Consider the following 55,561-nt stretch of genomic DNA (forward strand, 5'->3'; position numbering starts at 1 on the left):
GCTTGCTGGCGGCCGTCGTCGGTGAAGACGGTACGCAGCATGTCGTGCCGTGCCACGACCGTGTTCCAGGCCCGCTCCAGCCGGTCCACGTCCAGCGAGTCGGCGTCGATCTCGGCGTAGAAGGCGGCCGGTACGTTGCCCAGGGCGAAGAATCCGCCACGGCCCAGCAGATACGCCTGCTGCAGGTCCGTCAGCCCGAACGGCTCGAAGCGTCCGTCGTCATCCGCGACCAAGACGGCGCCCGCGCCCGGAGCTGAGCCGTTGCCCAGCAAGCCGGCGATGTCATCAGCAAGTTGGTCAGCAGTCACTGCACCGCGCAACTCAGGCAGACCGAGCTCCACACCGAGCCGTGCCTCCAGGACGGCGTTGAGTTCCACGGCGGTGAGGGATTCCAGCGTGGTGGGCGTGTCCACCTCCGCGCCCTGGGGCAGGGAATCGGTCCGTACGAAGAACGCCAGGAGAGCTCCGGCGATCAGTTCGCGGCGCCGCTCGGGGTTCTCCTCACGCAGCACCGACTCCGTGAACTCGGGATCCGCCAGGTCTGCACCGGCGGGGGTTGGGAAGGACGCAGCTTCCACGGCGGTTACTCCTCGCGCTTGCGGGCTACAGGGCACAGCGCCTCGACGCTTCCTGTCGGAGCCGTGCGGCACAACGCCCGTCGGAGTACAGCGATGGGGCGTGGCCACATGGCTACCTCTCCCGGCCACCGGACTCGCCCGAAGAGATAGCCGCAGGCCGCATCCGATTCCGGCTGTCGCGCGCCTAGCGTCGCCGCCAGACATCACCGATCGCGGAGGTAGCCGTGGCGTCCCACCATGTCCCGAACCGGTCATTCCTCGTGTCAGAGGCAAGCGGTTACTCGATCACCGAGGGTCTCCTCAAGGCTCCCGCTGCTGCTGGACTGACGGTCCTCGACGCTGACCTGAGCCCGCGTCGCATCGGCTACGCGGAACTGGCGGAGCTGGCCGAGCAGGCGGCCCGGGCGTTGCGGGCCAGGGGAGTTTCCCCGGGCGACCGCGTATGCCTGCTGTCGCCCACGACCAAGGATCTGCTCATCACGCTGTTCGGCATCTGGCGACTCGGCGCGACTCCGGTGGTCCTGCCGCGTCCTCGGCGCGCTGACGCCGACGCGTTCGTCGAGGAGGTACAGCGACGGATCAAGGCCGCGGCCCCCGTCCTGTTGGTGACGACCGAGAAGAGTGCCGAACTCTTCGCCGGCCGTGTCGCCGCTCCTGCGGTCAGCCTGCGTCAGCTGCGCACGTCCCCCACCCTCTCAGGCGGAGGGCTGCCCATGCCGTCACCGGACAGTGTCGGCCTGCTGCAGTTCACGTCGGGTACGACCGCGCTGTCGCGCGCCGTTCCGGTGACGCAGGGCCAGTTGATCGGCAACATCGCGGCGGCGGGCCAGCGCACAGGGTTCGGCCCCGACGACACGTACGTGAGCTGGCTTCCCCTCTACCACGACATGGGGATCGTCTCCCTGGCAGGCATAGCCGCCGGCGGTGCCCACATTGTCATCATGGCCACCGAGACGTTCATGCAGCAGCCCGCGTGCTGGATGCGGACCATCAGTGACTACGGCGGCACGTTCACCGCCGCTCCGAACTTCGCGTACGGTCTGGCCGCCAAGGTGCAGGCGCTGCGCCCCGCTGCGCTGAACCTGTCCGGCCTGCGCATCGCGATCAACGGTGCCGAGGCCATCGACGCCGACGCGCTGGCCATGACACAGGAGGTACTCGGCCGTTACGGCTTCGGTGCTACGGCGATGTGCCCGATGTACGGACTGGCGGAGGCAACGCTCGCGGTCTCGGGCAGCGACCACGCCACCCCTGTGCGTGTCGTCGACCCCGTCGGGGACCGTGGCCGAACCGAAGCTCCGGGCGTCCAGGCTGCCCCCGGGCGCCGCCTGGTGAGCTGTGGCCCACCGGTCCCCGGAACCGAGGTCCGCATCAGCGACCAGGACGGTCGTGTCCTGCCCGACGGCGCGGTCGGCGAAGTTCTCGTCAAGGGTCCCGGTGTGACGCCCGGCTACTGGACGGCGGGAGGGAATGTCGATTCCGCTGACACTCACCAAGACGGATGGCTCGCCACGGGGGACCTGGGCTTCCTCGACGAGGGCGAGCTCATGGTCTGCGGCCGGATCAAGGACATGGTCATTGTGGGCGGGCGCAATCTCTACCCCGAGGACTATGAGATGGTCGCCGAGCGCGTCTCCGGAGTGCGAGCCGGCAACGTCGTGGCATTCTCGCTGCCGGACCGGGAGCGCATGGTGGTCGTGGCCGAGGGGCGCAGCGCCGGGGCCGATCTGGAGGCGCTGGGCCGCCGAGTGATGGACAGCCTGTGCGAGGCGTCCGAGCACGCCCCGCACGAGGTCCTGTTCATCAAGCCCGGGACGCTTCCGAAAACGTCTTCCGGCAAGAGGCAGCGGCAGGCGACGCGTCGCCTCTACGAGGAGGGCGCTCTCGACATCCTGCACACGGTCCGGTGAAAGGTCTGCGACGCCCAGCCATCGCGGAGGCGAGATCACATATGTTCCAGTCCAGTGCACGCACCTCCCGTCACATCCGACGTCCAGTCCCGTGGCTCCTCGAGCCGCAAGCAGCGGTTTCCCCACAGGCGCTGACCCTGGTGTGCGTACCGCACGCAGGAGCCGGACCGGGCGTCTACCGGCCCTTCGCCAGGCACCTTGCCCCACACCTCTCCCTGAGGATCGTGCACCTGCCCGGCCGGGAGTCCCGGATCGGTGAACCTGCCCTGGACAACCTGCCGGAGGTGGTCAGGACAGCGTTGCCTCAACTGGCGCCTGAGCTGCGGGGCCGGTTCGCGCTGTGGGGACACAGCATGGGCGGCTTCGTCGCGTTCGAGGTGGCCCGAGTACTGGAGGCACGCTTCGGCCTGCGGGCGGAGTGCGTGGTGGTCTCCGGCTGCCAGGCACCCCGATCACCCGAGCGGGCCGCTCTGCCTCAGCGCCGCGCGTTGGATGATGACGAACTGTGGTTGAGCGCCATCGAGTTGAACGGGATTCCTGACGAGGTCGCCGGCAACGATGCCCTGCGGAAACTCCTGCTGCCTACTCTGCGTGCCGACTTCGCCGTTTTTGAGACGTACGAGTACCGGCCGGGACCGGCCCTGGGGTGTCCGCTGCACGTCTTCGCAGGTCGGGACGATACCGAGGCGGCGGCTGCGGACATGGCGGCGTGGCAGTTGGAGACACGGTCGGAGTTCACGCTCACGGAGTTGTCGGGTGGGCACTTCTTCCACCTGGATGATCCCATGGGGTTCAGCGAGCGGTTGACGGCAGTGCTGTGCCCCCAGCACGCCTCGCGGTGATACACAAGTGGATCGGGGCCCCGTCCATCGCTCTGGAGAGCAGTCTCCGAAGAACGGGGGAGGGGCCCACAGCCCTAGTGTCCGGTCGCGTTCCCCAGGTCGACCAGTCCCTGCCGCAGCCCCAGCGCGACTGCCATAGTGCGGTTCTGGCAGCCGAGCTTCACGAGGATGTTGGCCACGTGGCGCTTAACTCCGTGGACGGTGATGCACATGCGCTTGGCTATTTCGCGATTGCTCAGCCCCGCTGACATCAACCGCAGTGTGTCCAGTTCCCGGGCGCTGAGCGGCGGCCGGCTCGGTCCACCGGTCCCGGCGGGGTCGGCGGCGAGTGCCAGCAGCTCTCGCATCGTGGTCCTGGAGACGGAGACCATGCCCCGGCGGAGGGCTCCGAGCATCTCCGCCAGCGACGCCACGCTGAGATCCTGTGCGCGGACGACCGTGTCGATCGGTAACTCGGCCGCGAGGTGCAACCGGTCGCGGTCCAGGGCTCCGGCTAGCAGGGCGAGCCGCGTGCACGGGCGTGCCAGCAGGGGCCCCAGCGAGCCCAGCGCTCCCGAGAGCGCTCCGACCGAGAGTACGAGCGTCACGCAGGCGGTTGGGCGCTCCATCTGGACGTCATCGGGCGTCGCGACGGCCATGACCTCGGATGCCGGACAGGCCTCTTCGAGCATGTGCTGGAGACCGGTGCGGGTCACTGTGTGCGGCTCGATCAGGATGATGACGGTGCCTTCACAGTCGAGGCACCTTTCGGTCAGCGGGTCGCAGGAGTGTGCTGCGGACCGCTCGATCATGCGCACACCGGACATCGAACGCCCCCCATTGCAGCCCTACGCGTCTGCTGCGTCTGGTGCATCACCAGCCGGACCGAGCCCTTCAACCTCTCACCGACCCTTCGGACGGTGCAGTCCTCGCAGCTAGCGATTGGTTCCCCGTTCGCCTGGTCAGAACGTCGTTTGACCAGGCCTTCCCCGTTGTTCACAAAGCCCCCAATGAACTGAAGGTATGTCGCATACCGACGTCATGTACTGTGGTGCGCAGTAGTTCGCATGTCAAGGAAGATCGCGCTCTGTAACCGTTGTTGCCGAGGGGGAATCGGTCCGATGAGTTTCGATGTAGTGGTGGTCGGAGGAGGAGCAGCCGGAGTCGACGCCGCGGTCGCCGCGCGACGTCACGCCCCGGATGCGAGTCTCGCGCTCATCAGTCCGCAGCCTGACCTGTTCTATCGTCCCTGGCTGGTCTATCTCCCGGCGGCGGCTGTCCCCACGGAGGATTTGTCCATCCCCCTTTCTGGCATCGCGGAGCGACACGGCTTCGAACGCATCGAGGACGGCGTGGGTGCCATCGATCCGGAAACGCGTGAACTAGTCCTGACATCAACAGGTAAGCGCGTGGACTACGGCCAACTGATCCTTGCCCCCGGAGCCCCCGCGGACCGGCAGCGCATCCCGGGCAGCGATGAGCACGCTCTGTTTCCCTGTGATCCCTCCGAAGCACGGCAGCTTCTGGGCGAACTCAACGGGCTGAACGAGGGAACTATCGTTTTCTTGCTGACTGGCGAGCGGATCGGACCGGGGCTGGAGTACGCGGGCTGGGTCGCCAAGGCCATGCGAGCCGCAGGACGGAGGGCCGTCCGCGTTCTCGCGGTGGAGGACGGCGATGCCATGGACCGTCAGTTCGGCGCAAAGGCCGCCGCCCGGCTGGTGACCGTCGCCAGCACTGCCGGCGTTGAAACTGTCAGGCACGCCAACGTGGAGCGGATCGGTGACGGCGAGCTGGTGCTGTCCGAGACAACCATCAACGCGGACATCATTGCTGTAACGAGCCCTCTGCGAGGCCCCGACGTGGGCCTCCCGGCCGAACTCCTGGACGAGCGCGGGCTGGTGAAGGTCGACGGCACGCTCGCGACACCAGCGTTCCGGAACGTCTTCGCGGCGGGCGACTTTAGCTGTCTACAGGGCGTAGGGCTCGACCTCCCCAAGACATGGATCATGGCGCGTCTCCAGGCGGAGACGGCGGGGCGCAATGCGGCGGCGGCGCTCACGGGGGGTGATGCCACCCGTCTTGATCTGCGCAAGGTGGCGCGGATGGCATCCATTTCCATGCCGGACGTGGGTGGCCGCACCCTTCTCGTCAAGAACCGCAAGCCCATAGTGGCCGGAAGCTGGCCGCTCCGGCTGCGCTACCGCATGGACGGCAAGTACCTCTCCCAGTACCGGGACCGCCCGGGGGTAAGGCGACCGACGGCGTGATCAGCCCGCCCTGGTTCGTCGGGCTCCGGTGGGCGGGGAGGGTGGGGGACCTGGCAGCAGGCACCGCTCCGCACCAACGCGGTACGGGCACGTTCCCTGGCCAACCCGTTGCAGACGGCGTCCGGGCGGCGCTGGGGAAGAGCCGAATGGGGGGATCTGGCATGAGCTGGAGAGTCCACCGAGCACGCTCCGGGCGGGAACGTACTCCCCAGAGGGGATGGGTCGCCGCTTGCCGTAGAAGGCGACCCGGCCCTGTCCGGACAGCACAGGTGTCCCGCCTTTAGTGGGCAGCACGCCTCTGCGGCTTACTGTGACGTACGCGCCGCGAGGATGGCGGGAGCCATCCTCGGGGTCACACCGCCAGTCGGCGTCCGTTGCTCACGCGGAGACGCCCCGCTGTCGCAGGAAGGCCATCGGGTCTACGGCCGAACCGTACTTCGGCGTCGTGCGGGCCTCGAAGTGCAGGTGCGGACCAGTTGAGTTGCCGGTGCTGCCGACCTTGCCTATCTGCTGGCCCGTGTTCACCTCCTGGCCGACGCGGACGTTACTGACTTCAGCTCGTCAGGGTCAGGCCGGATCGTCGAGGGTCAGGCCGGTGCCGGCTATGAAGCCGTCGAGGGTGGCGGGGCGGTACTGCAGGGGCTTGAGTCGGTTGCGCACGAGGGCTTCGAGCCGGTCGAGGGCGACGACGGCGAGGTTGGCCAGGCTGCGTTTGACGTGTGCCCACACCCCCTCGACGGAGCTGAGGTCGGGTGAGTAGGCGGGCAGCAGGAACACCGTCAGCCACTCGCGCTCGGCGATCAGCTCACGCATGGCGTGGGAGATGTGGGTGTTCAGGCGGTCCCAGACCAGCACGATCGGTGCCCTGAGGAGCTGGTGGGCGCCGTCGACGAGTGCGATGAAGTCCCGCTCGCCCATGCTTCGACGTTTGCCTTTGCCCGCTCGGTGGGTGCGCAGGCGGTGGCACAGCCGGCTGCGGGAACCGGGCCGCATCGCGATCAGCCCGGCCACCGACAGGCGTCCCGAGCGTCGCCCGCTGACCGTCACGACCGGGGTGCGGCCGCGTCGGCCCCAGGTGCGTCCCCGGGGCGGCCGGCGGGTGAAGCCTGCCTCGTCCTCGAAACAGATGTATTCCCCGCAGGCCGCCCGTGCTCTCTTACCTCCGTCCAAGTCGCCTCCTTCCAGACGGTGACGGCCTGCTCGTCGCGCTCGGCGACCCGCCGTGCGGGGACCTGCGGACTGAAGCCGAGCCGGTGCATCAGCCTCGTGGCACCCGAGACGCTGTACGAGACGTGGAACTTCCGGCCGATCAAGCGTGGCCACCCGCGCCGCCGTCCACACCTGGTCCTCCACCCAGCCGTGCGCGGCCGGACCCTGCTCCAGATACCCGGCGAGCTTCTCCAAGCAGCGCGGCCACAGACGGCACCGCGACCCGCCCGGACCACGGGAGGCCAGAGCCTTACGACCGCCGTCCCGCCACAGCTGATGCCACTGGTAGGCCGATTTCAGGCTCACCCGCAAACGCCGTGCCACCTCCGGCGGCATGATCTTCTGCTCGAACAGCTCGGCCGCCTGCATCCGCACCGACTCCCGGCGCCGACGTCCCGCAGCGGTCAGCCCGCCCCCATCCGCATACCTCACACACCACGGGATACAGCCACCGCTCCAGCCCCATCAGGGACTTCGTCAAGATTCACCCTGACGAGCTGAAGTCAGTAGTCTTCGAGATGTGCGCGTACTGGGTGTAGGAGCGGTTGCCATGCTTGATTACGACGTTGTTGCCGTACGCGCCACCCCAGCCGGCCTCGACCACAATGCCGCCGTGCGCGGCCCTGACCGGTATTCCGCTCGGCGCGGAGAAGTCCTGGCCCGAATGCTTGTTGGACCACAGGGCGCCTCCGCGGCCGAACTTCGGGCCCAGCGTGTACTTGGACACCGGAGTCACCCAGCCGGACGGCTGCTTCTTCTGCGCCTTTGCCTGGTTGAGGCCCGCGGCCGCGACCTTCTGGGCCCCTGCCTGGGTCGGCGCCGACTGGGAAGGCTGCGCGGCAAGAGCTGCCCCGGATCCCATGGCGACTGAGACTCCCACGCCCGCGGCCAGAACGGCGGCGCGGCGACGGAGGGCCGAGGTGCTCGAGGGGCGGGACTGGGCGTGGATCTTCATACAGGCTTCTCCAAGACATGCACGATTCCCGCATGAGTGCGGGGTGGGCCACGTCTTGGTAACCCGACACTTGAGATGCGGACAAACAGCGCTTCTCCTACCGATAGTTCGTTAAATCCGGAGGTAGAGGTCAATGCCGTGTCCGTTGGTGACCGCGTCGATCAGGGCCCGGAGTTCGGAGGGTGGGTCGGTGTCCGTCCATGCTCGCCACCATCGGTTGAGGGTGACGGCGGGGCTGAGCCAGGAACGGATGGCCCGTAAGGCCCTGGGCCAGCAGGGCCGTTGGGGCTGGTGGGACGGGGTCGGTCCCCCTCTCTGGCCCCTCGTCGGGGTGCGGGTCGGGCGCGGTGGCGTCCAGGGGTTCGGTTGGGGCGAACCATTGGTCCTAGCAGAAGGAGAAGGCGCAGTTGACCAGGGGCTGGGCCGCGGGCGAAGTGGTGGGCGGGGGTGTAGGGAGTCGCGTGCAGCGGGTAGTACACGCGGCCGTCGGTCCACACGGTGGTCACCGTGACGATGCCGTTGTCCGTCTTGCCTAAACGGCCCAGCCACTGCCGGCCCACGTGCGCGGTCGCCGTGCCGTCCTTGCGGTCCCCGGAGTCGTCGATCACGATGACCCCGTCGTCGTGCGGGGCGGTCGCCGGCTGCTCGCGTAGCAGCTCAAGCCGCCGGTCGTTGATCAGCTCGGCCTCCCAGGGCGACTCGGACAGGAAGAACTGCAGCCGCTGTACCCCCGGCGTCCCCGCACCGGCCACCGGTTCTGCCCCTGCCAGGCAGGTGATCGTCTTGTTCCGCTCCCGCGGCGCCAGCAGCCCGGACAGGTACTCGCGAAACCCTCGCCGCTGGGCCAGGCTGAAGAAGTGGAGCAGACCGCATGCCTGCGCTTCGTGAACAGCGTGCTTCTGGGCCCCGGGGAATCGTGGAACGGCCCGTACGACACCGGCCATCTGCGGCTGTGCGCCGACTGCCGTGAACTCTTCCGCGAGCTGCGCGGTCTGCAGGCCCGGCTGCCCGTGCACCTGCCGCGCAGACTCCTCGGCTGGTGGCCGGCGGGTGCCTACCACACCGCCAAGGACGCGTCCCAGCGTCCCCGTGCGGGCGGGGCGCGGCCGGCCCCGGCAGGCGCGGGACAGCGGCGGGTCCCCGGCCCGCGTGCCGCACACGGCAGGCGCACGCGGCGGGGACGCCGGCCCTGCGGACGCGCGGTCCCCGCCGGGCTCCTGGCGGCGGCCGTGCTGGTCCTCCTGGTGTCGCTGGCCGCGGGCCTGTGGCCGTGAGCCGCCGCCTCCGGCCGGGAGCCAGGGGGTGCCGCGGCAGCCGCCGCGTCACGCGCTGCGGTGACCGCGGCTCCTGCGCAGGGCCGCTGCCGCGCGGCTCCGGCGGGCCCGCGCCGTCAGCCGCAGCCCGTTGAGCGCCAGGACGAACTCCAGCCGGTGGCGGGGTTCCTTCAGTTCGGGTCCGAAGATCCGCTCGGCCTGACGGATGCGGTACCGGACGGTCTGCGGATGCACGTGCAGCAGCCGCGCCGTCTGCGCCGCGCTGCCGGACTCGAACCACGCCAGCAGGGTCTCGGCCAGCCGTTCCGCCTGCGCGGGCGGCAGGGCGGACAGGGGACCGAGGCGCCCTCTGACCAGCTGGAGCAGCAGCGTCTCGTCCTGCGCCAGCAGCAGAGCCGGCAGGTGGTCGTCCACGTACACCGGCCGGGCGGGCCGGGCGGGGTCGACCGCGAGGGAGAGCAGGGTGCGGGCCCACCGCAGGGAGGTCCCGGCCTGTTCCCTGGCGAGCGCCGGCCCGACGACCACGGGACGGCCTGCGAGCAGCCGGTCCAGCAGCCCGGCCGGTTCGGGCCCGGGCTGAGCGATCAGGACGTACGGCTGTGCGCCGCCCCATTCGGCCAGCCAGCCCGGCCTGCAGCGGGGGAGCCCGGCGGGGGCGGGCGGCGCGGCGGCCACGGCGTGCAGCCGCGGCGGCAGGCGCCACCCGGCCCGGCGCGCCAGGTCCAGCAGGATCGCCTCGCCCTGGGCCGGTTCGCACGTCAGGGCGGCGGCGAGCAGGGACAGCGGACGGCTCCGCCCGAGAGTCCCGTGCTGCTCCCCGGGCGCATGGCCAAACGTTTCTTCTCCCTCGGTCGTCTCCCTGCCGTGCTCAAATGTCCTGTCCGCCGCAGACCAGTCGGTCAACGTCCGCCCCTTTCTCCGCTGCTGCCCGGGGAGCCGCGCGCCGCCGTCGTCCGCGGCGGCGCCGCGAGCGGCTCGGCCACAGAGAGGAGCCCCCACGCCTGCCGTCCCGCTGCTTTGCCGAACCATTACCAAGCGCTCAGGAGAGGCGTACGTCGTCCAGGGCCCAGTACCAGTCGTTGCGGGCGTCCCTCAGGCGGAACTTCACGGTGATCGTCCGGGCCCCCCGGGGCACGGTGACGGCCAGGCTCTCCCTGCTGTCGAACCGGTCGGCGGCGTAGGCCTTGAGCAGGCGGTCCGGGCCGGAGTCGAAGGACACCAGGACCTCTCCGCGCTGGGCTCCCAGCTGCCAGTAGTGGGTCACGTAGCTGAGCGTGAGCCGGCCGCCGGGCGGGGTGGCGCAGGCCGGTGAGACGAGGGTCGAATCGAACGTGCTGGTCCGGGACGGTTCGCCGAGGTCGTTCCACTCGTCCGGATCCGCGACGGCGATCACCCGCCGCCCGAGCGAGAAGTCCTCACGGTACTGCCCCGGGGCGGTGCGTTCCCAGAAGTCCCGGGTCGTCAGGGTCCAGCCGCGCCATTCCCTGACACCGTTGTCGGGCATCCGGGAGTTGTCCACGCGCCAGCCGCCGGGGAAGCTGTGCGTCCAGCCCGGCACGGAGCGGGGGACGTCGTGCTCGTCGGCGGCGGGCTTCAGCTCGCCGTCGTCCGCGTCGAAGCCCGTGCAGGCGGCCAGGGGGACCCCGGCGGGGGCGGCGGAGGGCCGTGCGGTGGCCGGCGCCGGGCGCGGCGGCGTGGACGCCGGCCGCGGCGGACTCGGCGCGGTGGCGGCCGGTGCGGGAGTGTCCGGCGCGGAGGTGTACGGCACGGTGGGCGAGGGCCGGCCCCGCACGGGTCGGTTCTCCTCGGTGTCCGGGTCCCCGGGCAGCAGGGACACGACGGCCAGGGCGGCGACCGCCAGGGCCGCCGCGCCCGCCGTGAGGGCCGCCGGGCGGGTGAGCGGGCTGCCGCCCTTGCCGGCTCGGGCGGGGCCCGCGTCGGCCGACGCGGCGAGGGACGCGGACGCGGACCGGGTGGCCAGGTAGGCGGGACCGGCCCACAGGAGGACGCCGGTGGCGAGGTAGGCGCCGAAACGGTCGTTGAGACGAGTGAGTTCGTCCACCGCTCCCCGGCAGCGGGCGCAGCTCCCCAGGTGCCGCTGCACCGCTCTGCCCGCCTTGTGCTCTCCGCGCCGCACGTACGCCCCGAGCAGCGCGCTGAAGTGCCGGCACTCCTCGCCGGCGCGGGCGTCCTGGGCGTGGGCGGTCAGATAGGCCTCGCGCAGCCCCTCCCGGGCCCGGGACGCCAACGACGCCACCCCGCTCGGCGTCAGGCCCATGAGTCGCGCGGTGACCCCGGCCGGTTCCTGCTCGACGGCCGTGTACCACAGGACCGTCTGCCAGCGCTCGTTCAGCGAGAGGAAGGCACGGCGGACGAGGCTGCGCTCCTCCTGGCGCACGACCCACGTCTCGGCGTCCTCGACGGCCGGGTCGCGCTCGTCGAGCCACTGCTCGAAGTCCAGCGCCAGCCGGTGGCGCCGCTCGGTGGTGAACCAGCGGGCGGCGGTCCGCCGCACCGCGGTCAGCAGGTACGGGCGCCATGCGCCGTGCGGGCCGTGGCCCGAGCGCACCGCTTCCAGCGCGCTGGTGAACGCCTCGGACGCCAGGTCCTCGGCGGTGTGCTCGTCGCGGGAGCACAGCCGGGCGTAGCCCACGAGCGCCCGGTGATGGCGCCGGTGCAGCTCCTCGGTCGCCTCCTGGGAGCCCGACTCGCGCCAGGGTGCGGTGAGTTCACTGTCGGTCAGTTCCTGTATGTGTGTCATGTCGCCGGCCAAAGCACTCGCCCGTCGGTGGAGGGGGACGTTCTGTACGCCCCCGGGACTCGGCTCCGTTGCCCGCCCGCTGCGATGCTGCCGTAACCAGCCAGGGGCGTTGAGTCACCCCGGGCGATTGTGACCGCTCAGTGATCAACTCCCCGGAAGCATGCCTTACTGACACATATTCGATCATGATCAGATAGGATCGAACAGTCGGGCCGGGTGAGCGCACTACACCGCACAAGACCAGCCGGACCACAGCGGTCGAGGCGCCGCCGTCCGAGCCGCTTTAGGAGGACCGGTCAGTTGTCGGCGGGCGCGCGCTGCTTCGTCGCCCTGCGCGGCCTGCCCTGCTCTCGACCGCGGGCGAGCGGGCGGACCCGCTTTGCCCGCAGCAGCGCCGAGCCGCCGAAGAGCACTGCGCTGATCAGCAGCCAGCGAGCCAGAAAGCCGTCCGTGATGGGTCGGTGGCGGACCGGTAGCGCCCCGCGACCATCCCACTGATCAGCGGGAACCGTATGAGGAGGAGCGGCGGCCGGGACGCGGACGTACATCACCCGGGCCCGGTGTCCGCCCAGCCCTCGTACGACCGCCCCGGTCGGCCAGCGTGTACAGCGGCAGCTGCGCCAGGTCGTGCAGCAGGGTTGCCCCCACCAGCCAGAGCGCGACGGTCCGCCAGTCGTCCGCGAGGGCGAACGAGAAGGTCCGCAGCAGGATCCCTGAAGACCGCTCTCCTCGACCCGGTGGAAGGAGTCACCGAGCAGGCGCGTGGTGACGACTACATCGAGGTCATGGAGGCCAACCTGCCTGCCTTGCAGAAGGGACTCTGCGGAAAGTGAGTGGTGCTCACCCCGCCCGGCCGTCGGCTGTAGAACGGCCCGCACGGATGCTCCTCGCGTGAGCTCAGCCACCCACCCGTGGCTATGCCCTGTCCGCCCTGCCCTGCAATCCGTAATCCGAGCTCGGAAATCACGAACGTGCAACGGTTCTCAGCTTCCGCTGAGACAGGCACCGGCGTGCTACGCAGTGAATCACCCTTGTGTCTGCCCTGAGACAGACTGGGGCTTGAGACACGCGAGCTGTTCATAACGCAGCCCGGTTCGCCCAGCGCCTCGCTGCGGCCGGCGGGGCGGGCGTCGTCATTCCCGACCTGCCCGTCGAAGAGGCCTCCGACTGGCTGAGAGCCGCCCGCGAACACCACTTGGACACCGTGTTCGTCGTCGCGCCGAACGCCACCGACCAACGCCTGGCCCGCGTCTGCGCTGCCGCCAGCGGCATGGTCTATGCCCCCGCAACCACCGGTGTCACCGGCAGTCAAGGCCCTCTCCACCCCGGTCTGCCCGCCTTCATCGACCGCCTGCGCACCCTCACGCACCTCCCTGTCGGCGTCGGCATCGGTGTCTCCACCCCGGAGCAAGCAGCACTCGTCGGTACCTACGCCGACGCCGTCATCGTCGGCTCCGCCTTCATCCGCGCGCTCGACTCCGCACCCGGTCCCGCCGGCGCCCTCCAGGCCGCTCTTCTCGCCCAACGTCTCACCGACGGGCTCCTGCGCTCACGGCCTGCCGCAGCCTGACATCGACAAGGTGACGGACTGCCAGAGAACGCTTGCAGGGCATCCCGCCACATACGGGAACACCGCACATGACGATCTGGCCCAGAGTTCAGAGGACCGGTGTGCCTACCAGGCAGTAGAGGTCTAAGGTGCGGACCGGACCACCAGACTGCCGACCGCTCATGGACGAGCACACAGGAGCGGACCGCATGCTTTCAATGCGCCCAGCCACGCCAGCTGACCAGACCGGCCTCACTGCGATGATCCAGGCGCGCTCCGACTGGATGAAGGCCAACCAGCTCCCGAACTGGCGCAGCTGGGGACGACACGTCCACGAGCTGGCCAGCAACTGCACACGGCGCCAAAGCGAGATGTGGGTCCTCACCGAACATGACAACCGGATCCTGGGCTGCACCACGATCCTGCGGACGTCCGCGCCCTGGACCTGGACCGCGGCCGAAGCCGCCGACACTGCCTACTACCTCAACGGCACCGTCACCGACCCTGCCGAACGCCACCGCAAGCTCGGCAAGCTCATCGCCGAATGGGCCGTCGACCGCGCTGCACGCGAGGGCGTCAGCCGCGTACGCCGGGACTGCAGCTCCCCAGTACTCGCTGCCTACTACCAGCAGCAGAACTTCCAGCTCATTCGAAAGGTGTCGCCCCCAAGAGGCCTCCCCTCGTACGCCTTAGAACGTAAGGCAGAACGCATTCCCGAGCTTGGTGCCCGTGTTGTCTCAGGCATTCCGGTGCCAGGACCCCCGGGGAGTCCAATGACACCCCCCGCCAGAAATGCGCTATCGAATGCGGTGGGAGCAGCTCGATTCCTATCGCGGTCATTGTGCGGCACGGCTGCGGTATCTGTTTCGATGGAGGCCGCGATCGGGAGATGAGAACCAGAATGGCCCGTCTCCGCTCCAGAGACGGGCCACCTGTGAACGCTCAGCGGCAGGACCGCTTCAGTGGCGTGAAGGGGCAGAGCGCCGAGGTGAGGCCTCGTCCTACTCGCCCTTCGGCCGCCCCGCGGCCAGCCCAGGGGCAAGACGCGCACAGCGGGCCGCGTAAGCAGCCAGGTGTTGGGCTTCGAACTCGGCGGCGTCCCAGTCGTCCACCCGTACATCGCCTCCTGTCCAGACGTACGTCCAGGCGCGCTCGCGGTTGGACAGCTGCACTTCTTGCAGCCCGTACCACTTGTCCTCGAATGCGTCGAGGATGTGCCACTCCTTGTCCGTGAGGTCGGTCAGAACGACGCCGGTCGCCGCACCGCCCTCCTCGTCGGAGACGAGCCCCGGATAGACGCGGTCCTGGAGGGCGGCCGCCCGGTATCCGGGGGCGGTGGCTGGCTTCTTCTGGGGGACCCGCCCCAGCAGGGACTCAAGGACGGCATCGAACCGGAGAGTGCCGTAGCAGAACAGCACGTCCGGATTCCGGGAGAGCCGGTGGTAGCGGGGGCCGACCGAGGTCTGGGCATGGGTCTCGTTGATGAGGTCGAGCAGGGTGACGGTATCGGTGAGGTCGGGTAGGACGTGATGTGCTCCCGCGGCGCGCAGTTGCTCGGTGGTGGTGGTGCCCGAAGCGACCCCAATGACCTTGGCACCGCCTTCCAGCCCGGTGCGTACGTCCTCGAGCGAGTCGCCCACAATGACGGTGTTGGTGCGATCGAAGAGGCCTCCGTGCTTGGCGGCTGCTCTGTCTTGGGCGATGCGCACGAGAGCCGGGTGGTGAGGGTCGTCGGACGCGAAGCCGCCGATGGTGGTATCGAGATAGCTGGCGAGGCCGAGCGAAGACAGCTTGGTCTCGGCACTGCCTCTTAGGTTCCCGGTGACGACGGTCGCGATGAGATCCTCCGCCTGGTGGACGGCGTCGAGCGCCGCCACGGCTCCGGGCAGAATGACCCCCTCGCTGGCCAGTACCTCCCGATAGCCGGAGAGGCGCCCGGGGAGCTCGGCAACGATGCGGGCGGCGAGCGTCTCCACGCTGTGCTCGGGCACTTCGTGGGCCCGTAGGAGTTCGCGCACGGCCAAGGGCATCGTGATGCCGGTGCCGCGGGCGGGCAGGGCGGTCGGAGGGCGCCCGACAACGCTGGTGAAGGTCTCGCGGAAGACGCGCCGGTCGATGTCACCGGTGTAGACGAGAGTGCGGTCGATGTCCCACAGGACCAGGATCATGCGGCACACTCTTCCATCACGGCCTGGCCGCGCTCCAGCAGCTCCTGGGCGGGTGCCGACACCGAGCTCAGGACGTTGCGGGCGTCGGCGAACGCCTCGGCGGATTGGTCGGGGCCGGCGAAGTCAGTAAGGCAGCTCTGCCCGCTGCGATCGAGCGCAGGGGTGCGCTTCTGGGCAGTCGCAGCGGCTCTCGGCGGCAAGCGGTCTGTCGGCATAGGAGCTCAGAGGATGTTCCACTGAAGCCGGGTGTCCTGACGGCGCAGGCCTTCTACCCGCCGCTCGACCTCTGCCAGGCTCCCAGGCGCATGGTGGACCTTGCGGGCGTTCGTTGTGATCATCCGGAGTTCGCGGATCGCTGCCAGGGGGCGATAGCCCGGCCACCGGGTGACGTCCCACCCATATGCGTCGGCGAAGGCAGCGTAGTGCTGTTGGCCGTGGCCGAAGCGCCGGCAGTGGACTTCAACGGTGACGAGATCCCACTCGGGCTGTCCGACGGCCACAGTGTCCCAGTCACAGAGGACGGCCTTCCCATCGCCGATGTGGAGGGCATTTCGGTGTTGCGGATCTCCCTGGATGATCCCTTCCGGCATGGCGAACTCCACGGAGCGCACCTCCGATTCCAGATGTTCCGTGAGTTCGGTCAGGAACAGCAGTGCTTCTCTTGGGAGGCACGTGATCGCTGCGAGGGACCGGCGGATCGCTGCGAGGTTGTCGTGGCCTGGCAGCGTTACCGGTGGCGTGGACAGCCCGTGAAGCGCGTGCAGTGGCTGGGCCAGCTGCGCCGCGGCGACCGGCTTGTCCGGCTGTGGCAAATAGGTCCAGAAGGTCATGGCGTGCCCGTCGACGACGACCGGTTGGTCGACAGGATGCAGAGGGACCGTCGGGAACCCGGAGTCCATGAGCCAGCGGACGAACGCCGCTGTGCGCGCCACGTCATCGATGCGAGTGCCCTTGCGGGCGATCTTGACAACGACCTGCTCTTTCTCCAGGAGTATGACCGCGTTGGTGTGTCCTCGAAGGAGGCGTGCGTCGGAGCTGTCGAGGCCGACGGCCGTGCATCCGCGCTTGAGGACCTGTTGCATCTCGGACTCGTCGTAACCGCCGGGAGCCGGCGCCGCTTCTGTCATGAGGTCCAGGCTGGCCGACTACCCGCGGTGCTGTCACATCCGTCCTGGAGGAAGTGCCAGGATCTCGCGGAGCTCGCGGGCTCCGCGGCCGCTCTGTATCCCCGGGGGGAGGGCTTCAATGACTGCGCGGGCCCGTTCTTCCACGATGGATGTCCGGTGATCGGGGACGATTCGGAGGAAGGTGGCGGCCGCCAGCTGACACGCCTCGGTAGGGCTGCGATCTTGCGCGAGGCAGATGGCGGCCTCGAAGTTGAGGAGCGCCGGGTCGATGCCGGTCTTCGCCGGATAGAGGTGGAGGGCTTCCTCCTGTACACGCCGCGCTTGGCTCGTATGGCCGAGGGCGGTGAGGGTTCCGCTTTCGTACAGCCGGAAGCGTCGCTCGGGGAAACCGAAGGCATCGTTGTCGGCGGTGCCTGCGACCCTGCTCTGTTCGAACGCGGCCCTTGCGGAGCGGAGTGCGGCCTCCGCGCCTTGTGAGTCGCCCAGCTTCGCAAGGGCGCGGGCCTCGGCGGCCGAAGCGAACGCGAGGGTGGCCCCGGGGCGGCCGCGGCAGAGAATGCGGGCTTCTCTTGAGAGACTGACGGCGGCCTCCAACGGCCCGTAGTAGTACGGGAGCATGGCGGCCTGTGCCCGTACCCGCGCCCGCAGCTCGGCGTTCCCGCTGTCGTCTGCGGCGTTGCGCGCTGTCGCGTACCAGGACTGGGACCTGGGAAGGTGGCCGAGTTTCATGAGTGCGTCGGCGATCAGGGTGGCGAGCATGGCGGTCAGCTCGGAAAGCCGGACTTGCACGGTGGCCGGCTGCCGGTGCGCGGCCAGGTCCTCGACCTCCGTCAGGTGGCCGAGGAGCACCTGGAGCATCGGCGCTGGCGGTGTGTAGACGTACTGCTCGCGGGCCCAGAGCACCTGCTCGTCGAGAAGGTCCAGCTGGGTTGCGGTGACTGTGCCCGTCGCGAGAGTGCGGTCCACCGAACGTCGGGCTGCATCGACTTGCTGCTCAAGGGACGTGGCGGCAATCGACGTCCGCGCCGCTGCGGATGCGGGGGATGGCTGCCCAGCCAGAACGAGATCGTTGGATGGGTGCGGCACTGCGGCTGAGGTGCTTGCGAACCCCAGGTCCTGGGGCGTGCATCCATAGAACTCGCACAGCAGTCCGATCGTAGCCGGGCGCGGTTGGCGGCCGGTCTCCCAGTGCCCCAGCTGATCGCCGTCCGCCCGGGGAGCGGAAGCACGTCCCTTTCCGAGCGCGTTCAACCCCTCGCCGGCTTCCTTGAGGGTCAGCCCGCGGGCCAGGCGTTGAGCCCGCAGCGGGGACACGGAGCAGTGGGCGCGGATCGTCTCGGCGATCTCGTGTACAGACTCCCCGCGGCTGGCGCCCTCTTGCCGTAGCCGCTTCGCGCAGGACGGGCGGTGCGAAGCACGATCCATGAGACCTCCCTCACCTGATGCGCTCCACAGACAGAGTATTGAGGGCCTGTCGACTCCGTCTGCAAAACAGTGACTTGTTGTCGGATCAGTGACCAGATCAGTGACTTGACCATGCCGAAGTAACTGATCAGTGATCGGTGACGGTTGTCTGCCGGCGGCTCGGCGGCGAATCATGCCGGTCTCGAAACCGCCCGACAAGCTGCTCGGCAGCCGAGGCTTCTGACGCCCAGCCGTTGAGCCCACGGGCGCCGCAGTCCAGTCAGTTGTTCTGGATGGCGGCGCCCGCCACCAGAACCGGGAGTGTGAGCGATGACGTCCTTGACGAACCGGCAGTTCCTGGCGGTGCTGGCGCTCAGGGACGGGACCGAGCGCGCCGCGGTCCAGATCGAGAGCGAGGCCGGCGCCGTACGCGACGCCCGCCGATTCGTGCGCGAGCAGCTCGAGGGGTGGGGGCTGGAGGCTGACGGTTTCATCGATCGGGTGGTCCTCGCCACCAGTGAGCTGGTGACCAACGCGGTCGTGCACGCCCGGACACGGCCGATGGGCGAAAGCGAGCACGTTGAAGTCGCACTCGCCTTCAGGCCGGGGATCGCTCTGGGGGTGCTGGTGACGGACAACTCCGGCAAGGTGCCGCTGCTGACCATCCGGCCTTCGGTGAACGCGACGTCCGGCCGAGGACTGAACCTGGTCAGCGCGATGGCGGACGGCTGGACGGCAGCCCGGAGGGCGAACCGAGAAGGCATCTCAGGCAAAGGCGTCTGGGCGTTCTTCGGATGCCCCGAGCCCGCTGGCCAACTGCCTCACTCGGCCTGACCGGCGAGTGCGTATCCGAGTGTGGACAGGAGAGTTGATGATCGTCGCCGTAGGCGGCCGCCCGTGGACCGGCAAGACGACTCTGGCGCAGGCACTGGCCAAAGCCATCCCCGCAGTCCTGCTCGACAAGGCCGCACTGCGGCGGGTGCTGTTCCCCCTACCGGTCATGCCTTCACCGGAGCAGAGCGACAGGCTGTACGAGTTCCTCCTCCAGGCCACTGTGTGGCACCTCGAGACCAGTCCCGGAGCCACAGTCGTGCTCGACGGCCGTCCCCTTACCCGGCCCCGCGAGGTCCGTGCCCTGCGCCGCTTCGCCGCCGGTATTGGGGAAGCGCTCCACATCGTCGAGTGTGTCTGTCCCGATGAGGTGGCACGTGGCCGGGCCCAGACCTCCGCGGAACGACCCGCTGAGTGCAGTGGCGAGCCGGCAGTCTCGGTGCCGGGCCCGAAGATCGTCGTGGACACCTTGCTCTCCCCTGAGGAGTGCCTCCAGGCGGCTCTCCAAGGCATCGGTGGCGTTGATGGCGAAGGGCCGCAGTCCAGGAGGCGCGGGCCGCGGCTCTGGGCAGGACGCGGTGGTTGACCGTCCCGGCACTCTGTTCCGCGCCAGGTTCCGGTCTGTTCACCACCATGAGCGGACCGGACTCGGCCCGATTACGTCCAGGCCCGTGGGCGGCTCGCTGATGCATCGCCCGTCCTGTGCCCTTGACGGGGCTCCACGTCCTACTCAATGAGGAGTTGGTCATGCTCCACGGCACTGCCCGTTCGGGAGCCAAGCGACCCGTAAGGCCGCGCACCGTCCTCTATGGCCCGCGGCGTGAGGTGGCGATGGCGTCAGGGGCGTTCGTCGGCGGGCGACCAGTAGTGGGCTTCGAGCATCTCACCGGGCCACGCGGGTTGGCGTACCGTCCCGCGCGGTCCCATCTGCACGAAGTAGGGGGCGATGTCCAGCACGGGAGTGCCATCGACTGCGTCGAGGTCGGTGACGAGCAGGTCCCGGCCGTCCACCCCCAGCAGCCTCGGGTAGCTGACGGCGAGCTGGTTGGGCCGACGGTGATTGCGGTGGACGAAGGTACCGGTGGCCGGCCAGCGCGGGTCGTTGCGGGGGCTGCGCGCGTGAAGATGGACGTCCTCAGGCCGGGCCAGGTGGAAGCGCCACACCACCGTCACATGGGAGAACTCCTCGATTCCCTGCAGGGTTTCCAGCGGGTAGAGGTCATGGAGCCTGATGACCGATTCGACGCCGCCCTGGTAGTCATCCAGGACCTTGGTGTGGCCTCCGACTACGGTGGCGATCGGTGTGACCTCGAACGTGTCCACTGCTGTCCCTTCTCCTCCCTCGGCGCCGGCGGCGTTGCGTCCCTACGGCGGCGGGGCTGCGGTCTGGTCGCATGGTCAGCCTATGCTGCGCAGCATCTCCCGGGCCCGTTGGTCAAGTTCGGCCACGTGGTGCCCGCCGCGGCGGCGGAACGGAGACAGATCGCGCTGCATGCGCACGATGACGTCGCGGGCGCGTCCGGAGTGGACGCCGACCATGACGTCGAGCGCCCGGCTCCAGGTGTCGCATGCTTCGTCCAGGTGCCCCTGGCGGACCTGGACGGCTCCGAGGTAGCCGAGGGTCACGCTGTGCGTGCGCGTGTAGAGCTGGTGCCGCCGGGTGGCCACGCTGTGCCGGAAGTGCCACTCCGCATCGCGGGGGCTGCCCAGGTCCCGCAGGGCGCAGGCGGTCTCGTGGGCCAGGGACGCCTCGCCGAAGAAGGCGACCCTGTTCAGCACGTCGTCAGCACCGGCCTGCCCGAGGTCTTTCTCGGCGCGGCTGATGGCCTTGAGTGTGCCGGGCCGGTCGCCGGTGGCGGCCAGGGCCCGGGCGTGAACGATGGCCAGGAGTGCCTTCTCCCGCGGGCTGGCCTGACCGTAGCGATGGGGTTCCATGGAGGCTGCGGCCAGGTCGAGGGCCTGGCGGGGATGTCCGAGGTCGACTGCCTGGTGGGCCATCGCGCGCAGGATGTGGCCGCTGAGCGGTCCGTCACCGGCTTCGGCGGCGAGCCGTACGGCGAGGGTGAGGTAGCGCTGGGCGGTGCGGTGCTCGGAGGCGTCGAAGGCCATCCAGCCGGCCAGGTAGGTCATCTCCGCGATGGCCGAGTAGGTGTCCTGGCGGATCTGCTCGGTGGGGAAGCGGCTGGTCAGCAGCGGCGCGGCCTCGAACTTCAGGTGGGCGGCGAGCGCGGTGCGGCCTGCGGCGCCTCCGCGCTGTTGGTCACGGGCCGAGAAGAAGGCGGTGGTCTGGCGGACGTCGTCGATGTCGGCCGTGGTGATGGTGCGGGGCGAGGCCGCGGGCCGGGCCCGGGCCGTCTTGACGGCCTCGGTCCACCAGGAGGAGGCGGGCAGGGCGAGCCCGGTCACGGAGTAGGCGGCGCTTGCCAGTACCTGGCGTCGGTGCATGTCGAGGTCGTCCATTCCCAGCTCGGCCAGCACGGTCAGGGCATCGACGCTCCAGTCGGAGCCGGCGTCCGGCCCTCCCTCTGGCGCGGGCGGCAGCCCGATGTCGGCCAGGGTGATGCGGCGGCCGAGCTTGCGCGACAGCGTCTCGCAGAGGATATGGGGCGCCTGCCCGCTCGGGCGGGACCCCTGCAGCCACATGGAGACGTGCGAGCGCCCGACCGCCGTGAGCTCGGTTGCGCCGCATTGGGCGGCCACACGGACGAAGGCCGCTGCGGTCTGCTGCTGCGACCAGCCTGTCTCCGCGATCCTCTCGGCCAGAGCCTCATTGCGTGTACGGGCCATGGGGTGCCCCTCAGTTCCGGAACGATCTTTGGCAGCTTTGGCAGCCTTCCCCGTCGCCTGGGGATATCCGCTGCCGGTGTTTCACGGTTCGCTCAACGTAGCTCCGCAGCCCGCCTGTTCGAGGGTGTGTGGATCACTCCGGCACCTGTTTTCGGCCTTTTCTACTCGACCGAGGAGTTCTGTGATGACTGTGTGGCCGTCCGCCCGCTCTGCCTCGGTGGCCACCGTCTCGCCCGCCCGGGCGCGACACAGAGGCGGGAGCCGCACCAAGGTCGCGGCCGGCCGCGATGGTGCCGCTGCGGCCGCCGAGACCGTCGCGCTGGTGCTCGGCGAGGACTCACCCCTGCCGGAAACCGACCAGGATGTAGCGGACCTGGTGTTCCGGCTGCGTGGACACGTCATGCAGTTGGGGGCCGGCTTGCCGCCCTCGCACGCGGCACTGCTCGAGCGCGCACAGAAGATCAGCGGTACGGAGATCCCGCACGGGTATGTGCCCTCCCGGGTGTACCTGCGCCAGCTCGCCGAGGCCACGCGCGAACTCCTCGAGGCCCCGCGGCACACCGGAGCGGCCGCGAAGGGCGACGACCTCGCCAGAGGGTTGTCCGGGCGATTCGCAGGCCTGCGACTGCCCAGCCGCGCCACGATCCGCATCACCGTGTTCGTCGTCGCGATGGCCGTCCTGATCTACGCCGGATCGGGGCCGCGGCCTTGATGACAGGATCTGGGCTGATCCTCACCGGCCTCATTGTGACCGCCATGGGTGTGCTCGTCGTTCTCGGCCCGAAAGCACGACGCCCGTCTCCGCCTGTTCCGGCCCGTGAGCCCACGACAGAGCCGTGGCAGGGACCCAACCCGTCCGACTGCTCCGAGCCGCGCGACTTGTCCTGACCTGTCCGACCGACCCCCGCGAAGGGCCGAACTGCCATGCTCCATGCCGTTCCGTCGCCGCCCCTTGAGGTGCCGCAGGCTCCTGCCCGGATCGTGACGGGCCTATACCTGCGATGCCTACGAGAGGCGAACGGCGTCCTGCTCAAGGAGGTTGCCGCTGCCGCACGGGTGTCCACGTCGGCCGTCAGCCGGTGGGAGCGGGCAGAGTCGCCCATACCGCGGGACGCGCTGCGGACGCTGCTGCAGCGATACGGCGTGGCGAGGAAGCAGACCGAGTTCCTGGTGCGGCACATGCCCCTTCAAAGCTACGGCCGTGGCCAATGTGCGCCGCAGGGCCTCGCCTCCCGGGCCCCGCACGACCACTGGGCCGACGTGGCCGACGACGAGGCGGCGGCCCGCTACATCGCCGTGATGCGGCAAGCGAGCAAGGTCGTTCAGTTCTGCGAAGTGGTGCCCGCCGGGTTGCGCACCCCGGCGTACCAGAACCTCATGCTGAATCCCGATGTCTGTGTCGTCCCCGATGAGCCCGTGCTCGGGATGCCGTCGTGGGTGCACCAGGTCCCCTGGGCCGCGAAGCAGCAGCGGACGGTGCTGCTGGATGAGAGGCTGCTGACAAATGGCGGCAGCCAGGCGGCGGCCGTGGCCGCTCAGTTGCGGCATCTGGCCAGCCTCGTGAGTGCGGAGGATCCCCGCGGCGGCGACCTGGTTGTCCGTATCCTGCCGCTGAGCCGGCTCTTGTTCGTGCACACGGTCGGCTCGGTCACCGAGGTATCCCTGCACGGACACCGCATGGTGGTCAGCATCGGTCTCTTCCCCACCTACGAGACCGGCTCCCGGGTTGCCCAGGTCGTCAGCGCTGGGCTGCGGGAGGCCGTAGAGGCTGCTTGGAGCCGCGAGGAAACGTACGAGGGGCTCGTGCGCGCCGCTGAGGCCATGGAGCGGAGGGCCGCTTCGTGACCGTCGCCCGACTGCTTGCGGTCCTGCTCGGCGCCGCGCCCGCTGAGCATCCCATGACCCGGCTGCTCGTCCTCGACGAGGAGGCCCTCGCCCGGCGTGTCCGTCCCTCGCCTCACCACGACAGCGACGGCCCCGAGATCCGGCAGCCCGAGCGCACGCTTCCCGGCATGGGGGCTGCGGGCATGACACCCCGCGCCTGCGCCTTCCTTGCCTCGGCTAGAGGCCGCACGTCATGACCGCGATGCTGCACCGACCGGGACCCGGCGACGACCTGGAGCACCACCCTGCAGGTCTGGCTACGCATCAGACGTCGGCCGGGCTCCCCGGACACGGATCCGCTGGTCCCGCGATCGCGCGGTGTGCCACAACGTCGTCTGGGGCGCCGAACCCCCGCAAGTGGGCGACCGGGCGCGCGGCCGGTTCTGCGGCTACAGCGAGACGGCGATCAACGACTTCCTCTCCAGCTTCCCGTATGTACAGGAGATGCCCGATGCCTCCGCATGACCTCGACCACGAGGCCGGTTCCCTGAACCTGAGGCTGTGCCGTCCGCTGCCCGGGGGGCCCGCCGGCCCGTACGACAGCGACGATTGGACTCAACACCCCGCCGTCGCCCGGGTCACCGACTACCTCATGGGCGGGACCGACAACTACGAGGTCGACCGGGAGTTCGCCCAGCGGCTCCTGGCCGTTGCCCCGCCATTGCGGGCCATGGTGCAGATCAGCGGTGAGTTCCGGCCCCGGGCCGTGGCCGTGCTGGCACACGAGCTGCGGATCGGCCAGTTCATCGAGCTGGGGTGCGGCCTGCCCTCGTACGGCCTGCCGTCCACGCGGCAGTCCCGGGAGAGCAGATTCCCTTGGCCGGCCCACACCTATGACGTCGCGCGGGTGTTCCATGACAATCCTCGGGTCGTCTATGTGGACAACGACCCCCGCGTAGCGGGTCACGCCAACGTCAGCCTGGCCGAAGAGCCCGGCACCCGGCACCTGCACGCCGACGCCCGTGACGTAACCGCGCTGCTCGCCTCGGACGCCTGCCGGGTCCTCGACTTCGACCAACCCATCGCCGCCCTCGCACACGACCTCCTGCCGTGGATGGACGACGCTGACGCTGCCGAGATGATGCACGCGCTGCGCGAGCAGCTCCCGGCCGGCAGCGCCATCTCGGTGACCCACGCGACCACTGACGTGGCGCCCGAGACGATGGTGGCGCTCGTCGGGCACTACGCGGAGGTCGGCATCCTCTACCGGCCGAGGACGCTGCAGCAGATCCAGTCGCTGCTCGGTCCATGGACCATCCTCTCGCCCGGCGTCCTGCCGACCGGCCTGTGGCGCCGGGACCAGAAACTTCCGCCCGGCATGGGCCCCTCGGCGGAGAAGAGCCACCGCTTGCCCCCGGGTGACTACTCCCACGCCTACGCCGCCATCATCACCGCCCCGTAACCCAAGGAACTGTCATGTGTATCCACGAGCCGCGCTGCCCCGGCGCCGAGGCCGCCGACCGCGAGGCCGCGCGCCTGACCGCGCACCGCCCTGAGCAGGGCTGGAGCCTGCTGTGCAACGGCGTCCTGCTCTTCGAGGACACCGGTGAGCTCCTCCCCGACGGGCAGGTCGTCGCCCCGCACCGCGCCATGCCCGCCAAGGCGGTGGCCGCGTGAGCCTCATCCCCGCCCCCCGCAAGCCCGCCGAGACCCCCCTGCCGAGACGGCGTGCGGGCCGGATCGAGGACCATGCCTACCTCGGCAACATGCGCACCGGCGCGCTGGTCGACCGGGACGGCAGCATCTCGTGGATGGGCCTGCCGCGCTTCGACTCCAAGGCGCACTTCACCAGCATCCTGGGGACCGAGGAGCATGGACTGTGGCGCATCGGCCCCGTCGGCCCGGACGGCGCTGCGCCCGCGGCGGACCGGCGGCGCTACCTCGAAGACACCCTCATCCTCGAGTCCGTCTGGACCACCGAGGCCGGCACCGTCAAGCTGCTCGACTTCATGCCCACCACCGGCGACGCGGCGCAGCTGGTCCGCATCGTCCAAGGCGTCAGCGGCCGCGTCGCCATGCGCTCCGTTCTGCGGGCGCGGACGGGCTACGGACGCACGACGCCGCAACTCGTCTTCGGCGGGCGCCGGGTGAGCGCCAGCCTGGACGAGGGCAGGCTGTGGCTCGACGCGGACGTCCACCTCGGCGCGCGCGGCGATGACCTGCACTCCGAGTTCGCCGTGTCCGAGGGCGAGCAGGTGGCCTTCACTCTGTCGTGGCAGCCGGACCAGGCCACCCCGCCGCTGCCCGCGCCCGCCGCCCTGCTGCGGCAGACCGCGGACTTCTGGACCACCTGGGCCTCGCGCTGCACCCACACCGGCGCCCGCCGCGACGAGGTCATCCGTTCGCTGATCGTGCTCAAGGCGCTCACCTACGAGCCGACCGGCGCCATGGTGGCCGCCCCCAGCGTCTCGCTGCCCGAGGAGATCGGCGGCACCCGCAACTGGTCCTACGTGTACTGCTGGCTGCGCGACTCCGCGTTCGCCGCCGAAGTCCTTGCCGAGTTCGGCTACCGGCAGGAGGTGCAGGACTGGATCGGCTGGCTCACCACCGTCATCGGCGACGACTTCGACAACCTGCAGATCATGTACGGAGTCGGTGGCGAGCGGGACCTGGCCGAGGAGGAACTCGACTGGCTGCCCGGCCACGCCGGTTCCCGTCCGGTACGGATCGGCAACGGCGCGGCGGGGCAGCTCCAACTCGACGTGTTCGGCGAAGTCGTCTGCGCCCTGTACAAGGCGCAGCAGCACTATCCGGACCTGGCGCCGGCGGTGGCACCGCTCATCACCGGGCTCGTCCGGTGCGTGGCGAAGCTGTGGCGGGAGCCGGACGAGGGGATCTGGGAGATCCGCGGACCGCGCCGTCACTTCGTCCACTCCAAGGTCATGGCCTGGGCAGCCCTCGACCGGGCCGTCCGGTTCACCGAGGCCGGCCACATGGACGGGCCGCTGGAGCACTGGCGCGCGCTGCGCGACGAGATCCACCGGGATGTCTGCGAGAAGGGCTACGACCCGCAGCGCAACACCTTCACCCAGTACTACGGCTCCACCGAGCTGGACGCCGCCGTCCTGCACGCCCTGCTCTCCGGTTTCCTGCCCGCCGACGACAAGCGGGCCATCGGCACCATCGAAGCGGTCCAGCGGGATCTGTCCATCAAGGGCGGCTACCTGCTGCGCTACCGCACCAGCGACGACGGGCCGGGCGTCGACGGCCTGACCGGCCACGAGGGCACCTTCCTGATCGGGCTGGGCTGGCAGACCGTCTGCCTCCGGCGCATCGGGCGGACCGACGAGGCTGAGATTCTCACCCACGCGCTGCTCCATGCCCGCAACGACGTCGGACTCCTCTCCGAGGAGTGGGACCCGCACGCCGAGCAGCAGCTCGGGAACTTCCCGCAGGCCTTCTCGCACACCGCGGCGCTCCTGGTGCTGGCGGCCGCGCCCACCGCAGCGGAGCAGGACTCGGCGGAGGTGGCCGTCCCGTGAAGGCCCTGAACCCCCCGGCGTACGCGCCGTACGACACCGTCCCCGCACGCCGGCTGTCGGCGGGAGTTCTCGTGCCGTGCCGGGCAGCGGCCGGGTCTGCCGTCCTCGTCCGACCGCCAGTGAAGATGGTGCGGTGGCTGCGGAACGCCCTCCACACGGGCGTCTACCTCGCCACACTCCGTCTGCCCGTCGGCATCGTCGCGTGGGTGTACGAGCGCCGGTCTCGGGCTCGGCGGCGCCTTGCCACGGACAGTGAGCCGCTCCTGTCCCTCTTATGGGTCGGCGCTGTCATCGGCGGCCTGGTGCTGGTCGTCGTGATCACCGCTGGCGATGCCGCCGCCACACCCGCTGCAACGATCACACCGGCCTCGGACCCCCTCGCTACCGAAGAGCAGTCGCCTCACGCGGCGACCAATGCCGCGGCGGCACCTGGCGGCACCAACCACACTCCCGATGACGGAAGGCCACAAGCCCCTACTTCCGCGAGCGGGCAGTCCCGGGGAACGACGTCCTTCTCGGTGCAGTCTGCGCGATCGCTGTATCCGGCCCGTACGCCGCGCTCCCCCAGCACACTCAGGAGATCAGCATGACCAGGACGGCCGTACCGTCCTTGACGGCCGAGGACTGGAATGACCTCTATGCCTCCGGACGTGTGGCACCCCGGCTCATCGGCGACGGTGAACGCCGGGCCGCCCACAGCAGGTTGTCCCTGGTCCGCGGTATGCGTGCGGTCGATCTTGGCTGCGGCACCGGGAAGTGGACACGACAGCTCGCGGCCTGGGGCCTGGACACGATCGGCTTGGACTTCTCCCAGGTCGCCCTGGAGCAGGCCTGCGCTGCAGTGAGCCGCGCCCGCTACGAGCTGTGGGACATCGACAACAACGCGACGTCCGGCCTGCTACTTCCGGGCAGCGTCGACATCGTTTCCTGTCGGCTCTCCTTCTCGTTCTTCGACCGATCCCGGCTGCTGCCGAACGTGCAGCGGTGGCTGGCCCCGCGAGGTCGGCTCTACATCCTCACGGACGTCGCCGATCAGCACGACGGGCAGCTCCCTCCGTACGAGTGCGCAATGACCGAGGAGGAGATCTCGTCCCTCGGCAACGACGGCTGGCATGTGCGGAACATGTTCCGGCTCAACCGGCGGGCGGGGATCGTCCTCCAACCTTCCGGACCGCCTGGGCCGTGAAGCCCCTTCCCACCGCGGGGCGCGCCAGATCCCGAGCAGCCCTGCCGATCGTTCCGCGGAGAGGAAGCGTCACCTTCCCACGCGGGCCCCTGTACTTGATCGACACCCATGAAGAAAGGCAGGTCCCCATGACCATGGCGTCACCGACGCAGTCCGCTCGCGGTACGGATCGTGTTCCGGCGGACTCGGCCGACGGCGTCTGGACGTGGGCCGACGAGGGCGACCCGGAGTGGTCGTGGCTTCCTCGGTCCCGGACCGTCCCGGTCCCGTGCGGGAGGTACTTCGACGCCGTCCGCATGCCGGCCGACATCGCCGCGCCCGCCCTCCGGCGCCTCGGCAGCGGCTCGGGGCCGGTCCTGGCCAACGACGTCACCCGCGTTTGGTGGGCTCTCCTGCCGCTCGGGGAAGCCGAGCCGGGCCGCTGGGCGCCCGGGGTCCGGGTCCTGCGCCGGGGCACCGTCATCGGCATACCGCCGCGCGAGGTCACGGGAGGCAAGGACGTCCACTGGGTCGTCACCCCGGGGGCCAACACCACCTCCGCGACCCGGCTGCGCGAGGCCCTGATCGCTGCCGAGACCGCCCCCTCCCTCCCCGTGCTCCGCCCGGTGAACCGCCCCGTCTCACCGGCGAGGCGCCTGGCCCCGGCGCCGGACACAGCAGCGCTCCCTTTGAACCCCCGGCCGCTCACACCGACGCAGCTGCGCACCGGCCGGCTCCTGCTCGCCGGGAATACCAATCAGGAAATCGCCGCCGAACTGCAGGTGTCCGTGACGACCGTGCGCGATCACCTGAAGGGGATCGGCTACCGGGCCGGCGGAACCACCCCGGCCGGCCGAGCTGCCGCCCTCCTGGCCGGCGGACATCTCCCACCGCCGCAGACCGCCATGGCCGCGCCCGAGTTCACCTCCGACGACCTGGCCCTCATCCGAGCCGTCGCAGAGCTCTCCCACCCGGCCAGCGTGCCGATGCACCTGCGCGACTCCCAGGAGGACCACCTCGCGCAGCTTCGGCAGGCGGCCGGAGCCAGAAGCAACGCACACCTCGTCGCCTTGGCCTGGACACAGCTCACCGCTGCCCAGAGCCGCCCGATCGCGACGTCGGGCACGGAGGCATCATGACCCACCTCAACAACTCCGTGGCCGTCAAGGAGTCCGGGATGCCGCAGCCGCAACCACGTACCCTGCTGCAGCATCTCCTGGAGACCACCCCCGGGTTGAACTGCACGACGTGGGCCCGGTTTCAGGTTCTGTGGGGACGCATGGCGAGCGAGGCAGCACAGGGCTTAGGCCTCCCGAAGCTCGCCCAAGTCCGCGTATCGCGTTCCAGCTACCAGCGGTGGCTCTCCGGCGCCCACGTCACCAAGGGCGACACGGCGGTGATCCTGGAGTGGTACTTCGGCAAGAGCGCTGCCGAGCTGGCCCGGCCCGTACCCCACCGGGAGATCGTGCGGCCCAGCCCGCTTGACCCGAGCACCCTCACCGCCGCCACGCGGGCCCTGGACTACACCTGGAACACCTCCCGATACGTGCCGGGCGAGCCGAACACCGGCGTCATCGGGACCTGGGAGCTCTCCGGTGGCCGGCACTTCCACGGGACGGCCATCGGCTTGCAGCTGTACGAGGCCGCGCCCGACGGCGATCAGGTCGAGCTCAAGGAAGCCGACCTGCCGCACCTGCAGTCCTACGTCCGATCGTCGCGCCGTGGGGTGGTCCTCGCCTCCCTCGGCGCCGCGGGCGGGACAGGCCTGTATCTGCTGGACGCCGCGCACGCCCGCCGTCAGCTCACCACCGGCCAGGTTCCTCGCATCCCTACCGCCTACAAGCTGGACGATCTCACCTTCTCGCTCGCGCGGGCGCTGTACGTCCTGGACGACGGCATGCTCGCCGACGACCTGCCGCTGTCCGACCGGGCAGAGGAGCTCGGCTACTACGTCAAGACCGGTGACTCGGCACCGCCGAGGTCGGACATGCCGGAGCTCTCACCGGTTGGCGCCGCGTGGCTCGGCTCCAGCCTGTGCGCGCAGTACATCACCCGGCGTCTCGACGAACTGCCTGCCGTCCCCGTGTTCTGGACCCGGGAAGCCACCGGCGAAGAGTGCGCTCCCTGGCTCCTGTTCCGGCACAAGCACGAGTACCTCCAGGCCGTGGCTAGCCGCTTCGCCGGCGCGGCCAGCCCTCTGGGGCGTGCCTTCTGCGTCCCGGAGCGGGCCGTTGACAGCACCGAGCCGTCTGAGCGGATCCTGCTGCTCCTCACCGTCGCGATGATGGAGATGCACCGGATCACGGTGTGGATCACCAGCGACCCGGCCTACGCCCAGACCGAGGGGTTCGTCCTGGCCCAGGACCGGGCCATCCTGGCCAACTGGGTACGCGAGGACTCCGTGTGGCGTGTCGCCACCACGAGCGCCGTCCAGGATGTCGCCCCCTACCGGGAAGCGATCGCGCACGCCCAGGCCCACAGCATCGTCGACGGGCCCACCCCTGCCGCCCGGCTGCAGGCGCTGGCCGAGTACCTCGAGCTGGAGTGGACATGGCTGGTCGCCCGGTGTCGCGCGCTCGGTGAGAGCGGGATCACCGGCATGCTGCGGCCCCGCAGTCGTCATCTCACGCTCACGGCCCTCGACCAGACTCTGCGCTTCCTCGGCGCGCTGTAGGCAGCCGCGGTGGAGGTCGATAGGCTCAACCCGCTACGCTCCCAAGGTGATCTGAGGAACCAGCGTTGACGAAGGACCGCACCCGCCCCACCGTTGTCGTGGTCGGCCTCGGTGGCACCATCGCCATGATGCCCTCCGACCGTGATGGAGCGGCTCGCCCCACCCTGAGCGCGGAGGACCTGCTCGCCGCGGTACCCCAGCTGGACGGCACGGACATCGACATCCAGACGCTGTCCCTCGCGAGCAAGCCCGGCGCCTCGCTGACGCTGGACGACATTGACCGCCTCGCCAACCGGCTCCGGGCGATGGCCGGTGAAGGCACCGTCGACGGCATCGTCGTAACCCAGGGAACCGACACCCTGGAGGAGACCGCCTACCTGCTGAGCCTGCTGTACGCGGAGCAGGCCCCGCTCGTCGTCACCGGAGCCATGCGCGCCCCGCACCTGGCCGGCGCCGACGGGCCAGCCAACCTGCTCGCGGCCGTCACCGTCGCGGCCAGCCCCCACGCCCGCGGCCTGGGCGTTCTCGTGGTCTTCAACGACCAGGTCTTCGACCCCGCGCGTGTCCGCAAGGCGCACAGCACCAGCACCAGCGCATTCACCGCCCCCGACACCGGGGCCCTCGGCGTCGTCGCGGAAGGCGCCCTCCGCCTGCTCGCCGTCCCCGCGCACAAGCCCCGCCCCCTCGCCGCGACCCTCGACAGGCCAGCTCGCGTCGCCCTGTACTCCGCCACCCTCGGCGACGACGGCGCTCTCCTGGAGGTGCTGCTGAACCAGGTCGACGGCATGGTCATCGCCGGCTTCGGAGTCGGCCACGTCCCCGAGACCTGGGTTCCCGTCCTCGCGAAGGCGGCCCGGCGGATCCCAGTCGTCCTCGCCTCCCGCACCGGAGCCGGCACCACCCTCACGCGCGCGTACGGGTTCGACGGATCGGAGAAGGACCTGCTCTCCCGCGGTCTCATCGGCGCAGGCCACCTCGACCCGTACAAAGCCCGCCACCTCCTGACGGTGCTGCTGCGCAGCGGCGCCGACAACGACACGATCCGTGCGACGTTCGCTCCCGCCGGAACGACCGCGGAGGGACGAGGCTGATGCGAGCCACCGAACTGACCCTGGGGCGCTCTTTCGCGCTGGCCTTCGACGACGGCGACGACTTCGTCAAGGAGCTCACCGGCTTCTGCGCGGAGCAGGGGATCCGGCAGGCGATCATCCCGATGTTCCTCGGCGGATTCCGGCGGGTGCACCTGGTGGGGACAGCCGGTCCGCTGCAGGACCCGGAAGCGCCCGTGTGGGACGAGACGGTCCTGGAGACGGTGGAGGCCGTCGGCGCCGGGACCCTCGCCTGGAGCCCGGATACCGACTCCCTGGCCCCGCACCTTCACGTCGCGGTCGGACGCAAAGACCTCGAGGCCGCCGGCAGCGTGTCCCATCTGCTGTGGGCCGAGGTCCAGTTCATCCAGGAGTTGGCTCTACAGGAAGTCACCTCTCCCCCGATGTTGCGCCCCACGTGCGGTCCGTACAGCGTTCCTACGCTCACCTTCGATCCGTCTCGCTGACGAGCCCACCTTCCCAGGAACTGCGCCGGTCGGCCCTCTGCCACCGGGGATCCCGCACTCCGCCATGCAGGTGGTGAACTCGCAGTACGCGACTGGGGCGCCTCCGGCGGCGCTTCGCCCTGGGTTCTGTCCACCCTGGACAGCTCGCCCTGCCCCTGAACCTGGCTGGTATCCGGCGGCTCCTCCACCGTGGCGCCCGACCGCATGCCAGCACCCAGAGGGTGGGAAACCTCGGTGAGCAGGTCTGTCCCACCCCCGATGCAGAATGCGGAGACTCTTCTCGAGCCCCAGCGCAGTAGGAAGGTGGGCCGGCTACAGGGTGGCCGTCCAGCCGCCGCGGGTGAGGGTGGTCTCACCGTCGGGCGTGATGGTGACCTGCGCCCCGTACACCGGCAGCTCCCCGACCCAGTTGAGGCGGTCCAGGATCTCCTCCAGAGGGTCCCACAGACGGCGCGGGCCTCCCTGGTACACCGTGGGGGCCTCTCGGGGAGCGGTAGCGTGGGCGCGGACCCATGAGCCGTCGGGATGGGCCATCCAGACCGTGTGCCTGCCGTCCGGGGACCAGCGGTGGCGGTGTTCGATGCCCGGCACCTGAAGCTGGAGCATGGAGCGGACGCTCCATGCTTCCGGCACGAACACCAGATGGTGGCGGCTGACGCTCTCCTCGCCGGCGCCGCACCTCGCCTCCGTCCAGACGGAGGCCGGGACCGTCTCCTCGTAGTCCTCGCCCTGGCGGGCGCTCATGAAGGAGGCCGGCTCGAAGGAGGTCCAGCCGCGGGCGCCGCCGTCCGGGGTTTTGTCGGCGTAGAGGATCAGGCCGGTTCCGGTGATCGTGGTCACGAGCCGGCCGTAGGGGCGCAGAGCCTGAAGCCAGGCAGCCGGGATGGTCGGCACGGAGACGGTGGACACGATCCGGTCGAACTCGCCGGGGAGCGGCCCCTGCGTGAGGTCGCAGACCGCGGTCTTGGGGCGGAGCCCGATGGAGGCGAGCCGGTCGGTGGCGGCCTCCACGAGGTAGGGGTCGACGTCGACGCTCGTCACCCGGTCGGCGCCGAGGCGGTGGCAGGCCAGGGCGGTGCCGTAGCCGGTGCCAGTGGTCACCAGCGTGCGACACCCGTCGGTGATGTCCGCGTGCCGGTACATCCCCAGGACCAGGCCCGGCTCCGTCGAGGACGACGTCGACACCCCGGCGGTGACGACGGTGCCCGGTTCGGCGTGATCGGCGTGCAGAGCCCCGACCCGCGTCACCAGCGTGGTGTCGCTGTACGCAGCGGCGAGCCACGCGTCGGGGTCGGCCGCGCCGTCGCGCACTACCCGGCCGCCAGCCGCCTGGTCCCGCTCGTACCACCGGGGCACGAACAGGTGCCGAGGTGTACGGGCGACGGCGGCCTCCCAGGGGGATCCGGGCCGGGCTACCTTCTCGCCCAGCCGCTGGGCATGTGTCTCCCAGTCCATGTCCGCTTCTCCTCTACCTCGGCCGGCCTCAGCCCATCGGCCCGCAGGAGCCGCCCCCGGACGAGCTGTCGTCCGAAGGCCCGCAGTCCGGCCCGCAGGGGTCCGCCGACATCCGGGCCGGGACGCTCGCGCGGGCCTGCGCCCACTCGGGGCTGGCCAGGATCGACGCGAGCGGCCTCTCGCGCACGGTGCCCGCCGTCGCCAGGAAGCGGCCGATCTCGCAAGGCGCCACCCGGCCGTCAGGGAGCACGGCGGCCTTGCCGTTGGCGCACCGTCCGCACAGCGACGACGTGGACGGGAGCAGCCCGCCGGCGGCGCGGCCGACCGGGCGGACCGGGTCGACGGAGGCGGTGACCCCGAGGGCTTCCATCTCGGCGCGGGCCTGCTGCGCCCGCTGGCCGTCCCCGTGATCGACGATGGCGACCCGCAGCTTCACCTTCCGCTCTACGGCTTCGATGATGGCGGCGTGCGTCGCGGCGTGGGACCCGTTTCGACCAGTGACGGCGTCGTGCTCGGCAGCGACGTCGCTGTAGTACGAGGTGGCGACGCTCACCCGCGGGTCCTCGAAGAGCGCCCAGTGCTCGGCGCGGACCTTGTAGAGGTTGGAGTGGACCCGGACGTGCAGGCCGACGCGCAGTGCGTGCTCGACGAGCTCGGTGAAGCCGGGGTGCAGGGTGGGCTCGCCGCCGATGAACTGCACGGTGCTCGTGCCGAGGGCGGCGGCCTCGTCGATGAGCCGGTGCCAGTCGTCGGTGGTCATGCTGCCGTGGCCCTTGGTCGGGCCGGCCTCGGCGTAGCACTGACCAGGGCAGGTCAACTGGCAGCTGGAGGTGATCTCCAGCGAGAGGAAGTCAACCGACGTAGTGGGGCGGGTGTCCAAAACGGTCATGGGGTGCTCCTGTCTGGGGCCTTGTAGCCGGGGATGGAGGGCCACCGCACGGTCAGGACGACCGACTCTTCCTCTGCGATCCACGAGTGGTCGACGCCGCGTCCCCAGACGACGTAATCGCCCGGTTCCTCAAGCAAGGCGTCGCCGCCGTCTTCCTCGCGGAGCTGGACGCGGAACTTGCCGCTGACGAGGACGAGGAGGCTTTCGCGTTCCTCGCCGGTGACCCAGGCGGTGCGCTGGTCACCGCGCCGGTGGACTCCCCACTTGATCTCGACATCCGTGCTGTGCCGGAGGTCGCCGGGGGTCTTGAAATGGCCGAGGAGCCACCCCTGGTCGTCGAGTGCGTCCTTGCCCGCGTTGCCCTTGTATACGCGGTCGTTCACGGTCGGGAACGTAGCAGAGGTGCGGTGGTGTTCGGGGTGCATCAGATCTAAAGGGCTCGTTCGTAGATGGAGGTAATGAGGTCGTTGTCCGGGGTGGGGTGGGGTGGGGGCGTTGTCGGTGATGCCGGTGATTGGGCGGCGCCCGGTGGTGTTGTCAGGGGTGCGGCCGGCGGAGCGCACAGATCGGCGGAGGCCGATCAGGGTGAGGAACTTGCCAACTGCTTCACCAGGGTTGTCGGTGCGCAGCGTGTAGACGACGCGGGGTGCCGCGGCTTGGTGTTCGTCTCGATGAACTCGCTTCGCGCGGGGCTGGCGTTAAGGAGTCCCCAGGCGTGGCCGAGGCCGACCAGGTGCGTGTCGTTGGCGGCCCCGGCCTTGTCGACGAGGTCGGCGATCATCGGGCGGACATCGGCTGGGGCGATCTCGACCGCTCGGGCGATGTCGTGGGTCTCCGGGTGCTCGGCGAGCGCGCGCAGCAGCCGCAGGTCCTGCTCGCTGAAGTCGGGGATGTGCTCGGGGGCCGGCGGTGGAGGTACCTGTCCGCTGGCCAGTACGGCGTGGGCGCGGGCGGGCCGGCCGCGGCGGCTGGTGATGCCGTACTTCTTGCCGATGGCGACGATGTGGCCGGTGAACGTCGTGGTGCTGATGCCCAGGGCTTGGGCGCCGTCGGCGTTCGATGCTCCGGCGACCAGGTGTGCGGCGGCCCGCTTCTCGGCCGGGGTGAGCTGGGTGAGTTCTTGTGCGGTGCGGATCTTCACAGGCATGGGAGGTGCTTTCGGTGGTGAGGTGAGTACCCCGGCTCAGGTCACGGGGTGGTGTACCGGTCGTGGTCGATGTGCCAGATGAACGCGTGGACGGTGTGCTTCAGGGCCTGGGCGTGATGCGTGAGCGGCAAGGAACCGGTGGCGGACAGCTCGTCGATGAGAGCGCGGGCGAGCAAGGCCTGCTCTTCGCACATCCGGGCAGCGGTCATGAACGCCTCGGAGAGCTGGAGGTGGCGCTCGCGCATCAGCAGTGTCGGCAGGCTCAACGGCGGCACGGGGCTCCGGCTCGCCTCCCGCGAGTAGGAGGCGAGGTCGTTGACCCACCCGGCCAGACGCGCGACTGCGGACTCCGACCGGTCCACCAGGTCCGCAGCGCCGTGCCGCTCGGGCAGTTCGTAGGAGAGGGCGATCGGTGCGATGGCGGTGAGGGTGCGGGCGAAGACGGTGAGGGGCCGCATCGTGCCGTAGGTGTGCAGCGGGACGCGGCTGGGGTCGTTCAGGTGCTGGGCCTCCCAGAGGAGCCCGAGGAGGTTTCCGTGCAGGTGTCCGGTGAGGGTGAGGTACTGGCTGGGCGTGGCCCTGCCCCGGATGCGGTCGAGGAGGTCGCGCAGCGCTGTCGTGAACGGGCCTGGCGGTGCCGTGGGGGTGTTGTCGGCCAGGACGCCGGTCAGATCGTCGATGTGGTTGGCCAGGGCGGCGGGGTCGGCCGCAGCGGTCGTCTCGCCGTGGGTGTCGTCGAAGGCCACGAGCCACAGGAAGAGCTCGGCCGCGAGCAGCAAGCTGTCGAGATCGGCGGTGGGCAGCGCGCGGACGATGCCCTGGCTGGTGATGCCACACAGGGTACGGAGCTCGTCGGCCGGCACGGGGAGGTTCCGTTCGGCGGCCCAGCGCCGGAGGTGCCTGTCCGCGGTGACAGCGTGCGGGCTGGTCGGGAACGGGCCGGGGAAGGCGGCACCGAGATCCGGCATGGTGAGGGGGACGGGCGCGATGCCGGGGCCGCTGTTCACGCCGCCTCCCGGGCGGTGCCGCTCTGGCGGGCTTCAGTTCTCATCCGCAGGACGGACGGGTGGACCGTGATCGCGCCGACCGGCACGGGCCGGATCCCGGGGGCCGGTCGCAGCCGCCAGCGGGAGGCGATGAGGGCCGTGATGATCGTCATCTCGGTCCAGGCGAACGCGTCGCCGAGGCACTGGCGCTTGCCGGCGCCGAACGGGATGAAGGCGTTCTTCGGCGGCTGCGGCCGGTCCGGCAGCCAGCGGTCGGGGTCGAACCGCAACGGATCGGGGTACAGGCCGGGGTCGCGGTGCAGGGTGTAGGGGCTCCAGACGACATCGGTGCCGGCGGGCAGGGTGAAGTCGCCGAGCCGGACCGCGGCGGTGGCCTGCCGGGTCACCAGCCAGCCGGGGCTGTACAGGCGGAGGGTCTCCTGGACGAGAGCGCGGGTGAACGTCAGCCGCGGCAGGTGGTCGGCAGTGAGTTCCTGTCCGGCCAGGACGGTATCGACCTCGGTGTGGAGTCGTGCCTCGAGCTCGGGGTGGCGGCCGATCTCGTGGAAGAGCCAGGCCATGACGACGGCCGTCGTCTCGGAGCCAGCGGCGAGCAGGCCGGTGACTTCGGACAGGATCTCGTCGTCCGGGAGCGGGGCGCCGGTCTCGTCCCGGGCGTCCAGAAGCATCGAGACGACGTCGTCGTAGTCGTCGGGCCGTGTGCGGTGGTCGGTGATGATGGCGGCCACCGCCTGGTGCAGGATGCTGCTGGCGCGGGCGAGCCGCCGGTTGTGGCGGGTGGGCAGCCGGTCGAGCAGGGGCAGCGGCACGAGGGCGCGCCGGAGGGCCGCCTTGAAGAGGGTGTCCACGCTCGTGAGGATCGCGCGGGCGGCGTGAGGCGCGGGGGCGGCGGAGAACGCGGCGGTCATGACGATGTTCTGGGCCATCAGCTGCATCTCGGTCTTCAGGTCGAGCTCGTCGCCCTCGCTCCAGGTGCCGATGGCCGAGGCGGCGGTGTCGCGCATGGTCCGGACGTAGCCGGTGACTCGCTCGCGGTGGAAGGCGGGCTGCATCAGCCGGCGGCGCGTGAGGTGCCGGGGCCCGTCGGCCACCGGCAGGGCGTCCTTGCCGAAGAGCTTGAGCTTCTCGAAGAGCAGGCCCTTGGTGAAGTGGCCGGACTGGGCGGTGAGCATCTGGTGGATCAACTCGGGCGAGTTGACCACGGTCACGGACTTCGGGCCGAGCGTGATCCGCACGATGGGGCCGTGGGTGCGCAGTTGCTGGAGGAAGGCCAGCCGGTCACGCAGGAGCGGCAGGGCGTGTCCGATGAGCGGGCGCCGGCCTGGGGCGATCGGCGCGAGTCGGTGGTCGGCTGTCACGAGGCCACTCCTTGCGTGTGCCGTCCGGGGCCGTGCCGGGTCAGCAGCTGGCGGGCGGCAAGGATCTCGGCCTGGATCATCGAGGTGGGGGCGTAGAGCGTCTTGTCGTGCCACAGCGCCGGCGGCTCGCGCCGGGTGTCCCAGGCGTCGAGGGCGTGCTCGGCGCGCTGGAGCGCTGTGCGCCACCCGGGACGGATGGCGGCGGCGGGATCGGCGAGGAGGATCTGCACCGCGTACGCGGTCTCCTCCGCTGTGCCGCCCCAGATACCCCAGGTTCCGTCGTCGTGCTGGCTGGCCAGGACCCGGTCGACAGCCCTCTGGATGGCTTGGCGGGTGCCCGGTCCGGGGTGGCCGAGGAGTGCTCGTACGCACCGCTCGGTGGCGTAGTACGGGGAGGCGTGCCATTTGTCCGTCCAGGCGCCGTCGGTCTGCTGATCCACCAGCCAGTCGCGCACCAGATCCATGCGCGGGTGGTGGACCGGGCTTACGGCCGGCCGCAGACGGAGGTGGGCTGTCAAGGCCTGGAGGGCGTGGGCGTTCGCCGTGACGGATCCGGTGTCCTCGCCGATGTAGCACCGGTAGTGGGTGTCGGCCCAGAACGCGGCGAGCGGGGCCGGGTCACAGGCTGTGCCGGTGACGGCGGCCACCAGCACGGCCATCGAGGTGTCGTCGGCGTCGGGCAGCAGCCCCGGGGCGCCGCGGACCCCGGCCGGGTCGTAGATGTCGTGTGCCCAGGCCCCGGCCGCGGCGCGGCACGCGGGCGGCAGGCCGGGGCGGGCGAGGGCGGCGGCGACCCACAGCCGCTCGAAGGCACGGACCGGTGCGGCCTCCGGCAGGAGCCCGCCGTATCGGCGGGCCGCGGCCGACAGGGCCGCCCTCGCCTGCTCTCCCTGCGCACGGTCCGGCTGGGAGGCGAGCCATGCGGCCGTGGCCGCGGGCGAGCTGCCGAGCAGGCCGTCCGGCACGGGCACCGCGTCGCCGGGCAGATGCCGGGCGACGCCCTCGAAGGTGTGGTGGAGCTTGCCCGGGACACCGGCGCGGCACCGCTGCGCGATCTCCTCGTGCCGATCGGGCCGGAATCCGGGCGGCACGCTCAGGCGCGCCCCGCGCGAGAGCGGCCCGAGGTGGGGCAGCGTGCCGATCACGGGCCGGTCCAGGAGGTTGTTGATGCGGGCGATGAGGCTGGGGACGAGGACTTCGATGGCTGCGGTGTCCGGCCACGGCCCGTCGGCCGGCAGGGCGCGCAGCGCGGCGAGGCCGTCGGCCGCGGCCGATGCGAGCCGGCCTCGGGTCGGGACGGCAGGGGTCTCGTCGCGGACGATGGTGGCGAGCAGGGCTTCGACGGCGCTGAGCGTCGGAAGCAGCCGGTACCGCGCCGGGCCTTCGCCCCAGGTGCCGTCCGGCAGCTGCTGGTTCAGCAGCCATTCGAGCCGGGTTCCGTGCCCGTCGAGCTCCGGTGCCAGGGAGATGACGCGCGCCGTCTCGTATACCGATGCGCGGACGCTGCCCCACGGGTCGGCGTCGATGTCCGCCATCAGGCGGACGGCCTGGGAGTCGAACCGCCGAAGCGCCTGCGGTATGGCAGCGGTGCTTGCCCGGGTGCCGGTCACGACTGCCGCACCGTGGCTATGCCGGCGATCTCCCTCAGAGCCTCGGCGGCGGGGAAGGGAAACGGGGCCCGGTCGAGTACGGTCAGGGCCGCATGGCGCCGGGCCGTGATCATCGTCTCGACCTGCCGGCGAGCTCCGGAGTGCTCGATGACGTCACGTACGCGCCCGAAGTCCTCGTCCGACAGGTCCGGGTTGCCGACCGCCGTGCGCAGCAGCCGTTTGTCGGCGGCGGAGGCCGATTGCAGGGCGAGCGCCATCAGCACGGTGGCCTTGCCCTCCCGTATGTCGTCACCGACCGGCTTGCCGGTCTTGGCCGGATCGCCGAAGACGCCGAGGAGGTCGTCGCGCAGTTGGAAGGCCTCCCCCAGCGGGATGGCGAACTCGCTGCAGGCGCTGTGCACATCGGGTCCGGCGCCGGCGAGAGCCGCGCCGATGCGCAGCGGCCATTCCACGGTGTAGGAGGCGGTCTTGTAGCGCACGATCCGCAGCGCGGCCTCGATGTCGTCGCAGGGGCGGCCGGTCGCCATCAGGTCGAGGTACTGGCCGTACACGAGCTGGCTGCGCATGGTCTCCAGCAGGGGCTGGATCTGCCACGTCGCCTCCGCGCCAGGGCCGGTGCGGATGAGGTCGTCCGACAGCGTCAGGACGAGGTCGCCGAGCAGGAGGCCGGCGGCCAGGCCGTGAGCCGTGGCCCGGCGGGGCGGGTGCCCGTCGGCGACGTACGCCGTGGCGAGCGCGTGGTGCGCCGTGGGGCGGCCGCGGCGCAGGTCGCTGCGGTCCATCACATCGTCGTGGATCAGAGCGAAGGCATGGAAGAGTTCCAGGGACGCGGCCATACGCAGAATCCGGTCCCGGTCGCCGCGCCCCTCACCGGCGTACCAGCCTGTGACGCACAGGTGTGCCCGCAGGCGCTTGCCGCCGTCCAGGAGACTGCTCAGCGTCGTGAACAGCGGAGTCATCTCCGGCCCAGGCGCGGCCTGGGCCCTCTTGGCGAGGAAGTCGACGAGGATCGCGTCGACTTCGTCCCGTACGGCGGGCAGATCCGGCAGGGCGGTGGCGGATGTCACCGGTCGGCGTTTCCCCGTCTGGTCGAGGACCGTCATGGGGGCCTCCTTCTTCTTCAGAGCGGACCGAGATGGGCGGCTGTGAGGGGGCGGGTCGGCGTCGCCGGGCCGGGCTTACCCGTGGCGCGGCAGCACTCCTTGCTGCGTGGTGCGGGAAAGGCGAGGTTCAGCGCGGCCGGACGGAGGCCGGCAGCCGCCCGGCGGCGGGCCGTCGCGGCTCGGTGCTAGCCGGGCGAGGCGGGGTGCTCGGTGCCGGTGTGAGCGGGGTGAAGCGGCAGGGAAGTGCCGTCAGGACGCGGTAGATGGGGTCGGGCCGGTGCGCCAGCTGCTCGGCCGGTGCGGCGAGTTCGATGTCCGGCAGGGTGGCGGTGAGCCGCTCGATCGCCGCGATCGCGACGACGAGGGCGATGGACTGCGCGGGGCACTCGTGCGGGCCGGCGGCGAACGCCAGGTGCGCCTTGCGGTCGGAGCGGAATCCCTCACTGGTCTGTCCGGTGTAGGGGCAGGTGTTGATCGCGGCGTAGGAGACGAAGACCGGTTGGCCCTGCTCGATGTCACGTCCGTGGAAGTGCACGGAACGGTTCGGCCGGTGGAGGCTGTACATGGCCAGGGGCGGGTCGTTCCACAGGACGTCGTCGATGGCGTGCCGGATGGGCAGGCTGCCGGTCGTGAGGGTGCCGCGGTAGCGGTCGTCGGAGAGTATGCGGGCGGCGGTGTTGGCGATGAGACCGGCCAGCGTTTCCCAGGCGGCGCCCTGGGTGATCAGGACCTGGTTGGTCACTTCTTCCGGGGATAGGCCGTTGGGGTGGTCGATGAACCACGAGGTGAGGTCGTTGCCTCGCTGGGCGGCCTTCGTCTGGTAGAGCGTGCCGAGGTAGGCGCCGAGGGACTGCTCGCCTTGGGCCTTGCGGGTGAGATCTGTACTCGTCATCGCTTCGACCGCGCCGATGAGCTGGGCCGCGGCAGCGTCGGGCATCCCGAAGAGGGAGTTGAGCACCATCAAGGGGAGCCGCCGGGCGTACTGGTTGACGAGGTCGGCGCGGCCGGCGTGGGAGAACTCGGCCAGGAGCGTGTCGGCGTGCCGCAGCGTCGTGTCCCGCACGTGCCGGGGGTCGAGGAGCGCGAAGCTGTCGGTGATGACCCGGCGCAGGTGTGCGTGTTCCTGCCCGTCCGCGAAGAACAGGCTGGGGCGCCACTGGAGCATCGGCATGACCGGACTGTCGGCCGGGACGTGCTGCATCCATCCGCGGGTGTCCTTGGTCCACAGGCCGGTCCGGTCGTGGAAGAGGTCCAGGGCGGCCCGGTAGTCGGTGATCACCCAGACGAGGACGCCGGCGTCGATCTCGGCGAGTCCTACGGGGCCCTGCTCTCGCAGGCGGGCGAAGCTGCGCTGGGGGACGGCGGCGTGCTCGGCGGTGTAGAGCGGCACGGCGGAGAACGGGGGGGCGGACGTCATGACAGATCGGCTCCGGCGCGGGATACGAGGTGGTCGGCCAGTGTTCTGAGCGCGTTCAGTACCGACGTGCGGTCCCGCGCGTCGCAGGTGACCAGGGGGGTGTGCTCTTCCAGGTCGAGCCTTTTGCGCACGAGGTCGAGTTCGTGCTCGGGGGTGTCGGGGAACTGGTTCAGCGCGACGACGTAGTCCAGTCCGGCCTCCTCGACGAGGTCCATCACCTCGAAGGAGGCGCCCAGTCGGCGGGTGTCGACGAGGACCAGGGCGCCGAGGGCTCCCTGGGCGATGTCCTCCCAGATGACCCGGAACCGCTCCTGCCCCGGCGTCCCGAACAGGTACAGGACGATGCGGGCGCCGGGCAGCGTGAGGCGGCCGAAGTCGAGGGCGACCGTGGTGGTGTTCTTGCCGTCGACGACCAGGTCGTCGACCGACGCCGCGGCCTGTGTCATCGGCTCTTCCGTGTGCAGGCTGCGGATCTCGGACACCGTCTCGATGGCCGTGGTCTTACCGATCCCGAACGGCCCGACGATGAGGATCTTCACCAGGTCGAAATCCCCGTCGGGCAGGTACACCGGTGACGGCGGGCTGCTAGAGGGCGGTGAGGAGACCATCGCGGACCCTTTCCAGGAGAGACTTGGGGGGCCGCCCGGCCCCGGGTGTCCGAATGCCGTCGGGAATCCCGGAGAGAGGCGTTCGTGCCATCAGGTAGCCGTCGTCGACGAGCTGGGAGGCGAGCATCTTGCAGACCCCCATCGGCAGTCGCAGATAGCCAGCGGATTCTGCGACGGTCAGCGACCCCTTGGCGGTCAGGTCGAGCAGCCGCTGCTGTGCCGGGGTGTGGTGGGGCTTGGCCGGCAGGCCGGTAGCGATAAGCACGGTGAGCGCCTGCAGTGAGTTGCGGGTGGATGCGCTGCTGCCTCCGGGCGCCAGGTAGCTCGGGACGAGCCTGCGTCCCTGGCCTTGGCTCATGAGGCCGGGCCGTCGTTCCGCGACGACACGCTCATGACCTTCTCACCGAGCTTCCTCGCCCGCGTGGCCATGGTCTGCGCGATGATGCCCATCGGCGTCGCCGGGCCGAACGCGGCGGCCAGGTAGGCGTTCGTCCCTCCGCCCACGGGCATGACCATGAGGGTGCCGGCGCTCACGCCGTCCTGCGACGTGGGGTCGACGTCCAGCTGCACGGTGATGGTCGAGATGGGCGTCTTCTCGTGAGCGCCGAGGGCCTCCACCGCCGCGGCACGGCTCGCTCCGTGGAGGGACGAGATCGCCGCGGAGACCCGGTCGACCATATCCCTCTTGGCACGGTCGTCCATGTCCCTCTTGGCCGTGCCCCTGGTGGTGCCTTCGGACACCCCTACGACGATTCCGTCAGAGGAGATGATCAGTGCGATGTGCACACCGCTGATCGTGGTGATCGGGTCCAGGACCCAGGACGGATCGGCGATCTGCGCGGCGAGGGTGGAGCTGCTCATGTTCGGTCCTCGTTTCGGATGTCAGAAGGGGTTCCGGCTCGTCCGGCGGCTATCCCCTGTTCGAACGCGTCCCAGGTGTTGCGGGCCTGCTCCGGCTCGGGGGGACGACCTCCGGGTACGGCGCGCTCCTCCAAACCGGGCACCCTGCGGCCGCGGCGGTGCCGCTGGGGCAAAACCCCGCTGTCCGGGCTGGCGGCCCCGGGGTCGTCGGAGGTGATCGCTCTGCGTGGTGCGCGGGGGGCAGGGGCCGGCAGAGGGGACATGGCGGAGAGGGGGGCCGTGTGAGGGTCGATCGAGGTAACCAGAGCCGGGGGGATGGTGATGATCGCGCGGACCCCCGAGTAGGGGGACGCCTGATCGACGGTGACCTGGAATCCGTGGTCGGCGACCAGCTGGCCGATGGCCGCGAAGCCGAGGGCGGGAGGATCACCGAGCTCGGTCAGCAGAACCTGCTGCCTGCCGGCGAGCAGTTGTGCCGCGCGACTGGCTTCCTCGGTAGTCATGCCCTTGCCGGCGTCGTCGATCTGGATGCACACCGCGCCGTTGTCGGTCTGCAGGAGGGTGACCTCCACCGAGAGGTCCGCCCGTGACGACTCCAAGGCGTTCGCCAGCAGCTCCGTGCAAGCCACCGCGATGGGCTCCGCAGCGCGTCCGACAACGCCGACGGTGTCGGTGCGCAGCTTGGAGTGGAGGTGGATGCGCTCGAAGCCGTGCAGGCGGGAGGTCGCCCCGGTGACGAGGTCGGGAAGATGGGTGTCCGAGCGGACGAGGCCGGGCCAGGAGCCGGCGACGATCGCTCCCTTCTGGACCAGGCGCGCCAACTGCTCGTTGAGGTGGTCGAGACGGAAGTAGTTCTTGAGGGTCTCTTCGTCCTCGCAGGTCTGCTGCAGAGTGTCGAGATCGGTCTGAAGCTGGTACGACTTGGCCTGGATCTCCATGAAGGCGCCGCGTAGTGCAGCGCGGGCCGCCGCATCCACACGGTGCCGCTCTTCGAGAACCACCTTCGCGAACAACTCCTGGACCGAGTCGAGGAGGGCCGCGAACTCGGTGCCGGACAGGCTGGTGTCCCCCAGACCGGGAACGGGGTAGTGAGCGCTGCGCAGATGCAGAGCCTGGCTGGGCAGCCGCACGTTTACGAGATGCTGCAGCGCCTCGATCTTCCGCTGTTCCTCGGCCGCAGCGCTCGCTCGGGCCTGGGCGTGACTGCGAGAGAGCGTCCGGCGTGATCGTGCCGTGAGCGCCACGGCGATGACGATGCCGACGATTGTGGCACTCAAGGCCGCGATGGCCACTTCGTGTATCGCAGTCACGGTCAGGTCCTCGGGTATCGAGGCCGCCTCCCCGGACACCGTGGGGTGATGTCAGGGTCACCCTGGGGGATGTTCGGCACATCCGGGGAAGCGGCGGATGGTGACAGGCGAGTGGTCGAGTGCTCCGGGACCTCGCCTGAGGGACGTGAGGGGTGGTGCAGTCGTCAGCTCCAAATCCGGTCTCGGCAAGCCGGTTTGGAACTGATCAACACCCTGCCGCGCTCCTGGAAGGTTCCGCCAGGGGGTGGCTGTGTCACCTCCGTGGTCACTTTTTCTCGCCCGTGCCACCAACCCGGACGTCGAAAACGTCATAGCCTTCGCAAACCTCGTGGCCGCTGAGGGCAGAGCGCTGGAAAAGTGACCACGGAGGTGACACACCGGTCTCCTGGACGCCGGTGCCCGACGATGCCACGGTGATTGGGGGCAGGCTGGCAGCACCGCCGCCGCCCTCTAACTCTTTCGCGCCGACGCGCCCGCGCCCTATGCAGCAGGCCGAAGCGGCGCCTGATACCCCGCGAAGAGAGCGAGCCTTCGTGACCGCTTCATACTTGTCCCCTCGGCGCCTGATTGCCGGGCGGGACGAACATCCTCTGGGGGTCGGCTGTCGACCCGTCGGTGGCCCAGCGACCAACGAAGGTCGTCCGGTCGGTTGGGCTCGCGTGGCCGACAGCAGCGCGGTCGATGCCCTCCTTCGCGCGCACGCCCTGGGCGCGACCGTGTTCGACACCTCAGACGTCTACGGACTGGGCCACTCGCAGAGGCTCCTGGGCAAGATGCTCGCCCAAGTGCCGCGCTCAAGCGTGCGCATCACGTGCACCATCGGCACGTACAAGGGCACCGGCCAGCACGCCTACAGCTCCCTCAACCTCTTCCGCCAGGTGGAACAAACCCAGGAGAACCTAGGCGTGAGGCACCTCGACGTGCTGGTCCTCGCCCACGCCGACTTCGGGCCGGGCGACCGCTACCTCGATGAAGCGCGGGACACCCTGCAGGCCCTGCGCGACTCCGGCGACGTCGCGGCGATCGGCATGCGCGTGCCGAGCATCTTGCCGGCAAGTCCAGCCGCCGCCGACCCGAGCACCGGCCACTGGGGAAGCCAGCCGCGCTACGACTTCCTCTTCGAGCAGCTCAACCCTCAGGTCCTCAGCACCGCCGCCAATCCGCTCGAGCCGCAGACCGATCACGCTGCCGCGGCCGAAGCTCGTAGTGGGGAGAGCGTCTTCTCCTTCGCGCGCCGACACGGCGCCTCCACCATGATCCACGAACCGCTCCTGCACGGACTGCTCACCGGGAAGTACGGTCCCGACGCGGCCTTCTCGTCCGGCGACGTTCGCTCCCGGTACACCCCAGCAATCCTCGAGATCATCGACCGCGGTTTGGAGGCCCTCCGCACCCGCTTCGGGGCGGATCCCCGGGCTCTCGCGCGAATCGCCTTGCACTACTGCCTCAGGCGCTGCTCCGACTCCATCGTGCTGACGGGTATTTCCGGCCCAGAGCAGGCGGAGGCGAACTATGCGGGATTCCACTCCGAGATGACCGACGACGACTACGCCTTCGCCGAGAGCACATACGCAGCCCTGAACCATGCACTGAGCCGACAGATCCCATCAGCCGCAATGCGATAACCCCACCGGACACGAGAGCCCCGCGGAGACGCCGCCCCAAGCGGCAGTTCTCACCGCTCTCCTGAGCCGGCACCCGGGGAGCCACCTGTGCACGGCCATACTGCGGGCGGCGTACGGCGCCCGTGCCTGCCGAAAGGCCCACAGCATGAACGACATCAGGCGTAGCAACACCGGTGGCGACGAACCCACCACCGGTCCGCACACTCAGCTGAACAGCCCGGACTCCCGGATCGGCCTTGTCGGCAGCCTGGAGCCTGGCCTGTGCGAGGAACTTGCCGACCTGGCCCAGCGGTGCATCGCCGGATACAGCGACGACCGCCCGGTCAGCGCCTCCCTCGTGCGCTCCCGGCTGGCGAACGCGCTGACCGGAGCACCGCCCGTGCTCGCGGTGGCCCGACACGGGAGGGAGGTGACCGGGTGGTGTGCCGTGCGGCGCCCGGAGCCTGGCGAGGCGCGGGCCCGGCTGTGGGGTCCGGTCGTCGCTCCGTCGGCCCGTCGAGTGGGCTTGGGTCGAAGGCTGCTGCGGAGGGTGGTGGACGCGGTTGAGTGGCCGTTGGTGACCACGGACGTACCCGTAGACCGGGCCGGCGCCGGTGACTTCTTCTCGGGGTCCGGATGGGAGGTGCTGGACACCATCACCGTGCTGCATGGCTCCCCGGCCGCCAGCGTTGGCGTACTCGACGCCATCACTGCGGCCGATGTGACGGACCTGGAGGCGTATGTCGCCACGGCGGCTCGCCGGTTCGCCGGCGTGGAGGCGTCGTTCGCCGAGTCGACGCTGCCGCGGTGGCGCGATGACGCGCGGTTCCGCCCCGAGACTCTGCTGCTCGACCCTCCGACCGGGTCGCTGCTGCTGGCCTTGGCCCAGCGGAACGACACCGCCAGCGAGCTGCTGTTGGCCGAGGTGTGGGCCGCCGAGGCAGATGTCCGCAGGCGTCTGATTGCTCAGGCGCACGCCGTGGCCGCAGGCCGGAAGGTGGCGATCGTCCGCGCGGTGACCCGGCAGGGTCCGGCCGACTTCGTCGCCTGCGGGATGCGCGTCACCGGCCGCTGCCACACCTTCGCCCTTCCCGGCGGGCGCTGAGCCCCCGGATTCCCTGACCAACACTCCTTTGACAGGAGGGCATTTATGCCCGCATCCGTGAATCCGCCGCTCGTTCACGCGGTCGACGTCATCGGCACCCGGGACGAGGCTCGCCACCTGGCCGGAGAACTCGCCGAACGCCTCGGCATCAGCCCCGACGTGGAGCGCATGGTCTGGGACGAGGCGTCGGTGTCGTGGGTGTGCGCGCTCGTCGACGGTGGCCGCGGCCGGCTGACGCTGGCCGCGCCAGCGGATCCGGCCGCGACCGCGGCCGACACGCATCGGCTCGTCGCGGCGTTCGAGCGGGGAACGCCGGCCGAGGCCGAGGCGTTCTTCGCGGCTGCACGGCACCTTCCGTTCACCGCTACGGAGGTCGCCGCTGCCGTGGCCGAGCTGCCGCTGACGAGCCGGCTGGCCGACCGGTGGCCGGACAAGCCGCTGGCCGGGGTGGGTGTGCTGCTGACGATCCACCACATGCGGGACTTCCTCGTCCTGGTCGACAGTCTGCTCGCCCTGGGCGTGGACCCGGCGCACATGACCGTGATCGACAAGGAGTACCCCTACGCGCACACCCACCGGGTGGACGCGCACTTGGTGCACCGGCACGGCATCAGGGTGTGGCGCTACCGGGACTTGCGCGAGGGGATCGAGGACCACATCGGCCGTGTCGCTGCCGCGGGCAAGCACAGCGTGATCATGGACGACGGCGGCTATGTGATGCCCACCGTCCTGCGTGAGCTGCCCGAGCAGGCCGGGCACTTCACCGGGTTGGTGGAGCAGACCACCTCCGGTATCCGGAAGGTGGAGGGGCTCGAGCTGCCGCTGCCGCTGTTCAGCGTCGCCGAGAGCGACATGAAGGGCATGATCGAGTCGTACGGCATCGCCGACGCGGCGGTGCGCAACACGCTGCGGCTGCTGCCGGACGAGAAGTTCGAGGGCCAGCCGGCGCTCGTGCTCGGCTTCGGCCGGATCGGGCACGAGGTCGCCCGCGTCCTGGAGATACGGCGGATGCGGGTCGCGGTGTTCGACGCCGACATCACCCGCCTGGTCGCCGCGCACGAGGAGGGCTTCCTGACGGGGCGGTCGCTGGAGGACCTGGTGCGTGCGCACCGGCCGCGGCTGGTCGTCGGCTGCGTCGGCAGTCGCAGCTTCGGCCTGCGCGAGGCCCGGCTCCTGCCGGAGCGGTCGTTCCTGGTGAGCACCACCAGCCGGAACTTCGAGTTCGCGCTCGACGAGCTGCGCGAGGGCAGCACGACCGTGACGGACCGGGGCGTGCTGGGCACCAGCTACCAGCTCGCCGACGGTCCCGGCATCTGCGTCCTCGGGCATGGCATGCCGATCAACTTTCACTTCGCCGAGTCCCTGTCCAACCGCTACGTCGACCTGGTCCTGGCCGGTCTCGCGGTCGGCGCCGTGGCCGTGGCCGGCCGGGACGAGCGGCTGCGCCCGGGCCACAACGTGGCCGCCACCAACGCGATCCTCGCCGAGTCGGGCATCGTCGACGACTACTACCGTCTCTACGGCCCGGCCGCCGGAGCCGGACGTGGGTGAGCGGATCTTCACCCTCGACGACCTCAGCGGCGTCCGGTCGGTCTGCGGGTGCCTGGCCTGCAAACTGAGCACGGTTTTCGCCGAGTACCTCGCTGACCTGCGTACCGGCTACCCCGGCAAGGTCACGACGCTGGGGCATCGCGGGGCCGCGCCGGGGACGACGGCCGTGCCGCACTTCCTCGCCGTGCGCGTGGGTGACGCGCTCTTGGACGTCGTGGTGTGGGAGGAGATGCGCCCGGACCAGCTCAGGGCCTGGCTCCCGGCCGCCGAAGCCCGGGCCCGGGTGCCGCAGCTGGCCGCACGAATACCGCGCCTGGTCCGCATCCGCCAGGCCCTGCGCGCTGGCACGTTCACCCCCTCGGGGCCGACGGGCGCCGCCCTTTCCGCCGGCGGCCGTTACCCCTCGTTCCGTTTCCTCGTCGAGCACTGGCCCACCCTCAAGAAGGAGTTCACCCCATGACCGCTGCCTCTTCTGACTTCGGCGCCGTCGGCACCGACTACGCCGCCTACTCCGAGGGCGGGCGTGGCCTGCTCCGCCACGAGATCGTGGCGCGTCGCGTCCTCACGGAGCTCGGCGACGAGCCCGCCCGCGTCCTGGACGTCGGCTGCGGCGACGGCGAGATGGTGTTGCGCCTGGCCGCGGCCGGCCACCACGTCACGGGAGCGGAGGTCTCCGCCGAGATGCTGGGGCGTGCCAAGGAGAAGCTGGCGGCGGCTGGCGTCGCGGACCGCGTGCGGCTCGTCGAGGGCGACATCTACGACCTGCCCTTCGACGGTGAGGTCTTCGACGCGGTCGTCTGCCACGGCGTCGTGATGTACCTGCCCGACTCCGCCGAGCCCGTCCGCAACCTCGCCCGGCTCGTCGCCGCCGGCGGCCTCCTGAGCATTCTGACGAAGAACGCCCTCGCGGTCGGGGTGCGTGAGGCCCTGCGAGGTGAGTACGACTCCGCCCTCGCTCAGATCGAGAGCGGTCAGGCGTCGAGCATGGGCCATCTCGGCTACGTCACCCGCGGCGACACCCCCGAGTACCTGGACCAGCTCGCCCGCGACAACGGCTTGTCCCCGCTGCCGTGGCAGGGCGTGCGGGTCTTCCACGACCACTTCCCGAAGGACTGGCACCCCGAGCCGGAGGTGTTCGCCAAGGCGCTCGCGGTGGAGTGGGCCGCCTCCAGCCGCAGCCCGTATCGCGAGCTGGGCCGCCTGGTGCATGCCGTGGCCCGCCGCGAGGCCACCTCGTGACCGCGAGCACCGCCATCCGGCCGCTCACCGTCGGCCGCCTCGCCCGGGATCTCGCGGCCCGGGCGGGGCGGCCCGTGTCGGCGCTGCGCTGCTACGAGTCGCTGGCGGCCCTGTGGATCCGCGGCTGTGACACCGACCTGCCGGGAGCGCAGCTTCTGCAGGAGATGACGTCTCGCGCGGCGCGTCGACTTGCCGCCGGCGAGGACTCCCTCGTCGCTCCCGAGTACCACCGCGTCCCCAACCGGTTACTGAGAGACGAGTCGTTCGTACGCCTGCCGGCGTCCCTGGCCGTGCAAGGGGTGGAGTGGCAGGACGCGATCACCCTGGCCCGGACCTGGCTGGAGGGTCGGGGGTGGGCCGGGCCGGTCCTTGTGGCGGGTGTGCGCACGGGCGGGGCGTATCTGGCGCCGCTGGTCGCTGCCCAGCTGGAGGCCGCGGGCGTGGACGTGCGGTTGACGAGCGTGCGGCCCGGCGAGCGGCCGGAGGTCGGGGACCGGCGGGTGCTGCTGGTGGACGACCCGCCACTGACCGGCCGCACGCTGCGCTCGCTCGCCCGGGATGTGCCCGGGCCGGCCGGGGTTGAGGTGCTGGTGCCGGTGTTCGACGCCGCCGACGTCCAGGGACTGCGGGAGGCCGGGGTCGCGGTCACCGTGTTGCCGCGCGAGCAGTGGCAGTCCACCCGCCGGCTGGAGCCCGGTGCCCTGTCCGCCTACCTGACGGCCGAGGCCGACTGGCAGGGCGCGGGCCGCCCGCCGGTCCTGGACGGTCTCGTGCCGGGGCGGGAGAACTCCGCGCTGGCGCCGTGGCCGGGCCTGCGGCGCCGCTCCCCGGCCAAGGCCGCCGTCCGGCTGCGCACCCCGGAGGGGGTGCGGCAGGCGGTGGCGGGCTGGGTGCCGCCGGGGATCTTCGGTGACGCCGCCCGCGCCGCGGCCGCCGCCGTGCGCAGTCCCGTTCCTCCGGCCACGCTCGCCGTGGCGCCCGCCCTCGTGATCAGCGAGGATCTCACCCCCGCCGCTCCGCTCGGGCCGCAGCCGGCGCCGCACCTGCTGGAGGAGGCGGTGGACTACGTCCTCGCCCGCGCCCGGCAGCTTCCGGTAGAGCCGGCCGGGCGCGGGGCGCCGATGCCCGCGGTCCTGTGCACGGTGGCCCAGGCGATCACCGGCGAGGACAACCCCGGGGCCGCCGTGCGGCTGCACCTTCTGCTGTCCGCGCTGCCCTCCGCTCTGCCGGACAACCGGTGCGAGGCGGAGAAGTGGTTCCTCGACGGCGCCGGACGCCTGCGCAAGACCGGGCACCTCGGCCACGCCTACCGCCGCGACAACGAGCTGCTCACCCCGCTGCTCGACCTTGCCGCGCTCGCCGTCGCGTTCGGCAGCGGCCTGGAAGCCGTCGCCGAGGCCCTCGCCCGGCGCCTGCCGGGCGGCCGGTCCTGGCACGCGGCGCTCGCTGTGGCCCTGCTCTGCTACGGGACGGCCCGCGGCGAACAGCTCCCGCGCACCTACAACCCCCAGCGCGCGGCCGAGACCGCCGTGGAGGCGTACCGGCTCCAGCGCGGCATGTCCGAAGCGGCCGGGCTCCTCCAGCACGTCCTGAACGACGCGGCGGTCGGCCGGGAGGCGGCTGTACCGAGGGTGGTGCGCTGGTGGGCGCAGCCGCCCGGAGCGCTGGTGCAGCCCCGGCTGCCCTTCGGCGGCACCCCGGCTCCCGAGACCGGGCCCGGCCCGGAGGGTGAGGAGAGGGAGATGACGTTGAAGGCCGTCGCACGGTGGGCCGATGGCCGGTTCCACCCGGTACCCGAGCGGCAGGTGCTGCTGCTCGCCCCGGTGGGTCCCGCGTCGGCCTGGCCGCCAGCCCGGTCCGCGCTGGAGGACCTCGCCGGGCTGCTGCCCCGCCCCGGCCTGCTCGGCTGGTGCGGCGTGCCCCTCGTGTCTCTGGGCGAGGCGGGCTGATGGCGATGCTGGTGTTCGACTTCGACGGTGTCCTGCACGACTCCCGCAACCGGGCCTGGCGCTGCTACCAGCAGGCCCGAACGGAGATGGAGTTGTGGGCGCTGCCCGACCTGGCCGGTACCGGCGATCTGCCGCTCGTCTATCAGGGCGTGCTCTCGGAATCGCTGACCCGGTGGGTCGACTTCGAGGTCGCCGAGCGGTTCTGGAAGCGGCACGCCGAGCTGACGGCCCGGGCCGCCGCCGACGAGCCGGACGGCGTCATCCCGGAGTTGGCCAGCCCGCTGGCCGGCCTGGCCGCCGGGCCGGGATACGCGGTGGTCACCGGAAGTCACCACACCACCGTCCGCAACCTGCTCGCCCGTGACCTCACCGAGGAGGCGATGCCCCACATCCTGCTCTCCCGCGACGAGTCGGGCAGCAAGACCGACAAGCTCCACGATCTGCGCACCCGGTACGGCGCGTCGGCGTACGTCGGCGACACCGGCAGCGACGTGCGCCACGCCCACGCCGCCGGGCTGACCGCGATCGCCGTCGCGTACGGCTACGCGAGCCGCGAGGACCTCACCGCCGCCGGCCCCGACCTGATTCTGGCCACCCCGGCTGACCTGGCCGCCTGGTGCCGAGCCCACGCCGGAGTCCCGGGCCCCGCTCCCGCGCCGGCACCGTCCCGCACCACCTGACCGCATACCCAACACCGCCCGCCCACCCCGGGGACCTCCTGACCCCCCGGGGGCTGGTAGGCCCTGCCCGGAAGGACCTTCCGCATGGCCGACACGACCACCGCGGCGCTCGACCGGCTGGCCCGCGCCGTCGCCACCGCGCACCCCGACCGCCCGCTGACCGACCCGGACCGGACCGCCCTCGCACCCCTGCTGATCTCGCCCGACGACCTGCGGGCCCGCCTGGAGCACCACCTGGACGGTGCGGCGGGAAGGGTGAGGGTCACCGGCACCCTGCAGCGACGTCTGCTGCTTCTGGAACGCCCGACGGGCGGGTGGGTCGCGGCCGACCTGTCCGGCGCCGAGCACGCCTCCCGCCACTGGCCGACCTGGGCCACGGAGCACATGCGGCTGGAGACGCCGGAGTCCTGGCTGTCGTACGCCGACCTGAGGGAGACCGCCGTCTACCGGCTGACCCGGCCGGCCGTGCACCTGATGGCCCTGTACCACCCGGAGGTCTTCCCGCTGCCGCGCTTCCCCCTGGGGATCAGCGACGTGGCCCGCGCGGCCCGCGGCACGCTGATGGGCGCGGTCACCCTGTCCGACATGCAGTTAGGCGTCACGCTGGAGGACCTGCTCAAGCAGCTCACCACCCAGGCGCCGGACATCGTCGGCATCTCGGCGACGTTCGGCCAGCACGACCTGATGCTCCAGCTTCTCGACGCGGCCTTCGCCCTGCCCACCCCACCGCTCGTGGTGGCCGGCGGAAGCCTCACCGCCCGCAACGAGACCCTCCTCCTGGAGCGCTACCCCGACCTGCTGGTCGCCCGCGGCGGCGGCGAGGCCACCATCGAAGCGATCCTGGCCCATTGGCACGGCGACATCCGCCGCGAGGAGATACCCGGCATCGGCTACACCGGCGCCGCCCGCGGCGGCGGCATGACCATCGCCCGGCGCCACACCGCCAAGCCCGTCGCCCGGGACGCCAGCAGCGACATCCTGCCCGAGCTCGACCTGCTGCCGGCCACCTTCGCCCACCACGGCGTGGCCCAGCTCGAGACCAGCCGCGGCTGCACCAACACCTGCTCCTTCTGCCCGCGCGGCCACAAGGGCCTGTGGGCCGGCATGGCCCCGGAGGTGCTGCGGGGGATCCTCACCGAGATCCGCCAGGTCTTCGACCGGCACCCGCACATCTCCCGCACCCTGTACCTGGTCGACGAGGAGATCATCGGCGCCGGCCCCGACGCCGTCGGCCGGGTCCTGGAGCTCGCGCGCACCCTGCACGAGGCCGGGTTCGCCTGGGAGTCCAGCTGCCGCATCGACCAGACCGTGCGCACCGACCAGGACGAGGCGTGGCATGTCGAACGGGCCCGCATGTGGCGCGCCCTCGTCGAGACGGGCCTTCGCCGGATGCTGTTCGGCGTGGAGTCCGGCGTCGACTCCATCCTGGCCCGCTTCAACAAGGAGACCACCGCCGAGCAGAACGCGCTGGCGATCCGGACCCTGTCCGCGCTCGACGTCCCCACCCGCTACACGTACATCACCTTCGACCCGCTGATGACCCTGGACGAGCTGAAGGCGACCTACGCCTTCCAGGGGCGCACCGATCTGCTGCTGCGGCCCCAGCCCGGCCTGGACGCGCGGGAGATCGTCCGCGGCGTCCGCGACGAGGAGTGGGTGGCCGAGCACACCACCGGCCGGCCCCTGCACACGGGGATCAGCTACATGCTCGTGTCGATGGAGTGCCTGATCGGCGCCGCCTACACCCGGCAGGCGACCGCCGCCGGGCTGACCGGGCAGCCCGAGCCGCTCATGGGCCGCGTCGCCTGCCGCTACCGGGACTGGCGGATCGGCGTCGCCAGCAACTGGGCGCAGCGGTGGGTGGACCGCCACTTCGCCCTCGACTACACCCTCAAGAGCCTGGAGAAGGTCCTCGACGGCGCGCCCCGGCACGCCGTCCGGCAGGCGCGTGTGGTGCTGAAGGACGCCGCGTACCAGGTCCTCGGCGACATGATCGGCGCGATCGAGCAGCACGACCTCGAACGGCCTGGGCAGGAGGCGGCACTGTCCGGGCGGATCGAGGCGGCGCTGGAGGAGCGGGCCGGGATGCTGCGCCGGCGGATGGCGACCACGGTGGACGAGGTCAAGGGCCGTCTCACCGGGGAGCACGCGGCCACCCTCGCCCGGGAGCCCTGCTCCTACCTGCACGCCGGCGACACGTTCCACCTGGTCCGCTCGGGCCTCCTGGGCGGCAAGGGCGTAGCGGACGGCGTCCGGCGTCACCC

The 55,561-nt window shown here is 70.7% G+C and carries 52 protein-coding genes and 5 pseudogenes; 30 read left to right on the forward strand and 27 right to left on the reverse strand.

The genetic code is table 11. The features are described 5' to 3' along the window. Window positions 1–578, reverse strand: a 578-nt coding sequence (locus ABZ078_RS33460) for a hypothetical protein (RefSeq protein WP_356581602.1), incomplete at its 3' end; no start/stop codon positions are given. Window positions 579–838: 260 nt separating this feature from the next. Here ABZ078_RS33460 and ABZ078_RS33465 point away from each other — a divergent pair. Both ABZ078_RS33465 and ABZ078_RS33470 read left to right on the forward strand, forming a co-directional pair. Next, window positions 839–2,488 carry an AMP-binding protein gene (locus ABZ078_RS33465; RefSeq protein WP_356581604.1) on the forward strand — a complete coding sequence of 550 codons (1,650 nt, stop codon included), beginning with the start codon at window positions 839–841 and terminating at the stop codon, window positions 2,486–2,488. Window positions 2,489–2,529: 41 nt separating this feature from the next. After that, window positions 2,530–3,330, forward strand: a complete 801-nt coding sequence (locus ABZ078_RS33470) for a thioesterase II family protein (RefSeq protein WP_356581606.1) — start codon at window positions 2,530–2,532, stop codon at window positions 3,328–3,330. A 74-nt stretch (window positions 3,331–3,404) separates the two neighbouring features. Here ABZ078_RS33470 and ABZ078_RS33475 read toward each other — a convergent pair whose 3' ends face one another. Continuing rightward, a complete protein-coding gene (locus tag ABZ078_RS33475) occupies window positions 3,405–4,121 on the reverse strand; it encodes a LuxR C-terminal-related transcriptional regulator (protein WP_189905097.1) in 717 nt (238 codons plus the stop codon). A 309-nt stretch (window positions 4,122–4,430) separates the two neighbouring features. On the opposite strand from ABZ078_RS33475, the gene ABZ078_RS33480 reads away from it, so the two are divergent. Beyond that, window positions 4,431–5,579 carry an FAD-dependent oxidoreductase gene (locus tag ABZ078_RS33480; protein ID WP_189905099.1) on the forward strand — a complete coding sequence of 383 codons (1,149 nt, stop codon included), beginning with the start codon at window positions 4,431–4,433 and terminating at the stop codon, window positions 5,577–5,579. 378 nt (window positions 5,580–5,957) lie between these two features. Here the strand turns inward: ABZ078_RS33480 and ABZ078_RS33485 are convergent. The 5 genes and pseudogenes from ABZ078_RS33485 to ABZ078_RS33505 form a co-directional block, all read right to left on the reverse strand. Further along, a pseudogene (locus ABZ078_RS33485) lies at window positions 5,958–6,125 on the reverse strand (M23 family metallopeptidase); the annotation flags it as partial. A gap of 21 nt (window positions 6,126–6,146) precedes the next feature. Continuing rightward, the gene (locus ABZ078_RS33490; RefSeq protein WP_355273462.1) at window positions 6,147–6,707 is read right to left on the reverse strand and encodes a transposase; all 561 of its coding nucleotides are present in this window, start codon (window positions 6,705–6,707) and stop codon (window positions 6,147–6,149) included. After that, window positions 6,623–7,157 (reverse strand): annotated as a pseudogene (locus tag ABZ078_RS33495) (winged helix-turn-helix domain-containing protein). Before ABZ078_RS33495 ends, ABZ078_RS33490 begins: the two are co-directional and overlap by 85 nt. A gap of 115 nt (window positions 7,158–7,272) precedes the next feature. Then, on the reverse strand, window positions 7,273–7,743 hold the full coding sequence (locus tag ABZ078_RS33500) for a M23 family metallopeptidase (RefSeq protein ID WP_356581609.1): 471 nt from the start codon (window positions 7,741–7,743) through the stop codon (window positions 7,273–7,275). Window positions 7,744–7,904: 161 nt separating this feature from the next. Then, the gene (locus ABZ078_RS33505; RefSeq protein WP_356581611.1) at window positions 7,905–8,687 is read right to left on the reverse strand and encodes a transposase; all 783 of its coding nucleotides are present in this window, start codon (window positions 8,685–8,687) and stop codon (window positions 7,905–7,907) included. Here ABZ078_RS33505 and ABZ078_RS33510 point away from each other — a divergent pair. Beyond that, window positions 8,601–9,017 carry a hypothetical protein gene (locus tag ABZ078_RS33510; protein WP_189905245.1) on the forward strand — a complete coding sequence of 139 codons (417 nt, stop codon included), beginning with the start codon at window positions 8,601–8,603 and terminating at the stop codon, window positions 9,015–9,017. The genes ABZ078_RS33505 and ABZ078_RS33510 overlap by 87 nt on opposite strands. A 48-nt stretch (window positions 9,018–9,065) precedes the next feature. On the opposite strand, the gene ABZ078_RS33515 is transcribed toward ABZ078_RS33510, so the two are convergent. Both ABZ078_RS33515 and ABZ078_RS33520 read right to left on the reverse strand, forming a co-directional pair. Further along, window positions 9,066–9,920, reverse strand: a complete 855-nt coding sequence (locus ABZ078_RS33515) for a helix-turn-helix domain-containing protein (protein ID WP_189905107.1) — start codon at window positions 9,918–9,920, stop codon at window positions 9,066–9,068. A 136-nt stretch (window positions 9,921–10,056) separates the two neighbouring features. Then, complete coding sequence (locus tag ABZ078_RS33520; RefSeq protein WP_189905109.1) at window positions 10,057–11,778, reverse strand: sigma-70 family RNA polymerase sigma factor; 1,722 nt, start codon at window positions 11,776–11,778, stop codon at window positions 10,057–10,059. 282 nt (window positions 11,779–12,060) lie between these two features. On the opposite strand from ABZ078_RS33520, the pseudogene ABZ078_RS33525 reads away from it, so the two are divergent. The 3 genes and pseudogenes from ABZ078_RS33525 to ABZ078_RS33535 form a co-directional block, all read left to right on the forward strand. Then, a pseudogene (locus ABZ078_RS33525) lies at window positions 12,061–12,276 on the forward strand (hypothetical protein); the annotation flags it as partial. A gap of 598 nt (window positions 12,277–12,874) precedes the next feature. After that, window positions 12,875–13,348, forward strand: a pseudogene (trpA, locus tag ABZ078_RS33530) (tryptophan synthase subunit alpha); the annotation flags it as partial. Window positions 13,349–13,509: 161 nt separating this feature from the next. Further along, the gene (locus ABZ078_RS33535) at window positions 13,510–14,220 is read left to right on the forward strand and encodes a GNAT family N-acetyltransferase (protein WP_356581613.1); all 711 of its coding nucleotides are present in this window, start codon (window positions 13,510–13,512) and stop codon (window positions 14,218–14,220) included. A gap of 108 nt (window positions 14,221–14,328) precedes the next feature. On the opposite strand, the gene ABZ078_RS33540 is transcribed toward ABZ078_RS33535, so the two are convergent. The 3 genes from ABZ078_RS33540 to ABZ078_RS33550 all read right to left on the reverse strand — a co-directional run bounded on the left by ABZ078_RS33540 (window position 14,329) and on the right by ABZ078_RS33550 (window position 18,047). Then, a complete protein-coding gene (locus ABZ078_RS33540) occupies window positions 14,329–15,495 on the reverse strand; it encodes a gamma-glutamylcyclotransferase (protein ID WP_356581615.1) in 1,167 nt (388 codons plus the stop codon). A gap of 221 nt (window positions 15,496–15,716) precedes the next feature. Further along, the gene (locus tag ABZ078_RS33545) at window positions 15,717–16,622 is read right to left on the reverse strand and encodes a phosphotransferase (RefSeq protein WP_189905118.1); all 906 of its coding nucleotides are present in this window, start codon (window positions 16,620–16,622) and stop codon (window positions 15,717–15,719) included. A 33-nt stretch (window positions 16,623–16,655) separates the two neighbouring features. Next, window positions 16,656–18,047 carry a helix-turn-helix transcriptional regulator gene (locus tag ABZ078_RS33550; protein WP_356581617.1) on the reverse strand — a complete coding sequence of 464 codons (1,392 nt, stop codon included), beginning with the start codon at window positions 18,045–18,047 and terminating at the stop codon, window positions 16,656–16,658. Window positions 18,048–18,356: 309 nt separating this feature from the next. Between ABZ078_RS33550 and ABZ078_RS33555 the strand changes: the two genes are divergently transcribed. Together ABZ078_RS33555 and ABZ078_RS33560 are read left to right on the forward strand one after the other, a co-directional pair. Further along, window positions 18,357–18,860 (forward strand): ATP-binding protein, encoded by a 504-nt coding sequence (locus ABZ078_RS33555; RefSeq protein ID WP_189905120.1) that lies wholly within the window; start codon window positions 18,357–18,359, stop codon window positions 18,858–18,860. Between the two features lie 37 nt (window positions 18,861–18,897). Next, complete coding sequence (locus ABZ078_RS33560) at window positions 18,898–19,443, forward strand: AAA family ATPase (RefSeq protein ID WP_189905122.1); 546 nt, start codon at window positions 18,898–18,900, stop codon at window positions 19,441–19,443. 251 nt (window positions 19,444–19,694) lie between these two features. Here the strand turns inward: ABZ078_RS33560 and ABZ078_RS33565 are convergent, their stop codons facing one another. Continuing rightward, the gene (locus ABZ078_RS33565; RefSeq protein WP_189905124.1) at window positions 19,695–20,180 is read right to left on the reverse strand and encodes an SAM-dependent methyltransferase; all 486 of its coding nucleotides are present in this window, start codon (window positions 20,178–20,180) and stop codon (window positions 19,695–19,697) included. Window positions 20,181–20,255: 75 nt separating this feature from the next. Then, the gene (locus ABZ078_RS33570) at window positions 20,256–21,644 is read right to left on the reverse strand and encodes a Tat pathway signal protein (RefSeq protein WP_189905126.1); all 1,389 of its coding nucleotides are present in this window, start codon (window positions 21,642–21,644) and stop codon (window positions 20,256–20,258) included. 184 nt (window positions 21,645–21,828) lie between these two features. On the opposite strand from ABZ078_RS33570, the gene ABZ078_RS33575 reads away from it, so the two are divergent. The 13 genes and pseudogenes from ABZ078_RS33575 to ABZ078_RS33635 all read left to right on the forward strand — a co-directional run bounded on the left by ABZ078_RS33575 (window position 21,829) and on the right by ABZ078_RS33635 (window position 32,404). Next, on the forward strand, window positions 21,829–22,356 hold the full coding sequence (locus ABZ078_RS33575) for a DUF6415 family natural product biosynthesis protein (protein WP_356581620.1): 528 nt from the start codon (window positions 21,829–21,831) through the stop codon (window positions 22,354–22,356). A gap of 212 nt (window positions 22,357–22,568) precedes the next feature. Next, window positions 22,569–22,796: pseudogene (locus ABZ078_RS33580) on the forward strand (helix-turn-helix transcriptional regulator); the annotation flags it as partial. A gap of 108 nt (window positions 22,797–22,904) precedes the next feature. Continuing rightward, on the forward strand, window positions 22,905–23,489 hold the full coding sequence (locus ABZ078_RS33585) for a Scr1 family TA system antitoxin-like transcriptional regulator (RefSeq protein WP_356581640.1): 585 nt from the start codon (window positions 22,905–22,907) through the stop codon (window positions 23,487–23,489). Further along, entirely contained in the window at window positions 23,486–23,725 is a 240-nt protein-coding gene (locus ABZ078_RS33590) for a hypothetical protein (RefSeq protein WP_189905130.1), read from the forward strand. Before ABZ078_RS33585 ends, ABZ078_RS33590 begins: the two co-directional genes overlap by 4 nt. Then, window positions 23,697–23,993 (forward strand): DUF6302 family protein, encoded by a 297-nt coding sequence (locus tag ABZ078_RS33595; RefSeq protein WP_356581622.1) that lies wholly within the window; start codon window positions 23,697–23,699, stop codon window positions 23,991–23,993. Before ABZ078_RS33590 ends, ABZ078_RS33595 begins: the two co-directional genes overlap by 29 nt. Continuing rightward, window positions 23,980–24,930, forward strand: a complete 951-nt coding sequence (locus tag ABZ078_RS33600) for an SAM-dependent methyltransferase (RefSeq protein WP_189905134.1) — start codon at window positions 23,980–23,982, stop codon at window positions 24,928–24,930. The genes ABZ078_RS33595 and ABZ078_RS33600 overlap by 14 nt, the downstream gene beginning before the upstream one ends. Window positions 24,931–24,944: 14 nt before the next feature. Beyond that, on the forward strand, window positions 24,945–25,145 hold the full coding sequence (locus ABZ078_RS33605) for a DUF5999 family protein (RefSeq protein WP_189905135.1): 201 nt from the start codon (window positions 24,945–24,947) through the stop codon (window positions 25,143–25,145). A gap of 38 nt (window positions 25,146–25,183) precedes the next feature. Beyond that, window positions 25,184–27,010: a glycoside hydrolase family 15 protein gene (locus ABZ078_RS33610; protein ID WP_356581642.1), complete on the forward strand. Its 1,827-nt coding sequence runs from the start codon at window positions 25,184–25,186 to the stop codon at window positions 27,008–27,010. 586 nt (window positions 27,011–27,596) lie between these two features. Beyond that, window positions 27,597–28,196 (forward strand): class I SAM-dependent methyltransferase, encoded by a 600-nt coding sequence (locus ABZ078_RS33615; RefSeq protein WP_189905137.1) that lies wholly within the window; start codon window positions 27,597–27,599, stop codon window positions 28,194–28,196. A gap of 128 nt (window positions 28,197–28,324) precedes the next feature. Then, window positions 28,325–29,314 (forward strand): LuxR C-terminal-related transcriptional regulator, encoded by a 990-nt coding sequence (locus ABZ078_RS33620; protein ID WP_356581625.1) that lies wholly within the window; start codon window positions 28,325–28,327, stop codon window positions 29,312–29,314. Beyond that, window positions 29,311–30,849 carry a transcriptional regulator, XRE family protein gene (locus tag ABZ078_RS33625; RefSeq protein WP_189905141.1) on the forward strand — a complete coding sequence of 513 codons (1,539 nt, stop codon included), beginning with the start codon at window positions 29,311–29,313 and terminating at the stop codon, window positions 30,847–30,849. Before ABZ078_RS33620 ends, ABZ078_RS33625 begins: the two co-directional genes overlap by 4 nt. 65 nt (window positions 30,850–30,914) lie before the next feature. Next, entirely contained in the window at window positions 30,915–31,940 is a 1,026-nt protein-coding gene (locus ABZ078_RS33630) for an asparaginase (protein WP_189905143.1), read from the forward strand. Further along, window positions 31,940–32,404: a PPC domain-containing DNA-binding protein gene (locus ABZ078_RS33635; protein WP_189905145.1), complete on the forward strand. Its 465-nt coding sequence runs from the start codon at window positions 31,940–31,942 to the stop codon at window positions 32,402–32,404. The genes ABZ078_RS33630 and ABZ078_RS33635 overlap by 1 nt, the downstream gene beginning before the upstream one ends. A gap of 312 nt (window positions 32,405–32,716) precedes the next feature. Here ABZ078_RS33635 and ABZ078_RS33640 read toward each other — a convergent pair whose 3' ends face one another. The 13 genes from ABZ078_RS33640 to ABZ078_RS33700 all read right to left on the reverse strand — a co-directional run bounded on the left by ABZ078_RS33640 (window position 32,717) and on the right by ABZ078_RS33700 (window position 45,169). Then, complete coding sequence (locus ABZ078_RS33640; protein WP_189905147.1) at window positions 32,717–33,859, reverse strand: methyltransferase domain-containing protein; 1,143 nt, start codon at window positions 33,857–33,859, stop codon at window positions 32,717–32,719. 28 nt (window positions 33,860–33,887) lie between these two features. After that, a complete protein-coding gene (locus ABZ078_RS33645) occupies window positions 33,888–34,748 on the reverse strand; it encodes a radical SAM protein (RefSeq protein WP_189905150.1) in 861 nt (286 codons plus the stop codon). Next, window positions 34,745–35,131, reverse strand: coding sequence for a signal peptidase I (locus ABZ078_RS33650; protein ID WP_189905152.1), 387 nt, complete (start codon window positions 35,129–35,131; stop codon window positions 34,745–34,747). Before ABZ078_RS33650 ends, ABZ078_RS33645 begins: the two co-directional genes overlap by 4 nt. Before the next feature lie 197 nt (window positions 35,132–35,328). Then, entirely contained in the window at window positions 35,329–35,895 is a 567-nt protein-coding gene (locus tag ABZ078_RS33655) for a DNA-binding protein (protein WP_189905154.1), read from the reverse strand. 41 nt (window positions 35,896–35,936) lie between these two features. After that, window positions 35,937–36,902, reverse strand: coding sequence for a hypothetical protein (locus ABZ078_RS33660; protein ID WP_189905156.1), 966 nt, complete (start codon window positions 36,900–36,902; stop codon window positions 35,937–35,939). Next, window positions 36,899–38,260 (reverse strand): cytochrome P450, encoded by a 1,362-nt coding sequence (locus tag ABZ078_RS33665; RefSeq protein ID WP_189905158.1) that lies wholly within the window; start codon window positions 38,258–38,260, stop codon window positions 36,899–36,901. The genes ABZ078_RS33660 and ABZ078_RS33665 overlap by 4 nt, the downstream gene beginning before the upstream one ends. Continuing rightward, window positions 38,257–39,870 carry a prenyltransferase gene (locus ABZ078_RS33670; protein WP_189905160.1) on the reverse strand — a complete coding sequence of 538 codons (1,614 nt, stop codon included), beginning with the start codon at window positions 39,868–39,870 and terminating at the stop codon, window positions 38,257–38,259. The genes ABZ078_RS33665 and ABZ078_RS33670 overlap by 4 nt, the downstream gene beginning before the upstream one ends. Next, entirely contained in the window at window positions 39,867–40,973 is a 1,107-nt protein-coding gene (locus tag ABZ078_RS33675) for a polyprenyl synthetase family protein (RefSeq protein ID WP_189905162.1), read from the reverse strand. Before ABZ078_RS33675 ends, ABZ078_RS33670 begins: the two co-directional genes overlap by 4 nt. Window positions 40,974–41,100: 127 nt before the next feature. Then, complete coding sequence (locus tag ABZ078_RS33680) at window positions 41,101–42,390, reverse strand: cytochrome P450 (RefSeq protein WP_189905164.1); 1,290 nt, start codon at window positions 42,388–42,390, stop codon at window positions 41,101–41,103. Further along, entirely contained in the window at window positions 42,387–42,998 is a 612-nt protein-coding gene (locus ABZ078_RS33685) for an ATP/GTP-binding protein (RefSeq protein WP_030379291.1), read from the reverse strand. Before ABZ078_RS33685 ends, ABZ078_RS33680 begins: the two co-directional genes overlap by 4 nt. After that, window positions 42,976–43,356, reverse strand: coding sequence for a DUF742 domain-containing protein (locus ABZ078_RS33690; RefSeq protein WP_189905166.1), 381 nt, complete (start codon window positions 43,354–43,356; stop codon window positions 42,976–42,978). Before ABZ078_RS33690 ends, ABZ078_RS33685 begins: the two co-directional genes overlap by 23 nt. Beyond that, a complete protein-coding gene (locus ABZ078_RS33695; protein WP_189905168.1) occupies window positions 43,353–43,859 on the reverse strand; it encodes a hypothetical protein in 507 nt (168 codons plus the stop codon). The genes ABZ078_RS33690 and ABZ078_RS33695 overlap by 4 nt, the downstream gene beginning before the upstream one ends. Continuing rightward, entirely contained in the window at window positions 43,856–45,169 is a 1,314-nt protein-coding gene (locus ABZ078_RS33700; RefSeq protein ID WP_356581631.1) for an ATP-binding protein, read from the reverse strand. The genes ABZ078_RS33695 and ABZ078_RS33700 overlap by 4 nt, the downstream gene beginning before the upstream one ends. Window positions 45,170–45,828: 659 nt before the next feature. Here ABZ078_RS33700 and ABZ078_RS33705 point away from each other — a divergent pair. The 8 genes from ABZ078_RS33705 to ABZ078_RS33740 form a co-directional block, all read left to right on the forward strand. Further along, a complete protein-coding gene (locus tag ABZ078_RS33705) occupies window positions 45,829–46,794 on the forward strand; it encodes an aldo/keto reductase (protein ID WP_189905172.1) in 966 nt (321 codons plus the stop codon). A gap of 145 nt (window positions 46,795–46,939) precedes the next feature. After that, window positions 46,940–47,878: a GNAT family N-acetyltransferase gene (locus tag ABZ078_RS33710; RefSeq protein WP_356581633.1), complete on the forward strand. Its 939-nt coding sequence runs from the start codon at window positions 46,940–46,942 to the stop codon at window positions 47,876–47,878. 45 nt (window positions 47,879–47,923) lie between these two features. Continuing rightward, window positions 47,924–49,429: a hypothetical protein gene (locus ABZ078_RS33715; RefSeq protein ID WP_356581635.1), complete on the forward strand. Its 1,506-nt coding sequence runs from the start codon at window positions 47,924–47,926 to the stop codon at window positions 49,427–49,429. Further along, the gene (locus tag ABZ078_RS33720) at window positions 49,422–49,889 is read left to right on the forward strand and encodes a hypothetical protein (protein WP_189905178.1); all 468 of its coding nucleotides are present in this window, start codon (window positions 49,422–49,424) and stop codon (window positions 49,887–49,889) included. The genes ABZ078_RS33715 and ABZ078_RS33720 overlap by 8 nt, the downstream gene beginning before the upstream one ends. Then, window positions 49,886–50,668 carry a methyltransferase domain-containing protein gene (locus ABZ078_RS33725; RefSeq protein ID WP_189905180.1) on the forward strand — a complete coding sequence of 261 codons (783 nt, stop codon included), beginning with the start codon at window positions 49,886–49,888 and terminating at the stop codon, window positions 50,666–50,668. The genes ABZ078_RS33720 and ABZ078_RS33725 overlap by 4 nt, the downstream gene beginning before the upstream one ends. Further along, window positions 50,665–52,617 (forward strand): hypothetical protein, encoded by a 1,953-nt coding sequence (locus ABZ078_RS33730; protein ID WP_189905182.1) that lies wholly within the window; start codon window positions 50,665–50,667, stop codon window positions 52,615–52,617. Before ABZ078_RS33725 ends, ABZ078_RS33730 begins: the two co-directional genes overlap by 4 nt. Continuing rightward, window positions 52,617–53,297, forward strand: coding sequence for an HAD hydrolase-like protein (locus ABZ078_RS33735; protein ID WP_189905184.1), 681 nt, complete (start codon window positions 52,617–52,619; stop codon window positions 53,295–53,297). The genes ABZ078_RS33730 and ABZ078_RS33735 overlap by 1 nt, the downstream gene beginning before the upstream one ends. An 84-nt stretch (window positions 53,298–53,381) precedes the next feature. Further along, window positions 53,382–55,561 (forward strand): radical SAM protein (locus tag ABZ078_RS33740; protein ID WP_356581638.1); only part of this gene is annotated, 2,180 nt, incomplete at its 3' end.

The organism is Streptomyces sp. NPDC006385 (assembly GCF_040612485.1).
Classification (GTDB): Bacteria; Actinomycetota; Actinomycetes; order Streptomycetales; family Streptomycetaceae; genus Streptomyces.

Bases quoted from the DNA above. Each gene is read 5' to 3' on its own strand.
- ABZ078_RS33470 (WP_356581606.1), top strand. From the start codon at position 2,530: ATGTTCCAGTCCAGTGCACGCACCTCCCGTCACATCCGACGTCCAGTC.
- ABZ078_RS33475 (WP_189905097.1), bottom strand. From the start codon at position 4,121: ATGATCGAGCGGTCCGCAGCACACTCCTGCGACCCGCTGACCGAAAGG.
- ABZ078_RS33480 (WP_189905099.1), top strand. From the start codon at position 4,431: ATGAGTTTCGATGTAGTGGTGGTCGGAGGAGGAGCAGCCGGAGTCGAC.
- ABZ078_RS33500 (WP_356581609.1), bottom strand. From the start codon at position 7,743: ATGAAGATCCACGCCCAGTCCCGCCCCTCGAGCACCTCGGCCCTCCGT.
- ABZ078_RS33505 (WP_356581611.1), bottom strand. From the start codon at position 8,687: ATGGCCGGTGTCGTACGGGCCGTTCCACGATTCCCCGGGGCCCAGAAG.
- ABZ078_RS33520 (WP_189905109.1), bottom strand. From the start codon at position 11,778: ATGACACACATACAGGAACTGACCGACAGTGAACTCACCGCACCCTGG.
- ABZ078_RS33535 (WP_356581613.1), top strand. From the start codon at position 13,510: ATGGACGAGCACACAGGAGCGGACCGCATGCTTTCAATGCGCCCAGCC.
- ABZ078_RS33540 (WP_356581615.1), bottom strand. From the start codon at position 15,495: ATGATCCTGGTCCTGTGGGACATCGACCGCACTCTCGTCTACACCGGT.
- ABZ078_RS33545 (WP_189905118.1), bottom strand. From the start codon at position 16,622: ATGACAGAAGCGGCGCCGGCTCCCGGCGGTTACGACGAGTCCGAGATG.
- ABZ078_RS33550 (WP_356581617.1), bottom strand. From the start codon at position 18,047: ATGGATCGTGCTTCGCACCGCCCGTCCTGCGCGAAGCGGCTACGGCAA.
- ABZ078_RS33555 (WP_189905120.1), top strand. From the start codon at position 18,357: ATGACGTCCTTGACGAACCGGCAGTTCCTGGCGGTGCTGGCGCTCAGG.
- ABZ078_RS33560 (WP_189905122.1), top strand. From the start codon at position 18,898: ATGATCGTCGCCGTAGGCGGCCGCCCGTGGACCGGCAAGACGACTCTG.
- ABZ078_RS33570 (WP_189905126.1), bottom strand. From the start codon at position 21,644: ATGGCCCGTACACGCAATGAGGCTCTGGCCGAGAGGATCGCGGAGACA.
- ABZ078_RS33575 (WP_356581620.1), top strand. From the start codon at position 21,829: ATGACTGTGTGGCCGTCCGCCCGCTCTGCCTCGGTGGCCACCGTCTCG.
- ABZ078_RS33600 (WP_189905134.1), top strand. From the start codon at position 23,980: ATGCCTCCGCATGACCTCGACCACGAGGCCGGTTCCCTGAACCTGAGG.
- ABZ078_RS33605 (WP_189905135.1), top strand. From the start codon at position 24,945: ATGTGTATCCACGAGCCGCGCTGCCCCGGCGCCGAGGCCGCCGACCGC.
- ABZ078_RS33615 (WP_189905137.1), top strand. From the start codon at position 27,597: ATGACCAGGACGGCCGTACCGTCCTTGACGGCCGAGGACTGGAATGAC.
- ABZ078_RS33620 (WP_356581625.1), top strand. From the start codon at position 28,325: ATGACCATGGCGTCACCGACGCAGTCCGCTCGCGGTACGGATCGTGTT.
- ABZ078_RS33625 (WP_189905141.1), top strand. From the start codon at position 29,311: ATGACCCACCTCAACAACTCCGTGGCCGTCAAGGAGTCCGGGATGCCG.
- ABZ078_RS33635 (WP_189905145.1), top strand. From the start codon at position 31,940: ATGCGAGCCACCGAACTGACCCTGGGGCGCTCTTTCGCGCTGGCCTTC.
- ABZ078_RS33640 (WP_189905147.1), bottom strand. From the start codon at position 33,859: ATGGACTGGGAGACACATGCCCAGCGGCTGGGCGAGAAGGTAGCCCGG.
- ABZ078_RS33645 (WP_189905150.1), bottom strand. From the start codon at position 34,748: ATGACCGTTTTGGACACCCGCCCCACTACGTCGGTTGACTTCCTCTCG.
- ABZ078_RS33655 (WP_189905154.1), bottom strand. From the start codon at position 35,895: ATGCCTGTGAAGATCCGCACCGCACAAGAACTCACCCAGCTCACCCCG.
- ABZ078_RS33675 (WP_189905162.1), bottom strand. From the start codon at position 40,973: ATGACGGTCCTCGACCAGACGGGGAAACGCCGACCGGTGACATCCGCC.
- ABZ078_RS33680 (WP_189905164.1), bottom strand. From the start codon at position 42,390: ATGACGTCCGCCCCCCCGTTCTCCGCCGTGCCGCTCTACACCGCCGAG.
- ABZ078_RS33685 (WP_030379291.1), bottom strand. From the start codon at position 42,998: ATGGTCTCCTCACCGCCCTCTAGCAGCCCGCCGTCACCGGTGTACCTG.
- ABZ078_RS33690 (WP_189905166.1), bottom strand. From the start codon at position 43,356: ATGAGCCAAGGCCAGGGACGCAGGCTCGTCCCGAGCTACCTGGCGCCC.
- ABZ078_RS33695 (WP_189905168.1), bottom strand. From the start codon at position 43,859: ATGAGCAGCTCCACCCTCGCCGCGCAGATCGCCGATCCGTCCTGGGTC.
- ABZ078_RS33710 (WP_356581633.1), top strand. From the start codon at position 46,940: ATGAACGACATCAGGCGTAGCAACACCGGTGGCGACGAACCCACCACC.
- ABZ078_RS33715 (WP_356581635.1), top strand. From the start codon at position 47,924: ATGCCCGCATCCGTGAATCCGCCGCTCGTTCACGCGGTCGACGTCATC.
- ABZ078_RS33725 (WP_189905180.1), top strand. From the start codon at position 49,886: ATGACCGCTGCCTCTTCTGACTTCGGCGCCGTCGGCACCGACTACGCC.
- ABZ078_RS33735 (WP_189905184.1), top strand. From the start codon at position 52,617: ATGGCGATGCTGGTGTTCGACTTCGACGGTGTCCTGCACGACTCCCGC.